General features: G+C 52.6%; 61 protein-coding genes and 8 tRNA genes (2 of these 69 running past the window's edge). 28 read left to right on the plus strand and 41 right to left on the minus strand.

Annotated features, from left to right (window positions below):
- On the minus strand, positions 1 to 28 hold the start of the coding sequence (phrB, locus tag VSX58_RS05800) for a deoxyribodipyrimidine photo-lyase (protein ID WP_327617272.1). It extends 1,430 nt beyond the left edge of the window; only the first 28 of its 1,458 coding nucleotides appear in the window; it begins with the start codon at positions 26 to 28; the stop codon falls past the left edge of the window.
- 21 nt (positions 29 to 49) lie between these two features.
- Complete coding sequence (locus VSX58_RS05805) at positions 50 to 1,009, minus strand: YbgA family protein (protein ID WP_327617273.1); 960 nt, start codon at positions 1,007 to 1,009, stop codon at positions 50 to 52.
- A 282-nt stretch (positions 1,010 to 1,291) separates the two neighbouring features.
- On the opposite strand from VSX58_RS05805, the gene kdpE reads away from it, so the two are divergent.
- Together kdpE and VSX58_RS05815 are read left to right on the plus strand one after the other, a co-directional pair.
- A complete protein-coding gene (kdpE, locus tag VSX58_RS05810) occupies positions 1,292 to 1,972 on the plus strand; it encodes a two-component system response regulator KdpE (protein WP_327617274.1) in 681 nt (226 codons plus the stop codon).
- A 206-nt stretch (positions 1,973 to 2,178) separates the two neighbouring features.
- Complete coding sequence (locus VSX58_RS05815; protein ID WP_327617275.1) at positions 2,179 to 2,607, plus strand: EamA family transporter; 429 nt, start codon at positions 2,179 to 2,181, stop codon at positions 2,605 to 2,607.
- A gap of 140 nt (positions 2,608 to 2,747) precedes the next feature.
- Here VSX58_RS05815 and pgm read toward each other — a convergent pair whose 3' ends face one another.
- Together pgm and seqA are read right to left on the minus strand one after the other, a co-directional pair.
- Positions 2,748 to 4,391 (minus strand): phosphoglucomutase (alpha-D-glucose-1,6-bisphosphate-dependent), encoded by a 1,644-nt coding sequence (gene pgm, locus VSX58_RS05820; protein WP_327617276.1) that lies wholly within the window; start codon positions 4,389 to 4,391, stop codon positions 2,748 to 2,750.
- Between the two features lie 28 nt (positions 4,392 to 4,419).
- Positions 4,420 to 4,947 (minus strand): replication initiation negative regulator SeqA, encoded by a 528-nt coding sequence (gene seqA, locus VSX58_RS05825; RefSeq protein WP_327617277.1) that lies wholly within the window; start codon positions 4,945 to 4,947, stop codon positions 4,420 to 4,422.
- A gap of 358 nt (positions 4,948 to 5,305) precedes the next feature.
- Here seqA and ybfF point away from each other — a divergent pair, with 358 nt between their 5' ends.
- Positions 5,306 to 6,073 (plus strand): esterase, encoded by a 768-nt coding sequence (gene ybfF, locus VSX58_RS05830; protein WP_327617278.1) that lies wholly within the window; start codon positions 5,306 to 5,308, stop codon positions 6,071 to 6,073.
- Between the two features lie 182 nt (positions 6,074 to 6,255).
- Positions 6,256 to 6,537 carry a LexA regulated protein gene (gene ybfE, locus VSX58_RS05835; protein ID WP_327617279.1) on the plus strand — a complete coding sequence of 94 codons (282 nt, stop codon included), beginning with the start codon at positions 6,256 to 6,258 and terminating at the stop codon, positions 6,535 to 6,537.
- 51 nt (positions 6,538 to 6,588) lie between these two features.
- Here ybfE and VSX58_RS05840 read toward each other — a convergent pair whose 3' ends face one another.
- Positions 6,589 to 8,259 carry a methyl-accepting chemotaxis protein gene (locus VSX58_RS05840; RefSeq protein WP_327617280.1) on the minus strand — a complete coding sequence of 557 codons (1,671 nt, stop codon included), beginning with the start codon at positions 8,257 to 8,259 and terminating at the stop codon, positions 6,589 to 6,591.
- 463 nt (positions 8,260 to 8,722) lie between these two features.
- Between VSX58_RS05840 and fldA the strand changes: the two genes are divergently transcribed.
- Both fldA and fur read left to right on the plus strand, forming a co-directional pair.
- Positions 8,723 to 9,250 (plus strand): flavodoxin FldA, encoded by a 528-nt coding sequence (gene fldA / locus VSX58_RS05845; RefSeq protein WP_327617281.1) that lies wholly within the window; start codon positions 8,723 to 8,725, stop codon positions 9,248 to 9,250.
- Between the two features lie 334 nt (positions 9,251 to 9,584).
- Entirely contained in the window at positions 9,585 to 10,034 is a 450-nt protein-coding gene (fur, locus tag VSX58_RS05850; RefSeq protein WP_327614732.1) for a ferric iron uptake transcriptional regulator, read from the plus strand.
- A gap of 200 nt (positions 10,035 to 10,234) precedes the next feature.
- On the opposite strand, the gene glnS is transcribed toward fur, so the two are convergent.
- Positions 10,235 to 11,893: a glutamine--tRNA ligase gene (glnS, locus tag VSX58_RS05855; RefSeq protein WP_327617282.1), complete on the minus strand. Its 1,659-nt coding sequence runs from the start codon at positions 11,891 to 11,893 to the stop codon at positions 10,235 to 10,237.
- Between the two features lie 172 nt (positions 11,894 to 12,065).
- Positions 12,066 to 13,556 carry an N-acetylglucosamine-specific PTS transporter subunit IIBC gene (gene nagE / locus VSX58_RS05860; RefSeq protein WP_327617283.1) on the minus strand — a complete coding sequence of 497 codons (1,491 nt, stop codon included), beginning with the start codon at positions 13,554 to 13,556 and terminating at the stop codon, positions 12,066 to 12,068.
- Between the two features lie 306 nt (positions 13,557 to 13,862).
- Between nagE and nagB the strand changes: the two genes are divergently transcribed.
- The 12 genes from nagB (at position 13,863) to VSX58_RS05920 (ending at position 20,398) form a co-directional block, all read left to right on the plus strand.
- Positions 13,863 to 14,663: a glucosamine-6-phosphate deaminase gene (gene nagB / locus VSX58_RS05865; RefSeq protein WP_327617284.1), complete on the plus strand. Its 801-nt coding sequence runs from the start codon at positions 13,863 to 13,865 to the stop codon at positions 14,661 to 14,663.
- A 55-nt stretch (positions 14,664 to 14,718) separates the two neighbouring features.
- A complete protein-coding gene (gene nagA / locus VSX58_RS05870) occupies positions 14,719 to 15,876 on the plus strand; it encodes an N-acetylglucosamine-6-phosphate deacetylase (RefSeq protein WP_327617533.1) in 1,158 nt (385 codons plus the stop codon).
- Between the two features lie 20 nt (positions 15,877 to 15,896).
- Positions 15,897 to 17,129, plus strand: a complete 1,233-nt coding sequence (gene nagC, locus VSX58_RS05875) for a DNA-binding transcriptional regulator NagC (RefSeq protein WP_327617285.1) — start codon at positions 15,897 to 15,899, stop codon at positions 17,127 to 17,129.
- A 312-nt stretch (positions 17,130 to 17,441) separates the two neighbouring features.
- Positions 17,442 to 19,103: an asparagine synthase B gene (gene asnB / locus VSX58_RS05880; RefSeq protein WP_327617286.1), complete on the plus strand. Its 1,662-nt coding sequence runs from the start codon at positions 17,442 to 17,444 to the stop codon at positions 19,101 to 19,103.
- A gap of 431 nt (positions 19,104 to 19,534) precedes the next feature.
- Positions 19,535 to 19,611: transfer RNA gene (locus VSX58_RS05885), tRNA-Met, on the plus strand.
- Positions 19,612 to 19,618: 7 nt separating this feature from the next.
- Positions 19,619 to 19,703: transfer RNA gene (locus VSX58_RS05890), tRNA-Leu, on the plus strand.
- 53 nt (positions 19,704 to 19,756) lie between these two features.
- Positions 19,757 to 19,831: transfer RNA gene (locus VSX58_RS05895), tRNA-Gln, on the plus strand.
- A 56-nt stretch (positions 19,832 to 19,887) separates the two neighbouring features.
- Positions 19,888 to 19,964, plus strand: a tRNA-Met gene (locus VSX58_RS05900).
- Between the two features lie 7 nt (positions 19,965 to 19,971).
- Positions 19,972 to 20,056 (plus strand) — tRNA-Leu (locus VSX58_RS05905).
- Between the two features lie 53 nt (positions 20,057 to 20,109).
- Positions 20,110 to 20,184: transfer RNA gene (locus tag VSX58_RS05910), tRNA-Gln, on the plus strand.
- A 56-nt stretch (positions 20,185 to 20,240) separates the two neighbouring features.
- Positions 20,241 to 20,317, plus strand: a tRNA-Met gene (locus tag VSX58_RS05915).
- Positions 20,318 to 20,323: 6 nt separating this feature from the next.
- A tRNA-Gln gene (locus VSX58_RS05920) sits at positions 20,324 to 20,398 on the plus strand.
- Between the two features lie 161 nt (positions 20,399 to 20,559).
- Here the strand turns inward: VSX58_RS05920 and VSX58_RS05925 are convergent.
- The 24 genes from VSX58_RS05925 to VSX58_RS06035 all read right to left on the minus strand — a co-directional run bounded on the left by VSX58_RS05925 (position 20,560) and on the right by VSX58_RS06035 (position 39,519).
- Entirely contained in the window at positions 20,560 to 20,901 is a 342-nt protein-coding gene (locus VSX58_RS05925) for a hypothetical protein (RefSeq protein ID WP_327617287.1), read from the minus strand.
- A gap of 667 nt (positions 20,902 to 21,568) precedes the next feature.
- A complete protein-coding gene (locus VSX58_RS05930; protein WP_327617288.1) occupies positions 21,569 to 23,224 on the minus strand; it encodes a hypothetical protein in 1,656 nt (551 codons plus the stop codon).
- 3 nt (positions 23,225 to 23,227) lie between these two features.
- Entirely contained in the window at positions 23,228 to 23,761 is a 534-nt protein-coding gene (locus VSX58_RS05935; RefSeq protein WP_327617289.1) for a baseplate complex protein, read from the minus strand.
- Positions 23,733 to 24,455, minus strand: coding sequence for a hypothetical protein (locus tag VSX58_RS05940; protein ID WP_327617290.1), 723 nt, complete (start codon positions 24,453 to 24,455; stop codon positions 23,733 to 23,735). Before VSX58_RS05940 ends, VSX58_RS05935 begins: the two co-directional genes overlap by 29 nt.
- Positions 24,455 to 25,072 (minus strand): tail fiber assembly protein, encoded by a 618-nt coding sequence (locus VSX58_RS05945; protein WP_327617291.1) that lies wholly within the window; start codon positions 25,070 to 25,072, stop codon positions 24,455 to 24,457. The genes VSX58_RS05940 and VSX58_RS05945 overlap by 1 nt, the downstream gene beginning before the upstream one ends.
- The gene (locus VSX58_RS05950; protein WP_327617292.1) at positions 25,072 to 27,561 is read right to left on the minus strand and encodes a phage tail-collar fiber domain-containing protein; all 2,490 of its coding nucleotides are present in this window, start codon (positions 27,559 to 27,561) and stop codon (positions 25,072 to 25,074) included. The genes VSX58_RS05945 and VSX58_RS05950 overlap by 1 nt, the downstream gene beginning before the upstream one ends.
- Before the next feature lie 7 nt (positions 27,562 to 27,568).
- Positions 27,569 to 28,201, minus strand: coding sequence for a phage tail protein (locus tag VSX58_RS05955; RefSeq protein WP_327617293.1), 633 nt, complete (start codon positions 28,199 to 28,201; stop codon positions 27,569 to 27,571).
- Positions 28,194 to 29,378 (minus strand): baseplate J/gp47 family protein, encoded by a 1,185-nt coding sequence (locus tag VSX58_RS05960; protein ID WP_327617294.1) that lies wholly within the window; start codon positions 29,376 to 29,378, stop codon positions 28,194 to 28,196. The genes VSX58_RS05955 and VSX58_RS05960 overlap by 8 nt, the downstream gene beginning before the upstream one ends.
- Positions 29,368 to 29,703, minus strand: coding sequence for a DUF2590 family protein (locus VSX58_RS05965; RefSeq protein WP_327617295.1), 336 nt, complete (start codon positions 29,701 to 29,703; stop codon positions 29,368 to 29,370). The genes VSX58_RS05960 and VSX58_RS05965 overlap by 11 nt, the downstream gene beginning before the upstream one ends.
- Entirely contained in the window at positions 29,703 to 31,961 is a 2,259-nt protein-coding gene (locus VSX58_RS05970) for a phage tail tape measure protein (RefSeq protein WP_327617296.1), read from the minus strand. Before VSX58_RS05970 ends, VSX58_RS05965 begins: the two co-directional genes overlap by 1 nt.
- Entirely contained in the window at positions 31,958 to 32,140 is a 183-nt protein-coding gene (locus VSX58_RS22490) for a DUF6890 family protein (RefSeq protein WP_390290705.1), read from the minus strand. The genes VSX58_RS05970 and VSX58_RS22490 overlap by 4 nt, the downstream gene beginning before the upstream one ends.
- An 8-nt stretch (positions 32,141 to 32,148) precedes the next feature.
- Positions 32,149 to 32,406, minus strand: a complete 258-nt coding sequence (locus tag VSX58_RS05975) for a putative phage tail assembly chaperone (RefSeq protein WP_327617297.1) — start codon at positions 32,404 to 32,406, stop codon at positions 32,149 to 32,151.
- Entirely contained in the window at positions 32,403 to 32,582 is a 180-nt protein-coding gene (locus tag VSX58_RS05980) for a hypothetical protein (protein ID WP_327617298.1), read from the minus strand. Before VSX58_RS05980 ends, VSX58_RS05975 begins: the two co-directional genes overlap by 4 nt.
- Positions 32,539 to 32,895: a hypothetical protein gene (locus VSX58_RS05985; RefSeq protein WP_327617299.1), complete on the minus strand. Its 357-nt coding sequence runs from the start codon at positions 32,893 to 32,895 to the stop codon at positions 32,539 to 32,541. The genes VSX58_RS05980 and VSX58_RS05985 overlap by 44 nt, the downstream gene beginning before the upstream one ends.
- Positions 32,895 to 33,236, minus strand: a complete 342-nt coding sequence (locus VSX58_RS05990; RefSeq protein ID WP_327617300.1) for a M15 family metallopeptidase — start codon at positions 33,234 to 33,236, stop codon at positions 32,895 to 32,897. The genes VSX58_RS05985 and VSX58_RS05990 overlap by 1 nt, the downstream gene beginning before the upstream one ends.
- A complete protein-coding gene (locus VSX58_RS05995; protein WP_208228516.1) occupies positions 33,223 to 33,528 on the minus strand; it encodes a phage holin family protein in 306 nt (101 codons plus the stop codon). Before VSX58_RS05995 ends, VSX58_RS05990 begins: the two co-directional genes overlap by 14 nt.
- A 9-nt stretch (positions 33,529 to 33,537) precedes the next feature.
- Positions 33,538 to 33,993: a DUF2597 family protein gene (locus VSX58_RS06000; protein ID WP_208228517.1), complete on the minus strand. Its 456-nt coding sequence runs from the start codon at positions 33,991 to 33,993 to the stop codon at positions 33,538 to 33,540.
- Positions 33,993 to 35,132: a DUF2586 domain-containing protein gene (locus tag VSX58_RS06005; protein WP_327617301.1), complete on the minus strand. Its 1,140-nt coding sequence runs from the start codon at positions 35,130 to 35,132 to the stop codon at positions 33,993 to 33,995. The genes VSX58_RS06000 and VSX58_RS06005 overlap by 1 nt, the downstream gene beginning before the upstream one ends.
- Positions 35,133 to 35,134: 2 nt before the next feature.
- Complete coding sequence (locus VSX58_RS06010) at positions 35,135 to 35,839, minus strand: phage virion morphogenesis protein (protein ID WP_327617302.1); 705 nt, start codon at positions 35,837 to 35,839, stop codon at positions 35,135 to 35,137.
- Complete coding sequence (locus VSX58_RS06015; RefSeq protein WP_407654853.1) at positions 35,836 to 36,294, minus strand: phage tail protein; 459 nt, start codon at positions 36,292 to 36,294, stop codon at positions 35,836 to 35,838. Before VSX58_RS06015 ends, VSX58_RS06010 begins: the two co-directional genes overlap by 4 nt.
- A gap of 37 nt (positions 36,295 to 36,331) precedes the next feature.
- Positions 36,332 to 36,784, minus strand: coding sequence for a head completion/stabilization protein (locus VSX58_RS06020; RefSeq protein WP_327617303.1), 453 nt, complete (start codon positions 36,782 to 36,784; stop codon positions 36,332 to 36,334).
- Between the two features lie 96 nt (positions 36,785 to 36,880).
- On the minus strand, positions 36,881 to 37,582 hold the full coding sequence (gene gpM, locus VSX58_RS06025) for a phage terminase small subunit (protein ID WP_327617304.1): 702 nt from the start codon (positions 37,580 to 37,582) through the stop codon (positions 36,881 to 36,883).
- A gap of 2 nt (positions 37,583 to 37,584) precedes the next feature.
- Positions 37,585 to 38,622 (minus strand): phage major capsid protein, P2 family, encoded by a 1,038-nt coding sequence (locus VSX58_RS06030; protein WP_327617305.1) that lies wholly within the window; start codon positions 38,620 to 38,622, stop codon positions 37,585 to 37,587.
- A gap of 69 nt (positions 38,623 to 38,691) precedes the next feature.
- Entirely contained in the window at positions 38,692 to 39,519 is an 828-nt protein-coding gene (locus VSX58_RS06035) for a GPO family capsid scaffolding protein (RefSeq protein ID WP_327617306.1), read from the minus strand.
- 156 nt (positions 39,520 to 39,675) lie between these two features.
- Between VSX58_RS06035 and VSX58_RS06040 the strand changes: the two genes are divergently transcribed.
- From VSX58_RS06040 to VSX58_RS06050, 3 genes are read left to right on the plus strand one after another with little or no spacing between them, the layout of a single operon-like run.
- The gene (locus VSX58_RS06040) at positions 39,676 to 41,448 is read left to right on the plus strand and encodes a terminase large subunit domain-containing protein (protein ID WP_327617307.1); all 1,773 of its coding nucleotides are present in this window, start codon (positions 39,676 to 39,678) and stop codon (positions 41,446 to 41,448) included.
- A complete protein-coding gene (locus VSX58_RS06045; protein ID WP_327617308.1) occupies positions 41,445 to 42,473 on the plus strand; it encodes a phage portal protein in 1,029 nt (342 codons plus the stop codon). Before VSX58_RS06040 ends, VSX58_RS06045 begins: the two co-directional genes overlap by 4 nt.
- Positions 42,470 to 42,790: an ogr/Delta-like zinc finger family protein gene (locus VSX58_RS06050; RefSeq protein WP_327617309.1), complete on the plus strand. Its 321-nt coding sequence runs from the start codon at positions 42,470 to 42,472 to the stop codon at positions 42,788 to 42,790. The genes VSX58_RS06045 and VSX58_RS06050 overlap by 4 nt, the downstream gene beginning before the upstream one ends.
- Here VSX58_RS06050 and VSX58_RS06055 read toward each other — a convergent pair.
- From VSX58_RS06055 to VSX58_RS06095, 9 genes are all read right to left on the minus strand, one after another.
- Positions 42,767 to 42,976 (minus strand): hypothetical protein, encoded by a 210-nt coding sequence (locus tag VSX58_RS06055; RefSeq protein WP_327617310.1) that lies wholly within the window; start codon positions 42,974 to 42,976, stop codon positions 42,767 to 42,769. The genes VSX58_RS06050 and VSX58_RS06055 overlap by 24 nt on opposite strands.
- Before the next feature lie 89 nt (positions 42,977 to 43,065).
- Positions 43,066 to 45,129: a replication endonuclease gene (locus VSX58_RS06060; protein WP_327617311.1), complete on the minus strand. Its 2,064-nt coding sequence runs from the start codon at positions 45,127 to 45,129 to the stop codon at positions 43,066 to 43,068.
- A gap of 1 nt (position 45,130) precedes the next feature.
- Positions 45,131 to 45,937: a Dam family site-specific DNA-(adenine-N6)-methyltransferase gene (locus VSX58_RS06065; protein ID WP_327617312.1), complete on the minus strand. Its 807-nt coding sequence runs from the start codon at positions 45,935 to 45,937 to the stop codon at positions 45,131 to 45,133.
- The gene (locus tag VSX58_RS06070; protein ID WP_327617313.1) at positions 45,934 to 46,167 is read right to left on the minus strand and encodes a DUF2732 family protein; all 234 of its coding nucleotides are present in this window, start codon (positions 46,165 to 46,167) and stop codon (positions 45,934 to 45,936) included. The genes VSX58_RS06065 and VSX58_RS06070 overlap by 4 nt, the downstream gene beginning before the upstream one ends.
- A 72-nt stretch (positions 46,168 to 46,239) precedes the next feature.
- On the minus strand, positions 46,240 to 46,590 hold the full coding sequence (locus tag VSX58_RS06075) for a hypothetical protein (protein ID WP_327617314.1): 351 nt from the start codon (positions 46,588 to 46,590) through the stop codon (positions 46,240 to 46,242).
- A 2-nt stretch (positions 46,591 to 46,592) separates the two neighbouring features.
- The gene (locus VSX58_RS06080; protein ID WP_327617315.1) at positions 46,593 to 46,793 is read right to left on the minus strand and encodes a phage filamentation protein Fil family protein; all 201 of its coding nucleotides are present in this window, start codon (positions 46,791 to 46,793) and stop codon (positions 46,593 to 46,595) included.
- A gap of 16 nt (positions 46,794 to 46,809) precedes the next feature.
- On the minus strand, positions 46,810 to 47,076 hold the full coding sequence (locus tag VSX58_RS06085) for a hypothetical protein (protein ID WP_136165379.1): 267 nt from the start codon (positions 47,074 to 47,076) through the stop codon (positions 46,810 to 46,812).
- Between the two features lie 13 nt (positions 47,077 to 47,089).
- On the minus strand, positions 47,090 to 47,596 hold the full coding sequence (locus tag VSX58_RS06090) for a phage regulatory CII family protein (protein WP_327617316.1): 507 nt from the start codon (positions 47,594 to 47,596) through the stop codon (positions 47,090 to 47,092).
- Positions 47,597 to 47,629: 33 nt separating this feature from the next.
- A complete protein-coding gene (locus VSX58_RS06095) occupies positions 47,630 to 47,875 on the minus strand; it encodes a regulator (RefSeq protein ID WP_136165377.1) in 246 nt (81 codons plus the stop codon).
- Positions 47,876 to 47,990: 115 nt separating this feature from the next.
- Between VSX58_RS06095 and VSX58_RS06100 the strand changes: the two genes are divergently transcribed.
- The 5 genes from VSX58_RS06100 (at position 47,991) to VSX58_RS06120 (ending at position 52,273) form a co-directional block, all read left to right on the plus strand.
- Entirely contained in the window at positions 47,991 to 48,554 is a 564-nt protein-coding gene (locus VSX58_RS06100) for a phage repressor protein CI (RefSeq protein WP_327617317.1), read from the plus strand.
- A gap of 79 nt (positions 48,555 to 48,633) precedes the next feature.
- Positions 48,634 to 49,698, plus strand: coding sequence for a hypothetical protein (locus VSX58_RS06105; protein ID WP_327617318.1), 1,065 nt, complete (start codon positions 48,634 to 48,636; stop codon positions 49,696 to 49,698).
- Positions 49,699 to 49,734: 36 nt separating this feature from the next.
- Positions 49,735 to 50,808, plus strand: coding sequence for an N-acetyltransferase (locus tag VSX58_RS06110; protein WP_327617319.1), 1,074 nt, complete (start codon positions 49,735 to 49,737; stop codon positions 50,806 to 50,808).
- Entirely contained in the window at positions 50,786 to 51,157 is a 372-nt protein-coding gene (locus VSX58_RS06115; RefSeq protein WP_327617320.1) for an ASCH domain-containing protein, read from the plus strand. The genes VSX58_RS06110 and VSX58_RS06115 overlap by 23 nt, the downstream gene beginning before the upstream one ends.
- 111 nt (positions 51,158 to 51,268) lie before the next feature.
- Complete coding sequence (locus VSX58_RS06120) at positions 51,269 to 52,273, plus strand: phage integrase (protein WP_327617321.1); 1,005 nt, start codon at positions 51,269 to 51,271, stop codon at positions 52,271 to 52,273.
- A 298-nt stretch (positions 52,274 to 52,571) separates the two neighbouring features.
- Here VSX58_RS06120 and ubiF read toward each other — a convergent pair whose 3' ends face one another.
- Positions 52,572 to 53,738 (minus strand): 3-demethoxyubiquinol 3-hydroxylase, encoded by a 1,167-nt coding sequence (ubiF, locus tag VSX58_RS06125; protein WP_327617322.1) that lies wholly within the window; start codon positions 53,736 to 53,738, stop codon positions 52,572 to 52,574.
- A gap of 373 nt (positions 53,739 to 54,111) precedes the next feature.
- Here ubiF and miaB point away from each other — a divergent pair, with 373 nt between their 5' ends.
- Both miaB and VSX58_RS06135 read left to right on the plus strand, forming a co-directional pair.
- The gene (miaB, locus tag VSX58_RS06130) at positions 54,112 to 55,536 is read left to right on the plus strand and encodes a tRNA (N6-isopentenyl adenosine(37)-C2)-methylthiotransferase MiaB (RefSeq protein WP_327614739.1); all 1,425 of its coding nucleotides are present in this window, start codon (positions 54,112 to 54,114) and stop codon (positions 55,534 to 55,536) included.
- Positions 55,537 to 55,737: 201 nt separating this feature from the next.
- Positions 55,738 to 56,338 carry the 5' portion of a PhoH family protein gene (locus VSX58_RS06135; RefSeq protein ID WP_327617324.1) on the plus strand. It continues 455 nt past the right edge of the window, so the window shows 601 of its 1,056 coding nt (coding positions 1–601); it begins with the start codon at positions 55,738 to 55,740; the stop codon falls past the right edge of the window.

Here is a 56,338-nt window from a genome sequence, read left to right on the forward strand (position 1 = left end):
TACGCAGCCAGACCAGGTTCGTGGTCATAAATCATCCTCGGGCTATCCGTTAGTGACCGTAGCGCAGCCTTAACGCTTCGGGATAAGGCGCAAAATAACGCTGCCCGGCAAGGTAATCGTCCGGGTATTCCGCCAGGTAATGGTTCAGCAAGGCGATGGGCGCCAGAAGCGGCTGCAGCCCCTGTCGATAGCGATCGATCAGTTGGGCAAGCTCCCGGCGCTGCGGCGCGTTAAGATAAGCGCGGAAATACCCCTGCGCATGCATCAGCACGTTGGTATGGTTGCGCCGCGTCGCCGGGTGAGAGAGGAGTTTCATCAGCCGCAGACGATACTCCCGCGCAAAGTCGTCCAGCGACGTCCATTTATCGATGCCCGCCATAAAGCGCCCCAGCTCGCGGTATTCAGGCTGGGAATGCGCCAGCAGCAGTAATTTATAGCGGCTGTGAAACGCCATCAGCGCCCCGCGATTAAGCCCCTGCCGCCAAAGCTGATGCAATTCATGCAGGGCGTAAACCCGCTCGATGAAGTTTTCCCGCAGCCCCGGATCGTGCAAACGGCCATCCTCTTCTACCGGCAACCAGGGGAGCTGGCGCAGCAACTCCTGCGTAAATAATCCCGTGCCGCTCTTGCGCGCGTTCTTTTGCGACGCGTCATACACCTTGACCCGCTCCATGCCGCAGCTGGGCGATTTAGCGCAGACGATATAGCCGCACAGATGCTGGAGCTGGCCGACCTTCTGGGCGGAAAAGCGCTGCATCTGCGCGGTCACGTCCAGCGGCGAGCCGTTGCTGGCGCGCAGAACTATTTCTTCCGCGGCGTTTTTTACCAGCCGTAACGCCGGACGTGGCACCGGCAGGCCGACGGCCATCTCCGGGCAGACCGCCTCAAACTGGAAATATGGCGACAGCTGCTCGACGGCAAATGCCAGACGCTTGTGTCCGCCGTCAAAGCGAACAGGGTTTCCCAGCAGGCAGGCGCTGATGCCGACCGGAATCTGATCGAATGTCATGATTTGCCCCTTCTAAAAAAATCCGCTCTAACCAGCATAGCGGATCTCGCTTCCACTCAGGGCGATAAATGAAAAAATAAGGTAATAAATCATGTGATTAGTCAGCGAAAAGGTCGAAAACGCGACACGTCTCCCCGCTCATGATCTTCGGTGGCGCATCGGTTAAAATAAAATTCGACAGCGGATTTCGCATAGCGCACAGTTAGCGAATCCCTTGCCGGAGAGGGCCGATATCCGCCCTGAAGGAATCAGACCTGAAGATCCTGAGGAGAACAGAATCCATTGCAGGCCGCCATTTTAATCGTCGAAGATGAAAAAGAGATCCGCCGCTTCGTGCGTCAGGCGCTGGAGAGCGAAGGCTACCGCGTGTATGACGCGGAAACCTTACGGCGCGGCTTGATTGAAGCCGCAACGCGCAAGCCCGAACTGGTTATTCTCGATCTGGGGCTGCCGGACGGCAGCGGCATCGACTATATCCGCGATCTGCGCCAGTGGAGCAGTACGCCGATTATCGTGCTTTCCGCGCGCGCGGACGAGCAAGACAAAATCGATGCGCTGGATGCCGGCGCGGATGACTATCTGACCAAGCCTTTCGGCGTCGGCGAGCTGCTGGCCAGGGCGCGCGTCGCATTACGCCGCCACGGCGCTTCACCGCAGGATACGCCGCAGGTCTGTTTCAGCGGCGTGACCGTTGACCTGGCCAACCGCATCGTCAAACGCGCAGAGCGGGAATTACACCTGACGCCAACCGAATTCCGCCTGCTGGCTACGCTGGTGGCGAACCCGGGCAAGGTGCTGACGCAGCGTCAGCTGCTCACCCAGGTTTGGGGGCCCAACTCGGCGGAACACAGCCATTATCTACGCATCTATATGGGACATCTGCGCCAGAAATTGGAGGACGACCCGGCCCGACCGCGCCATTTCTTGACCGAAACGGCCATAGGTTACCGGTTTATGCCGTGAATCTGGTTATCCGCCCCCACCCGGAGTAACATTTCAGCCTTAAGCTTGCCGGCCAAACCGTAACGGGCGCGGCCGCCATATCCGCGCCGGAATCGGCTTACGCGGTATGTGAAAATGTTTAGACCGGGATGGCGGCCGCAGGTCCATGCCGTCAGCAATCTATTTTATTTCACCGTCCTGTCTATTTTATTCTGGGATCTCACATCATGAGTAGCTGGTTAATCTACGCTCTGCTTTCTGCGCTATGCGCCGCGCTGGTCGCGCTATTTGGCAAAATCGGCCTGCAAAATCTGGACGCCAATACCGCAACGGCGATCCGCGCCGTGGTCATGGCGCTTTTTTTGATCGGCGTCGTCGTCGCGCAAGGGAAAATAGCGTTGGTCGGTGACATTATGGCCAATAAGAAGGCCCTGCTGTTTATTCTTCTCAGCGGCGTGGCCGGCGCCATGTCGTGGCTGTTTTATTTCGTCGCGCTGAAAAACGGCAATGTCGCCCAGGTGGCGCCGATCGATAAGCTCAGCGTGGTATTCGCCGTGGTGCTGGCGGTGTTGCTGCTGGGGGAGAAAATTTCGCTGACGGCCGGCATCGGCGTGGCGCTGATTTCCGCCGGAGCGCTGATGGTGGCGCTGGGGTAAATAAGGCGCCGCAAGCGGCGTTCAAAAACGCAGGCGTTTTTGTAGGAGAAACACGGGGGGGAGGTTTCCGTAAGGACGCCTCCCCCCCGTGGTTGCCCCGAGTATCTCGATCCGACAGACGGGCTCGCCCGATTACATACTTATTTGGCGTTGGCCAGCACGGCGCTGACGATCTCCACCGCTTCTTTCTCTATACGTTCCCGGTGCTCGGCCCCCTGGAAACTTTCGCAGTAGATTTTATAAGCCTCTTCCGTACCGGAAGGACGCGCGGCAAACCAACCGTTATCGGTCATCACCTTCAGTCCGCCGATAGCGGCGCCGTTACCTGGCGCCGCCGTCAGACGCGCGACGATCGGATCGCCGGCCAGCGTACTGGCGGAGACCTGCTCGGGCGACAGCTTGGCCAGCGCCGCTTTTTGCGCATGGGTCGCCGACGCCTGAATACGATTATAGCTGGGCGCCCCGAAGCGTTTCGCCAGTTCGTCGTAATGCTGCTGCGGGTTTTTACCCGTTACCGCGGTGATTTCCGCCGCCAGCAGACACATAATGATGCCGTCTTTATCCGTCGACCACGGCGTGCCGTCGAAGCGCAGGAACGACGCCCCGGCGCTCTCTTCGCCGCCGAAGCCGAAGCTGCCGTCGAACAGTCCGTCGACGAACCACTTGAAGCCGACCGGCACTTCCACCAGCTTACGCCCCAGATCCGCCACGACGCGATCGATCATCGCGCTGGAAACCAGCGTCTTGCCTACCGCCACGGACTCGCCCCACTGAGGACGGTGCCGGAACAGATAGCCGATCGCCACGGCCAGATAATGGTTTGGATTCATCAGGCCGGCAGGCGTGACGATACCATGACGGTCATAGTCGGGATCGTTGGCGAACGCCAGATCGAACTTATCGCGCAGCGCCAGTAACCCGGCCATGGCGGAAACGGACGAACAGTCCATGCGGATCACGCCGTCGTGATCCAGGGTCATAAAGCGGAAAGTCTGATCGATCGCATCATTCACCAGCGTCAGATTCAGCTTGTAATGCTCGGCGATGCGCTGCCAGTAAGCAATGCCGGAGCCGCCCAGCGGGTCGACGCCCAACGTCAGCCCCGCGCGCTGAATCGCCCCCATATCGACCACGTTGGATAACCCTTCGACGTAAGGCTGAACCAAATCCCGTTGGTGGATATAGCCGCTCTTCCAGGCCTGGTCCAGCGTAATGCGTTTAACCCCGCGCAGGTCGTCCGCCAGCAGCGCATTGGCGCGCTGTTCAATCACGCTGGTTACATTGGTATCGGCAGGGCCGCCGTTCGGCGGATTGTACTTGATGCCGCCGTCTTCGGGCGGATTGTGAGACGGCGTAATCACAATGCCGTCGGCCAGCGCGCCGCCTTCACGGTTATGCGTCAGAATGGCGTTGGAGACCGCCGGCGTCGGCGTAAAGCCGTTATCCTGCTGGACGATAATATCCACGCCGTTTGCCGCCAGCACTTCCAGAACCGAAATAAAAGCCGGTTCGGATAGCGCATGCGTATCTTTCCCGACGTAGCACGGTCCGGTTACGCCCTGCTTGCTGCGCTCTTCCGCGATGGCCTGCGCTATCGCCAGAATATGCGCCTCATTGAAGCTATGGCGTCCCGCGCTGCCGCGATGGCCGGAAGTGCCGAACTTAACCGCATGCGCCGCATTTCCAATCTCCGGACGCAGAACATAGTATTGTGACGTCAACTGAGCCACATTGATTAAATCGCTTTGCCGGGTAGGCTGTCCGGCTCTTGGATGATTAGCCATTGGCGTTTCTCTCTGACGCTGTCATGAATTAGATGGTTCCGCAAACTTTCTCTGTCAACTCCGCCGGGAACTGCATCGCCAGCATGATGTGTTCAATCATGCTGCGTTTGCGGCCGGTGTTGGTGTTGGTTATAACCCAGTATGGCGTGCCCGGAATATGCTTGGGCTTGGTATGCGTGCCATTCTGCAGTAGCGTTTGCTGGTCGCCCGCGAAATAGACCCGCGTACGGCCGTGAAGCGATTCCGTCGCCAGCGCGAATTCCTGCGGCGACAGAAGATACAGTGAGGACAATACCAGCATGAAGCGATTAATCGCCTTATGCTGCTCGGCGTATTCATCCGATAACAGGAGCTCGCGCATTGCCCGCACCCGGTCGCCAGGACGCGAGGATAAGGCGGGCTGCGCCTCTGCCGCGACGTCCGCCGGCTTCGCGGCGGACTGACCGGCGGTAAACTTCAGCATACGCCGTAAAATATCCGATGCGCTTTCACCGATGTGCTGCGTGTGGCTGGCGATATAACGATAAAGCTCTTCGTCGACCTCAATAGTTTTCATCTTTATCCAATACTGTTTAATACCCAATCGGTTTCAAGAGGCAGGACAAAACGTTGTCGTTTTGAAGAGCGCATTCGGCCGCCTCAGCGAAGCGAGACCCGCAAAGGGGCGAGCCATTCAGCAAGACAAGCGCCTGCAACTTAAAAATATGAAGGGTATATTACTTATATCAATCGTCAAGAAGTATACAGGCGAATAACGGCGCTCGAACAGCGACAGAACGCAAACAAGGCAAAACTCGGATTATGCCTTGCTATTTCTGTGCCCGACGATGCGATTATGCCCGCGTCTTCCGCGGTAACCCAATGTTGTAGACTCATGATACCCTAAGCGCCTGTATCCCTGAATGAACTTCACCATGAAATTAAATTATCGCTGGCGTGATGCGCTCCGGCCTGAAGGCAAGTCACCCGTGGTGCTTATTCACGGCCTGTTCGGCAATCTGGATAATCTTGGCGTCCTGGGCAGGGATCTGCAGAGCCGGCGCGATGTGTTGCAGCTTGATCTGCGTAATCACGGCCTATCGCCGCGTTCGCCGCAGATGACCTATCCGGCAATGGCGCAGGACGTTGTGGAATTGCTGGATGAGTTAAACATTGAGCGGGCGGTGGTTATCGGTCATTCCATGGGCGGCAAGGTGGCGATGGCGCTCAGCGCGCTGGCGCCGCAACGGCTGGAAAGGCTGGTGGCGATCGATATCGCGCCGGTCGATTATCAAAGGCGCGGACATGATGACGTGTTTCGCGCGCTACGCGCCGTCTCCGATGCCGGCATCGCCTCTCGCCCGGAGGCCGCCGCCCTGATGCGTCAATATCTGCAGGAAGAAGACGTTATCCAGTTTTTGCTGAAATCGTTCCAGCAGGGGGAATGGCGGTTCAATGTCGCGGCGCTGTGGGATCAATACCCAAACATCGTCGGCTGGCGGGAGCTTGCCGCCTGGCGGGGGCCGATTTTATTTATTCGCGGCGAAAACTCGCCCTATCTGGATGACAAATACCGCGACGCCCTGCTGCGCCAGTTCCCGATGGCCCGGGCATATAGGGTGAGCGGCGCGGGACACTGGGTTCACGCGGAGAAACCAGAGACGGTCTTGCGCGCCATTCATCGTTTCCTCGACGCGGGCTAATCGGCAAGCGCCGATGATTAACCGTTGTCGCCGCCAGCACCGCTGGGGTATGATGGCGCCCGCAGTAGAGAGACGGCTGATTCAGCTACAGGCATTGTAACCACATCATCAAAATGTACGCGACCTATGCCACATCGGCAGCGTGCGCATTTTGGTCCGAATACCTTGCAGCATCATTACCTATGGCAAAAGAACAAACGGATCGTACTACGCTGGATCTGTTCGCAGACGAGCGTCGGCCGGGCCGCCCGAAGACCAATCCGCTTTCACGAGACGAACAGTTAAGAATCAATAAGCGCAATCAGCTACGGCGCGACAAAGTTCGCGGACTGCGGCGGGTAGAATTAAAAATGAACAGCGAGGCGGTCGAAATACTTAACGGCCTGGCTGCGCGGCGCAATATCAGCCGTAGCGAACTTATTGAAGAGATATTGCTGGCGCAGCTGTCCGGCGCAAAAAGCTGAACAGCCGCGCTTCCCGGCGGCGCGGCATCGTCCCCGACGCCGCAACGTTAATCAGAATTTTTCCCAGTTATCATTTCCGGACGGCAACGCCTTTTGGACCGTCGCCGCTGCCGCGGCCTTAGGAGCGGCCTTTGCCGGGGCGATGACTCCCCGCGGGGAATGCTGTTCGGAGAGTTGGAACAGTGAAACGGTTTGATTCAGCAGCGCGGCCTGTTCTTCCAGCGACAGCGCCGCGGCCGAAGCCTGTTCGACCAGCGCCGCATTCTGCTGCGTCACGCTATCCATTTCGGCCACCGCCTGCCCGACCTGCGCGATCCCCTTGCTCTGCTCTTCCGATGCCGAGGCGATCTCCCCCATGATGTCGGTTACGTTGGTCACCGCGCGTACGATTTCGTGCATGGTATCGCCGGCGTCGGCAACCAGATGAGAGCCGGTATCCACGCATCTGACGGACTCCGCGATCAGCCCTTCGATCTCTTTGGCCGCCTGTGCGCTGCGTTGCGCCAGGCTGCGCACCTCGCCCGCCACCACGGCGAAACCGCGGCCTTGCTCGCCCGCGCGGGCGGCCTCCACGGCGGCGTTCAGCGCCAGGATGTTGGTTTGAAAAGCGATGCCGTTAATCACGGTGGTGATCTCGGCGATTTTCCGCGAGCTGTTGGAAATTTCCGACATGGTTTGCACCACGTTATCAACGATGCCGCCCCCCTTCTTCGCCGTTGTCGAAGCCTGCAGGGCCAACTGACTGGCATGATTGGCATTTTCGGCGTTCTGTTTCACCGTCGCGGTCAACTGCTCCATGCTGGCGGCGGTCTCTTCCAGCGCGGAAGCCTGCTGTTCGGTACGTGACGACAGATCGTTATTTCCGGCGGCGATCTCCGAAGCGCCCTGATAAATGGAGTCGGTGCTATTTCTGATGGTGCTGACCGTGTTCGCCAGGCTGGTTTGCATTTCACGCAACAGAGGGAATAGTTTGCCGACGCAGTTGCGGCCGAAATCCGCAATCGGTTTGCCCAACTGGCCGGAGGCGATGACGCCGAAGTGATCGCGCAAATCGTTCAACGGCCGCACCAAAAACTTCACCAGATAGCGATCGGTTAAGAACAGCATCGCCAGACCAATAACCAAACCCGTCAGCAAAATGCTTTGGCCAATTTTCGTGATCTGCTCAAAACGAATACCGGCGGCGACGAACTTCTCCGAACCGGCGGTACTGAACGCGGTCAGCGACGCCCCAAACTGGCGGCTCAACGGAGGAACGACGGTTTTCGCCTGAACATAATAGTCGTCCAGCGCGCGCGCCGCCGCTTTCTGATATAGAGGCTCGACCCCCTGAGTAATCAAATTGCTCCAATCCCGACTCACCGCCTGAACCAGCGCGTCGCTCAATCCGGCATGATCGACGGCGTTAAATGCGGCCAGCCCGGATTTCAGGGCATTAAGCGCATTCAGCGCCGACGCCTGTTCCTTATCCGCCGTTTCGTCATCACCATTCTGGCGGGCATCGACGGCGCGGGCCAGGCGCGTAACCATGCGAAAATATTGATCGTTGCCTTGATTAATAAAGTTTAAGTTTTCCACTAACAGACCGCTGAGTTTGGATGTCGCCGTCATCTCCTTGAAAGAAAATAGGGTATATAGCGATACGCCGCCCCACAGTACGCAGAAAGTGCCAAGCACCCACAGCATGGCCGTCCTGATGGCAATATTTTTTAAAAATTTCATAGCTTACTCCAGACTTAAGGCACGAATGAAAAGGAAGTTTTTTGCTATTAATCGACAGTAAAACAGTGGAAATTCATATTAATAGGCTATCGCCACCTCAACCCGACGCAAAAACGCGCTCATGTTGAAACAGATTTAATCCCGCTTGTTAATCGACAAAACACCGGGAATATTTAGAGACGGGACGGTACTTACGCGGCTTATTTTCTATTCTTTGAACAACCTCATAACTTTCAATAAACATAAGTTTTTTTTCTCCATACGCCGTGCCGCCGAAAAAATTCAAACAGGAACGGGTTTTTGACGCCGCCAGCGGCGCAAATTCGCCCCGACAAAATACATGCCGCTATTTGCCTATCCTTACCGATACGAGTTTCTCATGCGCAAAGTGTCTGTTATTATTAGCCGATAAGCGGGTAATACACGGCACCTTATCATTAAGAATCAAGAGGTTATTCAATTCATGGCACTCATAGGAATTTTCTTTGGCAGTGACACCGGCAATACCGAGAACATTGCCAAGACCATCCAGCAGCAACTGGGGACCGACGTTGCCGAAGTTCATGACATCGCCAAAAGCAGTAAAGAAGATCTTGAAGCTTTCGATATTTTACTGCTGGGTATCCCTACCTGGTACTACGGGGAAGCCCAGTGCGACTGGGATGACTTTTTCCCCACGCTGGAAGAAATTGATTTTACCGGTAAGCTGGTCGCCCTGTTCGGCTGCGGCGATCAGGAAGACTATGCGGAGTACTTCTGCGACGCGATGGGCACCATCCGCGATATTATTGAACCGCGCGGCGCGACCATCGTTGGACACTGGCCGACGGAAGGCTATTACTTTGAAGCCTCCAAAGGCCTGGCGGACGATAACCACTTCATCGGTTTAGCCATCGACGAAGATCGTCAGCCCGAACTGACCAGCGAGCGCGTCACCGCCTGGGTAAAGCAGATCGGCGAAGAGTTGAACCTGAAGGAACTGGTCGGCTAAAACGGACGCCTGGCTCTGACCGCCTCCATCGTCGGAGCCAGATCAATCAATAGGAGAAGCCTTTCATAAAGATTGATACATTTTTTTAACTTCCTTCCATAACCATGTACAATACCCACATCGGTCTTGTGCATTCAACTGGCGCCGCCCATTTACCAACAATGTATTGCATGATACATCCGTATAGTGTGTGGGAATAATTTTGTTAACATTCCATTGTTTTCATTTTGAATGCACGGTTCTATAATTGGAGCGCTTTTACATTTTTTAAGCCGACCGATGTCATAGGCTAAATCGCCTCCATTGATCAAGTAAGCAACAGGACTAAATCCGCATGACTGACAATAACACCGCATTAAAGAAGGCCGGCCTGAAAGTCACTCTTCCAAGACTGAAAATCCTGGAAGTGCTGCAGGACCCAGAGTGCCATCACGTCAGTGCGGAAGATTTATATAAAAAACTGATTGATATGGGTGAAGAGATCGGTTTGGCGACCGTCTACCGCGTATTGAATCAGTTTGATGATGCTGGAATCGTAACCCGTCATAATTTTGAAGGCGGTAAATCGGTTTTCGAACTGACGCAGCAACATCATCATGACCATCTGATTTGCCTGGATTGCGGCAAAGTCATTGAGTTCCGTGATGAATATATCGAAACACGCCAACGCGAAATCGCGGAAAGACATGGCATCAAACTGACCAACCACAGTTTGTATCTGTATGGTCATTGCAGCGCCGGGGATTGTCGTGAAGACGAAACCCTGCACGATGCAAAAAGATAAATCAACCGCATAAAAAATCGCCGGGAGCGGTTTTTAACGTCGCGCGCGACGGCTCTCATGGATGAGACGCATAAGAACCGCCGGAAGCCATGCTCCATGTCGCCGGCGCCGGTCCGAAAGGCGATGGACAGATCGTCGTCATAAAATAAAACCGCCAAGGCGGTTTTATTTTTATTTCCTGCCGTGAACCGAATTCCCGGTTATCCCACCCAGGTATCCCGCAAGCCTACCGTCCGGTTAAACACCAAATGCTGTGAGCTGGAATAAACCCGATCGGCGCAGAAGTAGCCTTCGCGCTCAAACTGATACGCTTTTTCCGCTTCGGCCTGCGCCATACCGGCCTCGACAAAGCCATGAGCCACCGTCAGCGATTGCGGGTTGATGGTCGCCAGAAAATCTTCCGCCGCGCCGGGATTCTCCACGCTGAACAAGCGATCATACAGCCGGAACTCCGCCGGCAGGCCATGCGCTACCGACACCCAGTGAATCACCCCTTTTACCTTGCGTCCGTCAGCCGGATCTTTGCTTAAGGTATCCGGATCGTAGCTGCAGTAGATAGTGACGATGTTACCCTGCTCGTCTTTATCGATATGCTCCGCCTTAATCACGTAAGCGTTGCGCAGGCGAACTTCTTTGCCCAACACCAGGCGTTTATATTGTTTATTGGCCGACTCGCGGAAATCCGCGCGGTCGATATAGACTTCGCGGCTAAACCCCACCTGACGGGTGCCCATTTCCGGTTTATTCGGATGGTTCGGCATCGTCACCCACTCTTCATGCCCCTCAGGCAGGTTTTCAATCACCACCTTCACCGGATCGAGCACCGCCATGGCGCGCGGCGCATTTTCATTCAGATCGTCGCGCACGCAGGATTCCAGAGCCGCCATTTCAACATTGTTATCCTGCTTGGTTACCCCGATGCGATAGCAGAATTCACGAATAGAGGCGGCGCTGTAGCCGCGGCGGCGCAAACCGGAAATCGTCGGCATGCGCGGGTCGTCCCAGCCTTCGACGATCTTTTCCGTCACCAGCAGGTTCAGCTTACGCTTGGACATAATGGCGTATTCAAGATTCAGGCGGGAGAACTCATACTGGCGCGGATGGCAGGGTATGGTGATGTTATCCAGCACCCAGTCGTACAAACGGCGGTTATCCTGAAACTCCAGCGTGCACAGCGAGTGGGTGACGCCTTCCAGCGCATCGGAAATGCAGTGGGTGAAATCATACATCGGGTAGATGCACCACTTGTCGCCGGTCTGATGGTGTTCGGCAAACTTGATGCGATACAAAACCGGATCGCGCATCACGATAAACGACGATGCCATATCGATTTTGGCGCGCAGGCAGGCGGTTCCTTCCGCAAAGCCGCCGTTGCGCATTTTTTCGAACAGCGCCAGGTTTTCCTCCACGCTGCGATCGCGGTACGGGCTATTTTTACCCGGCGACGTCAGCGTACCGCGATATTCGCGGATCTGCTCCGGCGTCAGTTCATCGACGTACGCCAGCCCCTTGCCGATCAGCTCAACCGCATAGTGGTGCAGCTGGTCGAAATAATCGGAGGAGTAGCGAACGTCGCCGCTCCATGAGAAGCCCAGCCAGTTAACATCTCGCTTGATTGACTCAACGTATTCAATATCTTCTTTGACCGGATTGGTATCATCGAAACGCAGATTGCATTTCCCCTGATAATCCTGGGCAATGCCGAAATTCAGGCAAATGGACTTGGCATGCCCGATATGCAGGTAACCGTTAGGCTCCGGCGGAAAACGCGTCTGAATATGGTCATGCTTACCGGATGCCAGATCTTCATCAATAATCTGACGGATAAAGTTGGTTGGGCGGGCTTCAGCCTCACTCATTCTTGATTCCTCAATGCTAAAACGACATATAACCGCTAATGATCCAACAAGCCACGTCGGGAAACAACCGTTAGTTTCATTAAAAAAAAGAAACGGGATGAGCGCGCACGCTCATCCCGCCAATTTATCTTACGCCGCGTTATTCGGATAGGGGGCAAAACGCGCGCCGGCGCTACTCCTCGCAGGCTTTCTTCAGCGCGGAAGCTATCGACTCAGCCTGCGTGCCGACGACAATCTGCACGCTCTGTTTATTCAGGCGAATCACGCCGGCCGCGCCGAGCTTCCCGGCCAGGGCGTCATCCACCCGGGCGGCATCAACCACGCTCAAGCGCAGTCGGGTGATGCAGGAGTCAATCCCGACCAGATTCTCTTTACCGCCGATAGCCCGTAGATAGCCGCGTCCCAGCGCCTGCGTTTCGCCGGATGCCGAAGAGGCCGCGGTATTGGTATCATAGCCGTCGGCTTCGCCGCCGCTCACCGCCGGTTCACGCCCCGGCGTCAGCAAATTGAAGCGCGTAATGGTGAAGCGGAACGTCAGGTAATAAATGACGAAAAAGACCAGCCCCATCGGTATCAGCATATACCACTGCGTTGCCAGCGGATTGCGGGATGAGAGCACCATATCCACCAGCCCGGCGCTGAAGCCGAAGCCCGCAATCCAATGCATACTGGCGGCAATAAACGCCGCAATGCCGGTCATCACCGCATGCAGGAAATAGAGCGCCGGCGCCACGAACATAAAGGAGAACTCCAGCGGTTCGGTAATACCGGTGAAAAATGCGGCAAATGACGCGGCAAGCATAATCCCGCCGATCTTGCCTCTGTTTTCGGGGCGGGAGCAGTGGTAAATCGCTAACGCCGCGCCGGGCAGGCCAAACATCATGATGGGGAAGAATCCGGCCTGATAGCGGCCGGTCACGCCGGCCACGGCTTTACCGGCGTCGATCGACTGCTGTCCGGCCAGGAAATTGGGGATATCGTTAATACCCGCCACATCAAACCAGAACACCGAGTTCAAAGCGTGATGCAGCCCCACCGGCAGCAGCAGCCGGTTAAAGAACGCGTAAATGCCGGCGCCAACCGAGCCTAGCTGCTGAATGTATTCGCCGAAAGAGACCAGGGCGCTATAAATAACCGGCCAGACATACATCAGGATGAATGCAACCAGAATCATCAGAAACGAGGTGACGATAGGAACCAGACGGCGTCCGCTAAAGAAAGAGAGCGCTTTCGGCAATTCGACCTGGCTAAAACGGTTATACAATTCGGCGGAGATGATCCCCACCAGAATCCCCACGAATTGATTCTTGATATGGCCGAATGCCGCGGGCACCTGCTCCACCGGAATGCGATTAATCATGGCGACCGCATCCGGCGAACAGAGCGTCGTCAGGACCAGATACCCGACGAACCCCGCCAGAGCGGCGGCGCCGTCTTTATCTTTCGACAAACCGTAAGCGATGCCTACCGCAAACAAAACGTCCATATTCCCGATAATGGCCGAGCCGGATTTAATAAACAGCGCGGCCAAAGCATTTTCGCCGCCCCAGGCAACCGGATCGATCCAGTAGCCGACCCCCATCAGGATCGCGGCAGCGGGCAGCGTCGCGACAGGCACCATCAGCGCCCGACCAACCTTTTGTAAATAGCCAAGAATACTCACGTTTCCTCTCTTTACCCTAATTGGGGCGACAACCGCCCGTTAAACCAGCTCGCTGTCTGCTAAGCGACAGCATGCAATCCCGGCGCGGAGTGTATGCAAAATATTTCGCTACGCAAATTATCACCGAATATTATGTGATTAAAATCACCAAAAAATCACATACAAAAAGTTTATACCTAAATAAAAGGCCATCTTATTTCAAGATAAAAAAAAACAGGCTAAACTACCGCCAGTTTTATCTCAACGCTGAAAAATCGTCGATGACGCCATTCAGTCGAATCCTACTGAAAAACCAGGAGAGCACCGATGAGACTCATTCCCCTGACCACCCCGGTTGAAGTCGGTAAATGGGCGGCCCGCTATATCGCCCAGAGAATCAACGCGTTCAACCCCAGCGCCGCGCGCCCTTTCGTGTTGGGCCTTCCCACCGGCAGCTCGCCGCTGGAGGCGTATAAGGCGCTGGTGGCAATGCATCAAGCCGGACAGGTGAGCTTTAAGCACGTCGTCACGTTCAATATGGACGAATATGTCGGCCTGCCCGAAGATCATCCGGAAAGCTACCGCAGCTTCATGCATCGCAACTTTTTCGATCACGTTGATATTCCAAAAGAAAACATTAACCTATTGAACGGTAACGCCGAGGATATCGACGCAGAGTGCCGCCGCTACGAAGAGAAAATGAAGTCTTACGGCAAAATCCATCTGTTTATGGGGGGAGTCGGCAACGACGGGCATATCGCCTTCAATGAACCGGCCTCTTCCCTGGCCTCCCGCACCCGAATCAAAACCCTAACGGAAGAGACGCGTATCGCCAACTCCCGCTTCTTTAACGACGACGTGAATCTGGTGCCGAAATATGCCCTGACGGTGGGCGTCGGGACGCTGCTGGATGCCGAAGAAGTGATGATCCTGGTCAGCGGACGCAACAAAGCGCTGGCGCTGCAGGCGGCGGTAGAGGGAAACGTGAATCATATGTGGACCATCAGCTGTCTGCAGCTGCACGCTAAGGCCATCATGGTGTGCGACGAGCCGTCCACCATGGAACTGAAAGTCAAAACCGTTAAATACTTTCGAGAATTAGAAACGGAAAATATGAAAAACCTTTAATCTATGCCGCGTAAATGTACAGGTGAAAGAGAAAGGACATAGCAAGGAGTTGATGATGTACGCCTTAACAAATGGCCGAATTTATACCGGCCACCAGGTACTGGATAATCATGCCGTTATCATCGCCGATGGCGTGATCGATCGCGTTTGTCCGATCGGCGAACTGGCCGACGGGCTGGAAAGGGTCGACCTCGGCGGCGCGCTGCTCGCGCCCGGATTTATCGATCTACAGCTAAACGGCTGCGGCGGCGTGCAGTTTAACGATTCTCTGGAGTCCATTTCCGTTCAGACGCTGGAGATAATGCAGCAGGCCAATCAGAAATCCGGCTGCACCAGCTTTCTGCCGACGCTTATCACCTGTAGCGATGAATTGATGAAACATGGCGTAGAGGTGATGCGCGCCTATCTGGCGCAACACAAAAACCAGGCGCTGGGTCTGCACCTTGAGGGGCCGTGGTTAAACGAGCGCAAAAAAGGTACGCACAACGCGGCGTTTATTCGCCTGCCGACGCCGGAACTGGTGGATTTTCTGTGTAAGAATGCGGACGTCGTCAGCCAGATCACCCTGGCGCCGGAAAAGGCCCCCGCAGCGGTCATCCGTCAGTTGACCGAAGCCGGCATCATGGTTTCCGCCGGCCACTCCAATGCGACCTGGGCCGAAGCCAAACAAGGCTTCGCCTCCGGTATCCGCTTTGCGACCCACCTGTTCAACGCCATGCCGTATATCACCGGCCGTGAGCCAGGTCTGGTCGGCGCGGTCTATGACGCGCCCGAGATTTATTGCGGCATCATTGCCGACGGCTTCCACGTGGACTGGGCCAACATTCGCAACAGTAAACGCATCAAGGGGGAAAAACTGGTGCTGGTCACCGATGCCACCGCTCCCGCAGGTTCGGATATAGACCAGTTCATTTTTGCCGGCAAACCCATATACTGTCGCGACGGCCGGTGCGTGGATGAAAACGGAACCCTCAGCGGCTCTGCGCTCACCATGATAGACGCGGTGCGCAACAGCGTCGAACAGGCGGGGATCCCGTTGGATGAGGCGCTCAGAATGGCGACGCTATACCCCGCCCGCGCTATCGGTCTGGACAGCCGTCTGGGAAGCATTGAAAGCGGTAAAGTCGCTAACCTGACCGTTTTTGATCGCGATTATCGCATTCTCAAAACCTTGGTTAACGGCAACGATACGTTGGCGGCGACAACGAATTGACCTTACGAGAGTAATTTTTCATGACCATTGGCGGACAGGCGCAGATAGGGAATATCGATCTGGTTAAACAATTAAACAGCGCGATCGTATACCGCCTGATTGACCAGCAGGGCCCCATTTCGCGCATACAGATAGCGGAACAGAGCCAGCTTGCTCCCGCCAGCGTCACAAAAATCACCCGTCAGCTGCTGGAGCGCGGGTTAATCAAAGAAGTGGATCAGCAAGCCTCGACCGGCGGCAGGCGCGCCATCTCCATCGTGAGCGAAACGCGCCCGTTTCATACCATCGCCGTGCGTCTCGGCCGCCACGACGCCACCATCGCGCTGTATGATTTACAGGGAAAGTCGCTTGGGGAAGAGCACTACGCGCTGCCGGAAAAAACGCAGGAGAGCGTGGAAACCGCCCTGTTTGCCGCCATCGAACATTTTCTGCATCATTACCGGCCGCGTATCCGCGAGCTGATCGCCATTTCCGTGGCGGTGCCCGGCCTGGTCGACCCGACGGCGGGCGTTATCCGCTATATGCCGCATATCAGCGTCGATAACTGGCCGCTGGTGGAGAATATCCGGCGCCGTTTCCGCGTCGCCAGCTTTGTGGGTCACGATATTCGCAGCCTGGCGCTGGCGGAGCATTACTTCGGCGTAACGATGGACTCGCCGGATTCGATCCTGGTGCGGGTTCATCGCGGCGTCGGCGCCGGTATTCTGGTTAACGGACAGATATTTCTCGGCAGCAAAGGCAACGTCGGCGAAATCGGCCATATCCAGATCGATCCGCTGGGGGAGCGCTGTCACTGCGGTAATTTCGGCTGTCTGGAAACGGCCGTCTCCAACGTCGCCATCGAACAGCGGGTGCGGCGCTTATTGCAACAAGGCTACCCGGGGAAATTATCTCCGGATAACTGCGCGATTGACGCGATTTGCCAAGCCGCCAACCGCGGCGACGCGCTGGCGCGCGAAGTTATTGAACACGCGGGGCGATATCTGGGCCAAGCGGTGTCGATCGCCATCAACCTATTCAATCCGCAAAAGGTAGTGATCGCCGGAGAAATTACCGCCGCCGCAAAAATTTTGCTGCCCGCCATTCAACGCAGTATTAATGCTCAGGCGCTGAAGGGCTTTAGGGACGATCTCCCCGTTGAAGTATCCGGCCTGAATCATCTTTCCGCCATTGGCGCCTTTGCGCTGGTGAAACGCGCGATGCTAAACGGCGCGCTGCTGCAATATTTGCTGGAAGCGTCCCATACCCCATAGATTCCGCGAGGGCGGATAATGCCCCAAACATAAGGTCATGTTATGGAATCACTAAAAATACGGCGATTCCGCGGATGATATTTATCGATTATTCATTAAAACACCGCATATATTATTCAAACGTCATTCACATGGCTTTTTTCATTAGATGATATTGAATTCTTATAGCGTTTTGATGCTAAATCAGTGTCACTGATACAGCATTTGCCATCATGATGCGGAAAAAGCGGCGTGCAATATTGGCGTCCGTGAATCGCATCCGATCTGAAACATTCTTCGTCTGGCTAAGCCGGCGAGCTAAGGGAGTTATCTATGTGTTCTATTTTCGGTGTGCTTGATCTGAAAACCGACCCGGTTGAAATGCGCAAAAAAGCGCTGGAATTATCGCGATTAATGCGCCATCGCGGACCCGACTGGTCCGGCATCTATGACAGCGAGCATGCCATTCTGGCCCATGAGCGTCTGTCTATCGTCGACGTAAACACCGGCGCTCAACCGCTTTACAACGCAAAACGCACCCATGTTCTGGCGGTCAACGGCGAAATTTACAACCATCAGGAACTGCGTCAGCAATATGCCGACCGCTATGAGTTCCAGACCGGTTCCGACTGCGAAGTCATCCTGGCCCTGTATCAGGAAAAAGGCGCGGATTTTCTCGACGACCTGCGCGGCATGTTCGCCTTCGCGCTCTACGACAACGAAAAAGACGCTTACCTGATCGGCCGCGATCACCTGGGCATCATCCCGCTGTATATGGGCTACGATGAACACGGAAACTTTTACGTCGCATCTGAAATGAAGGCGCTGGTTCCCGTATGCCGCACCATCAAAGAGTTCCCGGCCGGCAGCTACCTGTGGAGCAAGGATGGAGAGATCCGCGAATACTATCACCGCGACTGGTTCGATTATGAAAATGTAAAAGATAACGTAACCGACGCCGACGCCCTGCGCGATGCGCTGGAAGAGTCGGTAAAAAGCCATCTGATGTCCGATGTGCCTTACGGCGTGCTGCTCTCCGGCGGTCTGGATTCTTCCGTTATCTCCGCCATCACGAAAAAATACGCCGCTCGTCGCGTTGAAGACGGCGAGCGCAGCGAAGCCTGGTGGCCGCAGCTGCACTCCTTCGCCGTCGGCCTGAAAGGCGCGCCGGACTTAAAAGCCGCGCAGGAAGTCGCCGACCACCTGGGGACGGTTCACCATGAAATTCACTTTACCGAGCAGGAAGGGCTGGATGCGATCCGCGACGTGATTTATCACATTGAAACCTATGATGTGACGACGATTCGCGCCTCTACGCCGATGTACCTGATGTCCCGTAAAATTAAAGCGATGGGCATTAAAATGGTTCTGTCCGGCGAAGGCTCCGATGAAGTGTTCGGCGGTTACCTCTATTTCCACAAAGCGCCGAACGCCAAAGAGCTGCACGAAGAAACCGTGCGTAAGCTGCTGGCGCTGCACCAATATGACTGCGCCCGCGCCAACAAGGCGATGTCGGCGTGGGGCGTGGAAGCGCGCGTGCCGTTCCTGGATAAAAAATTCCTTGATGTGGCGATGCGCATCAACCCGCGCGATAAAATGTGCGGCAACGGCAAAATGGAAAAACATATCCTGCGCGAATGCTTCGCCCCGTACTTGCCGCACAGCGTGGCATGGCGCCAGAAAGAGCAGTTCTCCGACGGCGTAGGCTACAGCTGGATTGATACGTTGAAAGCGGTCGCCGCCCAGCAAATCAGCGACCAGCAGATGGAAACCGCCCACTTCCGTTTCCCGTACAACACGCCGACTTCCAAAGAAGGCTATCTGTACCGTGAAATCTTTGAAGAGCTGTTCCCGGTGCCGAGCGCCGCGGAATGCGTGCCGGGAGGCCCTTCCGTCGCCTGTTCTTCGGCGAAAGCCATTGAGTGGGATGAATCGTTCAAGAAAATGGACGATCCTTCAGGCCGTGCGGTGGGCGTGCACCAGTCCGCGTACTAATCACCCATTCGGTTTTTACCTCGATAACGGGCCGCACAGGCCCGTTACGTTTAATGGCAACCGGTCCGTCAGCTCGGAATCCCCGAGGCAACTACGGATGAGGCATCCCCCACGGGAACCTCCCCCCGTGTTTTCCGTGACAAAAACGCGTGCGTTTTTGAACGCCGCTGGCGGCGGCCAGCAGGGCGCGCCCGGTCAACGGGGCGAGTTATATTTAACGCTGTCAGCCATCTGCACGGAGCGTACCTGCCTGTTTTTCTTACTTTGAACTATCGGAAAAACGCGGTTTTTGACGTTTTTCTCGCCAGACTGTTCATAAGCCAAACAAACGGCACCGGGCAGGCGCTTTTCGGGAAAAAATTTGTTGACGCAATTAGGTCAACTACGCATAATGCGCCCCGCAACGCCGATGAAGGTGACGCGGAAAAGATGGCTACGTAGCTCAGCTGGTTAGAGCACAGCACTCATAATGCTGGGGTCACAGGTTCGATTCCCGTCGTAGCCACCATCTTTTTGCGGGAGTGGCGAAATTGGTAGACGCACCAGATTTAGGTTCTGGCGCCGCAAGGTGTGCGAGTTCAAGTCTCGCCTCCCGCACCATACCGTCTTCGGCTTGAAGTAGTTTTTCGAAGTTTGATAATAGTTTTAGTTATTGGGGTATCGCCAAGCGGTAAGGCACCGGTTTTTGATACCGGCATTCCCTGGTTCGAATCCAGGTACCCCAGCCAACTATTTGATGATTAAAGATATTTGTTGCAAGGCAGCAAAAAAAGCAGTAAGATTTGGCTACGTAGCTCAGCTGGTTAGAGCACAGCACTCATAATGCTGGGGTCACAGGTTCGATTCCCGTCGTAGCCACCACCTTTTTGCGGGAGTGGCGAAATTGGTAGACGCACCAGATTTAGGTTCTGGCGCCGCAAGGTGTGCGAGTTCAAGTCTCGCCTCCCGCACCATACCGTCTTCGGCTTGAAGTAGTTTTTCGAAGTTTGATAATAGTTTTAGTTATTGGGGTATCGCCAAGCGGTAAGGCACCGGTTTTTGATACCGGCATTCCCTGGTTCGAATCCAGGTACCCCAGCCAACTATTTGATGATTAAAGATATTTGTTGCAAGGCAGCAAAAAAAGCAGTAAGATTTGGCTACGTAGCTCAGCTGGTTAGAGCACAGCACTCATAATGCTGGGGTCACAGGTTCGATTCCCGTCGTAGCCACCACATTTTTGGGGTATCGCCAAGCGGTAAGGCACCGGATTCTGATTCCGGCATTCCCAGGTTCGAATCCTGGTACCCCAGCCAAATAAAGCTGGTAAAACAGCAAGATACGGGGCGACAGTCGCAAGACGCCGCCCCGTTTTCTTATGCGTGGCGACAAAGTGGCGACAGAGAAGAGGATATTAAGAGAGAAAGCCACGCGAGATAGTGACTTTCTTTCTCATGTTAAACGCTAACATGAGGTATTAAAGTTTTTTAAATCCTTTTGTCAGTTGTTTGTGAACGTGCCTTGAAACAACCCCTTCAATTGCCGCTACCTGCAAATCATGCCAGTTCTCATAAGTTGTGTTAGCTGCGATAAAATTATCCCATTCATCATCAGGGATAGCGGCGAAGTCCTCTTGTGTCTCGATCTTAAAACCGGACTTAGAAAACATATCTTCTAGAGAAGTAAAATTCGAGCACCCAGCCAAGAACTCTGAATTGATACTCTCACTTAACGTCACCTGTAAGGGATTATTTTCGAGTTCCTCTAGATTTTTCGTCATTTGAGGGATGTTACTTTTAACTGTAACTTTGCTTTTCATTGTGCCTCCGATATTTAGTGTGTAGATCATAAAAAGCATAGTAAGGCTTTTCATTTTTAGAAATAAGCTAACAACTATAATTCATTGTTTTACAGGCTTAATAAACCTTAGTTATCTTCTCCATCAAGAATCAATTCACCCAATTAACCCACGAAAAAAAATTAAAACCAAAAAAATCAATTAGATAAAAACAAACAGATCCATAAGAGATCCTAAAAACTGAAAAACACTGAAATTCCTTTCAATCTTTTCAGTTTGGTGTTTCCACCAAAACCCCAGCAGCGGCGCGGGCTGGCGTACCCGTTTGTAGAAAAATAAAACTGAAAAATTTCTCTGATCCGAAAACCGCAGGCGGGTGCGGTGTAGCGCCGATTTTGTCATGCGACCATTTATTTTGCGTGTGCGTTGGCAGCGCCTGCGGGGCGTGACGCGGTGATTGAGGTTATAGGTTCGTGATGGTGTGATATGTAGGCAGCGCGCTTTATGGGGCGTCTGAGCGCGTTTTATGACAGGCGTAAAAAAGCCCGCGCTCGGCGGGCTTGGTTTTCCCTAGTGTCATCATTATCGTTTGCAATCCAATCAAATAATGACACCGGGTTAGTTTATTTTATAAACGTTTATACAGATCGATTATGGATTATTGATCGGTTGCGTCGATCAATTGTTATCACTCCCCAATCACCGGACTGTATTTCGTTTGCAGCGCCCCTGATTTGGTGCCGGTTGCCGCAATAGCCGGAGCATTCAACGGCGTGCCGGTGTTGCTGTGGGTATGGTTGGCCGTCTCCTTAGCCAGTTCTTTTACCACGTCCAGCGTGTCTAACATCAACTGCATGACGTTGATTTGCTGGCTACCGACCCATACCACCGGGGCAATGATATCCTGACGCGCCCCGGCTATGCTGCTGCGGATCTGGCCGATTTTCTCCATCAGGCTTTGACCGACGTCTACCGTAGCCGATTTACCGATGCTGGCCACATAGCCCGCTTGCGTAGCCAGGCTATAATCCCCTTCAGCTATCTGCACAATCGCCCCGGCCAGCAATGTGGCCGTACCCAGCACCGTGGTTTTATCCGTGGCCTGGATGGTTGTTTCTCTGGCTACGATCGTGCGGCTTTCTTCGTCTGCGGTTACAACCCGTCGCATAGATGATTCACTGATTGTCTGGTCTGTCTGCCGTTCCCAGTCGCCCGCCACCGTGACACGCTGCGACACTTCCGCCCGCTGCTGCTGTAGCTGTTCCCCCGGCTTGATATCCGGCAGGCTATGCCCCTGCGCCAGCGTCTGCCGGACAAAGGGCTTATCCGGGCGACCTTCGGTAAAACTGACCTCTACCAGCGTTCCCGCAGGCGGAAACTGAAACATGCCCGATTCACCGCCCGCCATTGGCACCGGCAGCGGTACAGCGGGATAAATGGGGGTGTCTTTAGCCGGGTTGCCGTCTGCATCCAGCAGTTGCAGATCGACGGCATAACGGGGCCGGAACGGATCGGCAACGTTGCCACTAGTCACGCCTTCCGTTGGCGCTTCGACGCGGGCGAACCGTGGCAGATGAAGCCCCGCCGATAATTCCGGGTAGGCTGCATCAATCTGCCGTTGCGCCGGTGTTCGCTGTACCCGCGTTCCTGTTGCCGCACTAACGGGCGTCCAGATGATCGCAATATCATCATCCGTCAGCCTGACCGATGTAATGCGCTGATTATTGACAACTACACCGGGCCGTACAGATTGGATCAGCGGCAACGTCATACTGTTGCCCGCCGCCTGCGCCTGGCTGAATTCTGCGGGGATCTCGATGGGTTTATCTGCAAATATCGAATGTGACCAACTGCCAATATACAGACCGCCATCCGGCAGCGGTTGCCAAATATAATCATCAATGCCAAATGCCGCGCCGATGTTGGCCAGTAGTTGATAGCCGGTACCGCTATGGGTGAAATGTGGGATCGGCGTGGTGACATACTCGGCTTCCGGTAGATACACCGTTAAACCGCTGTTTTCCTCCAGCCAGGCGGCAAGTTGCTTAAGCGTGGGATGCTGAAACGAACATGGCCACATCCGTTCAAAGATCCCCGCCAGTTCACGCACAAACAGTTTTTGATAGCCATTGTCGGCGGGTTGTGAACGTTCAACATAGCCGGTAAACCAGCGCAACACACTGTCGGTATAACCCACATCCAGCCGCACCAGTTTTCCAGTGTAATCCTGATCGGTTTCGACCGTGATAAAACCACGGCCACAGGCGTTCAGTTCCAGCACCATATTGACGTTAACCAGGTGAACGGCGTCACCGGATAACATCAACCGCTTAATTGGTTTCATCCCTTACCCCAACGCGTCATTGACCGGTTTCAGCACCTTGCTTTCAAACCAGCTTAATTGTTCTTCACTCTCTGCTGAACTGCTGCCCCCTTTAACGCCCGGCGTCTGCTTTTTCGACTCCGTTTTGCTCCCGGCGCGGGTATCGCGTTTCTCTGCCACACTGATATGTTCACGTAACGTGAAGGTAACCAGCCATGCCTGTTTCCCATCCTGTTTCGGCGCGTCAATCGAGCCGGTAAAGGTAGCCAGCCGAAAATTAATGGCCTGCGCCGTATGGTTGGCCACACGGTAACGCTTAAGCTGGCCCCCTTCTTTCGCCTCAGCCATCGCCCACAGACGGGTTAATACTTTTGCATCGGTAAAGGGAATAATGCCGGATACGCGTAATTCTTTAGGCTTGATGCCCTGCTCCGCGTTCGCCGTGCTCGACGTCTGGCCAGACTGGTCTTTATCCTGGAATTGCATAGACGGGGTGACAGTAAGGCTTTTCAGCGGGATAGCTTCACCGTCAAGGGCGAGGGTAATTATCTGGCTCATGGATCATGCCTTCCAATGCATCAAGTGATTCACCCACAAACATCATGGCCGCCGTATACACGGCGGACGGCTGCGGGACGTTCTTCACCAGTTCAGCAGCGATCACGCTGCTTTGTCCTTTTCCTGTAAATACCCAGACGCGGGCGTTACCCTGCTGTAACGCGCTCAGCCCCTGGCTGATTTTCCCCAGCAGACTATTGCGAGCGGCTGTAAAGCTAGATAACTGACCTTTGATGCCATCAATACCGCTGCTGGCTGCGGCCTGCTGCTGTGCGGCAGCAATGCGCTGCGCGTTCAACGCCTGGCGATTGGTTGATACGGACAAGGGTACGACTGCGGGCAATGCCTGGCTTTTAGCGGGCAACTGCATTTTTACCCTGTCTAGCTCTGCCGCCGCCTGCGCCATTCGGGCCACCAACGTAAACGCCGGGGCTGGAAATACTGCCGTCATGGCATTTAACCGCCGCATAAAATCATCGTGGGCGGTACTACAGACCATAATCACCATGACGGTGATTTCACCCGCGGCGGCCTGTAACCGGCTGGTCAGATAGGCCACGGCATTGGCCGGGCTTAGATAATTGCCGGTAGCCGTTTTCTGGCCTACGCCATAGATCCACGGATGCACCGGCACAATAGCGCAGTTGACCGCGCCCATATTGGCCGGGAAACGGATATCGGCTTCACGCCACATTATTGCGGAGCCTCCGGCCAAACAATCTCAGGAGCCGTAGCCAAATCCACACGATTAAGCAGTACACGATAGGTTTTCCATTCGTTCAGCGTTGCGGTTTCTTCTTCCGTGGCAATACCTAACTCCACGGCGTCATTCAGTGCCTGAATACGATCATTTGCGACTGTATGCCGTGTCGATAATTCCTGCTGAGCCACCTGAATCAATGCCTGTTGCTGGGCGTCGGTATCCGTTATCCACTGAGAACCATCCCATTTATCAAACTCGGTGGCCGGAGTCAGCAAGGTTGTACCCTCTGACAGTTTACCGATATGTGTTACTGTCAGCGCTTGTCGGGTTTCAGTGTCGTAAACTATCTGGCCGCGATAATCCGGCACATGCTCCCATGATTTACCATCAGCGCTACGGCATAAAGCTTGTCCCGCGGCTGGCAGTTCTGGCGCGTCAATATAACTATCGGCAGGCAATCCCACGCCAGCCATCAGATACTCATAGCTGGCGCTCAGATACTCGCGCGTTGCAGGATGAACGTGATACACCGTTACCCAACCTGCATTCTTACTCAGGCCGTTTTCATTTAATTCGGCGGTTTTAATTTCAGTTGAATAGTTATTCATTATGCTGCTCTCACGATGTAGTTAAATGCCATGTTGCGGGGGCGGGTTTCACTTGCTGTACGGGTAACACGCGACGAATCAAAATGCGCTTTGGCACCTTTACCGCTTCTATCTGACACTGAATCATAATTAACCGTACCCAGGCCATCGAAATACAGAGCGCCAGAAGGCGGATAGTTTGCATCCGTCGCCTGATCGTCAATTACCCAGCCTGCCGTTATAGGCTGCATCGCATCACTTTGTGCTGACAATAATGCTCGCCCTGCATCGACCCCTCGCCCATCATCCCAACCACGAATAAACTCGCCGCGCAGGTCGGGAAGTTTGCCTGTCGGATAGGCCGCCGCTAATTTTGGATAGGTGGTCTTATCGAATGCCTGGCCATTGCACTTAAGCCAGCCGTTCGGCGCCGTAGCTAACGGCCACGGTAATGGGATACCTGCTAATTCACTAACGGAAATAGCGCCGACATCTGCCGCTGTGGGTTTATTGCCTGCATGATAGGCAAGGTTGCCTTTTATCCTTAGCCCATCGGCTTTTAACGACATCCATTCAGCGGCAGATGATGTAGATGCTGAATGCTCCCAGCGAAAATACTCATTGCCGTTATCGCCGGTGCGAAAATACAGATACGAATTGGTGTCTCCATCCGCATCATTCTTAAATCCAATCCTTGCGTAATCGCTATTTCTCTCCCATTGGATCGCCGAGTCGTTAGCGATCGTGACATTCCCCGTCAGCGTGCCGCCATTAGCAGGCAGCGCACCGGTATCCGCCGCGGTGGGTTTATTGTTTGGGCTGTAAACGCGCTTCCCCCCTTCTGAAATAGCGCCAACCACAAGGAGCGCGCCATCGCCATTCAGTGACGCCAGCTCTTTTAATGACTCATTATTACCATTCCAAAAAGTAAAACCGCCAACGCCACTGCCCCGGTGATTAACAAAATCCGTTCTCCCCGCGCCGTTAACCCGGTTCCAGCAAATATGCGCCCCTTGTGAGTCAGGCAATGCTGGCCCTGAAGCCGTCACTTTCAGGATGTTATTAATCGTCAACTGGCCAGATAGCGCACCACCGGATAGGGGGAGTTTTTTAGCTATCTCGTTTAATATCGTTGTGGAAAAATTCGGATCATTGCCAAGCGCTTTCGCCAGTTCCTGCAAAGTATCCAACGCGCCGGGCGATCCGTTTACTAACGCCGTAATCGCCGCTTTTACAAATGCCGTATTAGCCAGTTGTGTATCATTGGAGGCTTGATCAGCGGTTGGCGCGGTTGGCTTTCCTGTCAGTGCCGGGCTGACCAGGGAAGCGAATTTTTTCGTCGCGTCCACATCAGTCAGCGCCCCAACATCGGCGGCCGTTGGCTTATTGTTCGGGCTGTAGACGCGTTTTCCCTTTTCCAATAACGTATCAGCATCAACGTTATGCCCCATGGTCACTTCACCGGTAGCGAGGTTAATTTTAAACGGGCGTAAGGCGTTCCAACTTCCTGTTTTATCTCCTTTGTTGGTTAACAGCAGATAAAAATCCCTGCCATCGCTACGCAGAATAACGCCATAATCGCCGTTAATCAGACGCATGGCATCAGCGGACGAGAAAAGCAGTTCTCCGGTCATGGTATCGCCTGCTTTCTTTAAAAAAACTTCGTCTAACGCGGCAATGGGCGATACCTTGCGATTATCCGCAAGCTGTCCGTTAACAAGGGTGGCAATTTTCGCCACATAATGATCGTAACCTGCCGCATCCGTATAATTTTTCAGGTCAGCAGCCGCTTTAAACGTAATGCGATTCTGCCAGGCTCCCGTAGCCGTTCCCTGGCGGCTAACGTCCAACCACACCGCCGTATTGGCCGTAACCGCCAACTTTGCAGCGACATCCTGCTGTACCCGCAGCCCGCCGACATAACCAACACCCGGCGCAATGGTGGCCTGCGTTCCGGCCAGCGATACCTTAAAACCGTCATTCAAAAATGCCGCTACGCCGTAATAGTCCTGCATGGCCAGCCGGTGCGCTTCATCCATGCTGAACAGACGCGCGGAAAAATCGACCTGCCACGTCTGCGCCGATACGTTGATTTGCGTCGCTTCCGCTGCGCCATCAAACTGCATCGACAGGTTGCGCGTTAAGCTATTACCCTGCTGGCCGTTCTGCGTTTTCAGCTTCTGCTGGGTACGCACATGGACAATCATCAATACCGTGTTGGTTTTGCTATCTACCAGACCGATCCAGTTGTACTCCCAATCGCCAACCGTGGTATCCAACACCACCGAATACACCACCGCATTATCATTGAGTACGCCCGACTGCGTGATATTTGCCGTATGTTTAATGGTTGCTGCCGCTGGCATTCTCTCGTCACGGTTTACCGGTTTGTTTTCATCCTGATTGGGGATCAGAGCAAAAACCACCTTATCCGGCACGGCGGGCAAGCCGTCTAAAATCTTGCTGACATTCCACGCTTCAAAGGCGCGGGTTACTGCACTCTGTGCCATACGTCCCTCACAAACTGGCTGTATAAAATTCCGTTGATGCCGTAAATCCCGGCGCGCCGACTAACTGACTACCTGTAATCAAGCCGTGTGATACCACTGCACTAGCCGTGTGATAGGCCGAATCATGACCAAATTCACCGGCATGGCTCCTGACCGATACCGCGTTCAACACATCAAAACCGTAACGGCGGCAGGTACGGCCATATTGACGGATAAGACTCATCATCAATGCGTTGTAGGTACTCAATTGCTCATCGTTGATGCGCACCAATATCACATCCCAGTCGTACCCCGCCTGGCGCTCTTTTAACCGCACGTCGCCAATATCCAGCCGCTGGAAAATGGCGATAAAACCCGCCACGCTGCCCGCATCTTTCGCGTTGATAAACGCATACTTCACCCGCTTGCGGTACAGGCTAAGCGGCTCCCCGTTAAACCGTTCGATATCCCGCTGATAGGCCAGCACGTTAAGCAACGGCACCGGACAGGTTTCCGCGTCCAATTGCTGCAACGGCCAGCGCATCCAGTCATTCACCTGTTGCCAATACCCTTTACCGGCGCGGAGTAATTTGGCCGGTTCGCCTTTATCCATCCATGACGGCAGGCGTAAGCTATCCAATTGCTGTTTAAATTCAGGCATCCCGGATCACCACTGTTAACGTTTTCAGACGCGGAATGTTTAACGCGCTGACGATATCGCCCAGGGAAAATGTCACAGAATCGATCAGGGCGAATTCCCGATGTAGCTCACGCCCCAGATTGGAGAAAGAGAAACGGGCATACGGCCATGTTTTTTTCACGTCATACTCGCTGTTTTCGCGGAATGCACAGCGCACCAGATTTTCACACCCCGTACGCAGCGCGGTTAATTCGTCCGCCGTCACGTTGGCCGGATTGTTTACATACAGCGTGACGGTTAAATCATGCTGCGTTTCCGGCATGGCCATACACTGCATATCATCACCGTGGCCGTGATGCCCCTGCGCGGTGATGTAGTCATTAACCGCCGTAATAAACGGGGTTGAAATCACGCCGGAATCCAATAAAAGATAGGCGTTAGCCGTTCCCGGCCCGCGTGGCGCATCGTGCAAAAAGAAAATACGGTCGATGCTCAGCCCCGCGACGGCCGCAATCATGCTGCGGTATACCGCATCGGTGTGATAGTTGCCGACCAGGTTGTACTGGTTGCGGCAACGATCGCGCAGGTCGTCATCGGCTTCCTGATCCGCGCCTGGCGTCAGCAGCCAGTTTTCTTCGTTTTCCGCCCGATCAATGCCAGTCACGGCCACAGGCAAAATACGGTAGTAACCTGGTGCCAGATTGAACGCGCCGCCGTCACCGGTTGCCGACACCGGCACTAACCCGCTGGCGCTGCCTGCGGGGATCGCGGTATCAGCCGTGACGCGCAAGCTATAGACCTGACCATTAATGCGCTCGGTCTGGATCACCGTTCCAGCAGGCACCAATACCGCCGCACCGGCATTCGACTTGATAAACCGGATCGCTCCGCTCGCTGCCGTGGCTGGTTTACGAACAACATTTACGCCCCAGGCGAACAGCTCCAGAAACGCGCCTGTTGCTGTGGCCAGAAACATATTGGCCAGCACGACATTAATCAGGACGCCTTTCAGCCACAGCACCGGCGTGGTGACAATCACGTTAATCAACCGCCAGAACGGCGACATACGCGACGTGTTGGTGATCAACCCTTCCGCCTTGACCTGCGTCTGAAACTGTTCCGTTATGGCGTCGGTCGTGACCGGCATTCCAGCATCAATCAATACCTGCTCATAATCAATCTGCGGTTTAGTCGTCATAATCAGCACTCACCTGAATACGGCCAAAATCATAGGTCTCTGCGGTGATCCATAACCGTGTTTGCGTTTCTTCGCTCAGTACAACCGTGCCGGGAATAATGCGTTCATCATCTTCAATGAGAATAATAATTTGCGTCATAATATCGGCGCGTAATGTTGGGCTACGTTCAGCGATTAGCTTTGTCGTTAGCCCGCTTTCAATAATGGCGTGTACACAATCCTGCCCGATGCTAACGCGGTTATTGCACACAATGGGTTCATGACCGGTATTTAAATTAAAATCACGATTTGTAATTAATAAGTCGATATATTTCGCTTCATCCATTAGCGCAACTCTTCCCACTCGCTTAATTGTTCCGGCGTCATGCCTTTATCCGTATGAATAACCACGCTGCCAAAATGTTTACTGTTATCGGTATAGGACTTACTACTGTTATTGATTTCTTTATTTATTCCCCCGCGCTCTATACCTTTTAATTTTCCACCGGTTAATAACTCATTATTACCTGGCTTAATGCTCGCGGGCATGACCGGTTCTTTTAAGGGGGCCGGCATCACAGTGACATGGGATACCGGAGCCGGTAGCGCTGGCATATTGACTATCGGGGCGGACGCAGCCGGTAATGCCGTAACCAGCGCACCAGTTATCGCCGTGGGTGTTGGTGCAACTGGCTGCGGTACGGCAGGGACTAATTCAGCCGGACGTGCAATATGATTAGAATAGGATGAACCTACAGTAACTGCTGGCGCACTCCCCGTCTGCCCCGGTGTTGTGGTCACAGACTCAGCAGGCCGTGAAACACTGACGGGCGCGGAACTGGCGGGCATATCAATATTCACGCCTGGAATGTGATTAAGCTTTTCAATAATCCAGCCGTAAGTGCTGGAAAACGAACTCAGCAGGCCATCCCATAGACCGTTAAATAGCTCACCGATGCCGGAAACCATATTCCCCATTGCGTCCATCAGCGAAAAATTACTGATAAATTCAACGACGCTATTCCAGCCTTCAACAACAGATGCCCATACGGATGAGAATATTTCCCCCACCCATTGCACGATTGCTGCCAGCGTTTTAAACGCCTCGATCTGCATCACCGCCGCGACGATCTGATCCCAATGCTGGTACAGCAGATAACAACCTGCGGCCAGCGCGGCCACCGCAGCAATAACCAGTAAAACCGGCCACAGCGCAAAGTTAAACGCTACTCCAGTTAAAACGGTGGCCATACGCACCGCCAGCAGCACACCGCGTAATAGGCGCATCGTCGCTGACCAGGCTATTACCGCCTTGTTATACAGCCAGATAACCGCGATATGAATTTTCATCACCGCCGTTAATCCAGCCCATAATCCTTTCAGGCCGATCATGATGAACGATGATACCCCCATCACGATGTTAACCACGGCCCCAGCCGCAGCCAAACTGAGCACGGCCAGCACGGCATAACCGATCACCTTAGCAATGTTGGGGAACAACGTTTGCCACCTGAGCAATGTCTGACCGGCATCCGCCATCTTATTGATCAGCGGATACAGCACCGGCAACAGTGTGGCCCCCATTGCCGCGCGTATGGCGTACCAGACCGCAACCAGACGATCCCAGGGGTTCGCCATTTTTTCCGCCATTTCCGTGGCGCGTTTCATGCCGTCGCTGCTGCCCAGTTCAGTAATATGCCGCTGCAATACGCCTACGTTGCCGTAAAGTTGTTTTATCACCGCAGAGCCGCCGCCAAAGGCCTCATCCAGTTCCCTCTGTGCTTTCAGGTTCCCTTCAATGCTGGCCCCGTACTTACCGTGCAATTTTTCCAGCATTTGCGGCATAGACAGCATCTTGCCGGTAGCATCGGTGAAGTTTAGCCCCAGTTTTTCAGCGCCCTCTGCGGCTCCGGTCAGAAAGGATTCATACGAGCCGCTGGCCTCACTGCCTAATGTGCGCTGTAACTCGCCCAGCACGGCCATTTGTTCATCCATGCCTATGCCGAAATTGGTACCCGCGCCTTTTGAGCCTTCCATCAAATCCTTGATAGCGGCCATTTCGGTGCCAAATGCCTGGCGCATATAGGCGGCTTTCCCGGCAACCCGTTCCGCAAAATCCACATTCCCCAGCGCCTGGGCATCGGTGCGGAAATTGGCAAACATCTGGCCCATGAATTCCGTGGTTTCCGCTGACGTGGTTTTCAGCGCTGCCGCCACCGTGTTGGTGATAGTCGTCATGCGCGGCAGTTCGCCGTCAGATAACCCACCGACTGACGATTTAATCATCTCTGTGGACTGCACAAACTCCAGCGCTGATTTACCGTATTGGACACTGTATTTCAGGCCATTTTCTGCAACCTGCTTTAGCGTGGCGTCACTCACGCCCTGGGCCGATGCAGACAACAGCGCATCATTCATTTCAATAGCTGGGGCTAGCGCATCACGGATCGCCAGACCGGTGGCAAACAGCCCCGCGCCACCGATCGCAATCCGTTTGAATGCCGCCTGTGATTTTTCCGCAAAGCCGGTCACTGACGATTGCGCCTGTTTAATCGGGCGCGTCAGTTTATCGATCAGGCTTAAGGTAAAATCCAGTTGCTTCATGAGTCGCCTTTAAATGCCAGCGTAATACCGTTTCCCACAGCAATACGCATTTTTTCCCAGTAAGAATTATCCAGCCAGACGGCGCGGGCTAAATTATCGGTATCGTCCGGCTCATGCGGTAAATAATGCCGCCGCAGGGTTAAAGCCTGTTCGATAAAATTATTGTCAATGGCCCGCAACCGTTCGGTTAGTTTTTTACTTCAATATCCAGTTTGGGCGCATAGTGAGTATTTACCGCCTCGGTAATTTGCAAAGCGGCACCCGGCAATTTTAATAACTCGTCCAAATCGGCTTTACTTTCCGCGCTGGCAATACGGCGTAAATAAGTCACTGCCGGGGCAATTTTATTATCCATTGCCATTTCATTAATCAGGCCGTTATACGCAACCGTATTCGGCTCAAACGTTAATTCCTTTCCTGCGATAGTTAATATAATCTTGCTCATGGCAACTGTTCCCTTTGATTTATTTCATCCACTAACTGATTATGCCGGGCGGCACAATCGGCATATATTTCCGGCCAGCCCGTTAATGGCATGGCGGCATCGGTGCCGGTATTCCCCGTTAAGCGCGGTAAATTAATGACCGGGCATTTCTTTTTCAGGTTTTCCTGATAATGCACGTTCGGTTCTTTCAACACTGGCGTTGTACAGGCTGACAAATTCATCAGACAGACACACGTTAGTAAAAACCGGCTTAACGATCTCCCGGTAAATTTCCTTGTTTGGCGCATTACGTATCGCCTCCAATTGGCTTTCCAGCTTCTGCCCTGATTGGCTGGCGACGGTCTGCATCGCCTGGCGGGATTGCTCACCGGCTGCGTTGGCGGCATTGGTGACGACAAGCTCTACGCTATCGCGCTGCCAGTTGGCCACCTGCCAACCTGCGGCAAAAACGCCGACCAGCACGACGACAACCAACCAGTGCTTATTCATCAGCGCACCCCGTTATGTTCCAGGCTAAAGTGATTGCCGTCCGGGCGCGATTTAAAGCGCCCGCCCCAACTGCCGCCCAGCGATTCCCAGTATTCCCCCAGCGGCAAATAAGCCTCGGTCTGCGTCTGGTACTCCCCGTTGATAAACAGGTTTAAATCAACCGCCAGCCGCTGCGTATGCAGACTGTTGGCAATCCCTGCGCCGCTTTTTGCGTTCAGCTTCGCCTGTTCCGGCGTGCGGTAGGCTTCGCCAAAAGTCAGCCGATAGCCACGCTCCCCCGCCCAGGCGATTAGCTGGGCAATCAACTGGGCAAAAAGCTGCTGTTTCTCACTTAACGTCATGTTTTCCCTTGCTCCCTGTTAACAAACTGCTTCCCCGACGCCGTAGCCAGATTTCAACCGCCTGGTGACCGGCAACCCCAAACGCCGCCCCCAACCCGGTGATCGCCAGCGGCGATAATCCTGGTATCCAAATCAGCACAGCCCCCGCAGCCATTGACGTAGCGGCCCCCAAAATAACCCGGCCAATAAACAGGCGGGGCGTGATCTTTTCATCACTGGCCAATACCTGCCCAGCGGCGATAACGCCCCCAAGCGTCAGCAGCCACAACACATACTTTTCATATTCCTGCATGGGGTTTCCTTACCCGATAAGTTTTTCCGTCAGTTCCGATTCCAGATACGGAATGCCGTTGATACGCACAAAATCCGGGCTGGTCACCACGTACTTGATTTTGTGCGTCACTACGCTGCCGCCCTTCGGATCGTTGTCCAGAATGTCGCTCACAATCAGCTTGCAGCCGAACGCCTCCACCTTGATTTCTTCATTACCGGCTTTGGCATACCACATCAAATCAACTGGCTCGATACCGCGCCACGACCCCGCGCTACGCGCTTTGGCGGTCACGATAGCCAGGCTTTTGGTACTGAGTTCCATTTCCCCTTCTGCCGCCACATCACCCGACACATAACCATCGGGAACACCCTGCGTCTGGGCGGCGGCGGTATTATCCGTAATGCTCAGGCCAACTTTTTCAACATGAACCAGATCGCCATCCATATTGAAATCAAACGACTGGCCGGAAATCCGTTTCGTCATTATTCACTCTCCAGCGATTGATCCAGAATCAGGCTTACCGTGATGCCTTTCGGGCATTCATAGGTACGCACCGTAATATAAATTTCCACTTTGGTTTTGGTTCGCCAGGTGATCGCTACGTCGCCATCCTGCGGCGGCTTGACCTCGCCGGGGAACGTTATGCCGTTAATCTGGCTGCTGCGGGACATTTCGCGCAGTGTCTTGGCAAAATACGCCTGGTGCGCGGCAATGCTGCCCGGTGTGCTGTTCAAACTACGATCGGCAATCTTGGCAATGGCCTGAAGTCGCACCCGCCGCGCCGCCTTATCGACAATGCGCAGGTTTTCAATAGCCTGGTAATCGCCGCCTTCCACGTCCAACGTGCGACCATCCGACCAGTAATAACCGTCATAGTCCGGGTACCACATCGGGACGCTGTAACGCTGGGCTTCCAGTGCCTGCAAGGTGGCCAGTTCTAACAGCGAACCGGTTGCATCAACCGGCAGATCGGTTGCGCCCATTTCCAGCAATGCGCCGGTCTGCACCCGCGCCGGGCTATCGGCAATGGTCACCGCCCGGTTGCACAGACGGCCAGCCAATACGCCCGGCTCATTGCCCCACAGTCGAGGCACCAATTGAACGGATGGAACCGCCGCACCCTCCTGCAAGGCGCTAAGGCGCAACAGATAACCCGCCCAATCTTCCCCAGCCTGTACGCCATCTACTGCCAGAATAAACCACGTCCAGCGGCCAAATTTGGCGATCAACTCCGCCCGCAGACTGGCCGCAGCCTGGATCGTGTCTTTGGTCGCGCCCAATGTCAGGACAACCCCTTCCACGCTGGCAACACGCTGCGCGGCTTTTACGGCTTCCGTCCAAACCTGATCGATACCTTCGACGGGCAGATCTTTAGGCAGGACACAGATAAAGCCGCTCCAATTCTGACCGGCGTTTAACATCGCCGCATTTACCGTGCGTTTCAGCACCGAATCCGCCGCGCCCAGCAACACATCCAGATCGCTTTGGGTGTTTACCGGCACGGTTTTGGCCACCTTGTCCTTGCCCGTTCCCGCGCCGACGAACAGCACCACCCGTTCGATCTCGTTGGTTTCGCCCTGTAGCTGGTTAACCTGGTTAACCTGTACCGTTGGCCAACTCATACCTACCCCTTGATATCCTGCGCTTTCACGTTCCAGCCAAAGCCGATCGCCTGTAGCTGACGTGCCAGCGCCTTGTTAAATTCATCATCGTTCATGCCCAAAAACGGACGGGCGGGAACATCCACTGTCCAGGCGGCTTTTGCTGCCTTACCGCTTAATTTCTTAATCAGTAAGCCGGCCTGATCGAAACGCAGAGTTTCTTCAATTTCCTTATACGGCGGCTTACGCCATCGGGTACCGCGTTTCACTTTGTACCCTAACGCCCGTAGCTTCCTTGCCTGACGCCGTGTGGCCATCCGTTTGGGATCGGACTTGCCACGCTGAACCTGTGAACGCTTGACGGAAACACGCATACCGTTTTGCTGACTAAATCCCACCACACCCGCAGGTACTGGCGTACTGCCGTTTCGGTACCCACCGCCTTGCATGTAAACCTGCACAGCATCAATTTCAGGCATTTCACGGATATGCAGCAACTTAGGCAGATTGCGCAGCATCTTGCCGCGCCGCTTTCCCTTACGTTTTTCCCAGGCTTCCCCGTCCGGAGCTTGTTGCTGGCGAACATGCCGACCAGCAGCATTAATCACCCCGTACTTAGCCAATCGCCACAGCAGGCGCTGGCGTTTTTTGGGCGGAAAATTCAGCTTTTGCAGCGCCTGACGTAATTCCTTAAGCTGTGATTTACTCAGTTCACCGTTGATAATCATGCGGGCTGACCGATTACCGCGCCGGTTTCATCCGCGCCAAAGATTTGCCCTTCCGTGGCAAACCAGATTTCAGGATCGGCCAGCCGATAACGCTTGCCATCAAAGGGGATGATCCCTTTTGCATCCTCAATAATGGCCAGCGATTCAGCCAGCTTGAGCGTCACCATCACCACCGCCGTTTTCTGGTCGATAACATCGATATCCAGCGTCGGTAATTCCATATCCAGCCCGGCATCCATAAAGGGCTGTTCATCCTGATTGGTCTGCCAGACCAGCAGCAGCGCACATAAATTACGCGGATCACATTCCCGGTAAGGAAAACGCTCCCAGCTCAGCACCGCATCAAACTGCATGACCGCCAGTTGATACTGTCCCTCGCCCAAATCCCGCTGGGCGGGGATAAAACTCACCTCATCCATGAGGCTGTCAAATCCCTGCATCACACGTTCAGGCAAACTTTTCCTGATAAACCTGGTAATGCATCCAACTGGCTCATACCTGCCTCACCGTGGCGCGTTTTAGCCCTTTCATACGGCGGATAACGATCGCCGCCTCCGCCAGCAGTCCCTTGCATGTTTCATCTCCATCCTGTCCCGGATGAGACTCGCGGCGGCCAATGGTGACGAACTCACCGATCAGATCGGCTTTCGCTCTGGCAAACACCGCTTTTTGATACTGCGCACACAACAGATTTTTTCCGTCCAGGCTCACGCCTGGCACGGCGCTGGCCATTCCATAGCCGCTATCCCTGTGTTGCTGTTCAACGCGGAGTAAATCGGCGTTGACCTCACCGGCTGCGGTCAACAACGCCTGTGCCACCGTTCCGGCGTCAATATCTGCCGGGATGGTGCGCTGCGCTTGAAAATCGCGCAGGTTCAGATCCGGCCAAAATCCATTGTTGGCTAGTACCGCATCCTGATAATCAACCGGTGTTCCACTAAACATAAATCCCCCGTAAAAGGCGGGCTGACCGGCTTCCACGGCACATCACACAAAATGTGTATTGCCTCAGCCGCGCCCGCCTGGCTTGCGGTAGTCGTTTTAATGCTTCTGCAATGACCGGATACGGGCGGCGATGGTTTTACGCATCGTGCCAACACCGACCTTGCGGTGATATTTCTCAGCCTGGGCCAGCAGTAAATCCGCTTTCTCAAGCAGCGCTACATCATCCGATGCCGTCGCCCTCGGCTGCCCATGATCGTCACGCAACAGCAACAACCCGGCGAACTTGAACCACTTAGCGGTAATCTCCTCATGCAGCCGCCAATTTTCCACCACGTTGTTAAACGTGCGGGAGAAATACGGCTCCACGCTCTGCCCGCTATCTGCGGTCTGCTCCGCCCATTCCAGCACCGTATCCGCCACGAACGCGGCAAAACTGCGCTTGATGTTGTCCGGGGTGCGCTGTCCCTGCGCAATGGCGATATCCGCCCAGTCCAACGCCTGATCAAACTCGTCAACGTCAAACAGCCAGACGATGCAGTATGCAAAGATGGGATGTTGGTACACCTCGCCGCTGTCCAGATAGGCCCGAACCGTAGGCAACCAGCGCGGCAGCAGTTCCCGCCGCTTCATCTCCACCCGGTCACGGATCATGGGTTGGCTTTTCAACCGTTCAATGTCATTTTCCAACGCCCGGATCTGTAGATGCAGGCTATGCCCGCCTGTAATGGGCTGGCAGCGTGATAGCTGCTGTTCAGCCTGTAACCGGGCGTTATGACGTTGAGCGGGTGAAAGCGCCATGATTACGCCCCGTCACCGGCAGGCGGGTTTTCTGGCTCTGGTACCGTGCCGATAGTGACCGCTGATTCATCGATCGCCGCGTACAGTTCCGGGTATTCCACAGCGTAGCCTTCGTTACGCAGGTATTTGTTTTCGTACTGTTTGCGGTCTTCCACGAACTCGGCTTTACGCTGGCGCGTATTGCGCTGGGTATAGATATGCAGGTTGCTAAGCGTGGTCACCACCATGCGCTTGCCGGGCATAAAGGGCGGGACAATGGCATGACGTCCGGCGATCGTACTGTCCAGCATCTGCGCGGCGATCTTCTCAGTGGGCCGATCGGCTTTCTGGAACAGGCGGTATTGCTCCGCCGCCACCAGGTCAGCGCCGACCAACACCACCAAACGCGGATCGCTGCGGTATTGCTGCGGGATCTTGGTATTGATAAGGTCGGATGCCATCGCATCCAGCGACTTGTAATCACCGTTTTCATCCAGCGTCACCGCATCAGTGATGATCTGCTGGCCTTTTTTGAAGGTCTTGACCAACGCATGCCAGCCAATATTGACGTCTTCGCCGTTCGGGTTTTTATCCGGATCGGTCGATTTGGCCACAGACGTGCCGTTAAAGCCGATGCGCAGCATATCCAGCGCAAACGCCTGATTAGAGAACGCCTGTACCTTCTGGAAAAACTCGTTTTCTCCACCGGCATTCGCCCAAACAGACAGCAGATCCCACGGCAGCGCCGCGCAAGAATCCGTCTCGACCAGTTTGTACTCGTTCCCCTCCACGCCGACGCCGCGAATAAAACGCCCACCCTGTTTACGCCCGGTATGCAGCGCAGAGCTACCAACAGACACCACCTGACCGGAAAGCTGATCCACGTCTGCCACGGTAATCATGGAAAGAAAATCCACCGATTCCAGCAGCGCATCACGCAGTTGCGTTTCTTTCGGATCGGAGAGCGCAAAATAACGGGATACATCCGGCACCCCATGCGCCTCTGACAGAGCGGCGGCAAACGACGTTAAATAGTCACGCGCCCGCTGATTTAAAAACATAGAAATCCCTCTCGCTTATTGGCGAAATAAAAGTAAATGAAATAATCGACTGCCTATTACCGCGACGAATTAAACCAAATGGCTAAAGCGTTTTTCTTTCTCGCCAATTTTACGTTGCGGTAACTTGGTGATTTTTTCATCCAGCTTGCCAAAGTTTTTAATAATCTGCGGCAGGTTATTGCGCAGGGTGGCAAATTCCTGCGTATCGACGACTTCTTTCACCACGTCCAGATCTTCCTGTACTTCTTCCTGTCCGGTTTCCAGCGCATCCACACGTTCTTCCAGTGCGGTTAAGGCTTCCGCCAGCGCCTGCAATTTATCGCCGCCCCCTTCATTGCCTGCGCTTTCTTCCTCAGCAAAATTTTTCGGTTTAATACCGAACAGGCTATGCCACGTCTTTTTTTCTTCCTTTGCCATCGTCTTTCCTTTAATTTCCTTAACTTCATCAATCACCAGCGGCTTTAACGCGCCAAACAGGCGATTCCCTTTTCTGCCTTTGCTAAAGTGAAGGCGTGTTGTGCCAACACTGGCAGGGGTATTGGTGACACCTAATCCTTGCAGATAGTGTTTTCCCGTTCCACGCCAGTTACCGTCCGGCGTCAGTTCCACCGAGCAAAATATCATTTGGCCGTCCCGATTGGCCTGCAACAAGTAGTTATTTGGTCGCAGTTGCGCATACAACCGCATTAACCCGTCATCGCCATCTTCCGCCTTAACGGCCAATACCTCCCCCATATTGCCGAACCATTTTTCATGTTCCGGCCAAATTAGGGCGGTATAAAGCGCAGGATCGTAAAGCTCGGCGGCATCAATTAACCACTGGCGTTCCATTTGCCGTTTATCAACGGTTTCACCTTCCGTGGCAATACAGATCCAGTTAGTCATTAACTGCGACATTATTATTTTCCGTTTCGTTGCGACAAATGGATTATTGACGAATAAAAATAACGCGGCGAGGAATTTAATTCTTATACATTCGGCTATTCATCCTTTCCCGAATATCTCCGACTTAACACAAAATAAATAATAAAAATAACACCGCATAATAGCGGCATGGCCAAATATTCCGATGAATTAATAGGTGTGGCGCGGGCGCTCTATTTAAAAAGAGCGACACCTAAAGAAATTGCCGCTGATTTAAATCTGCCGAATGCGCGGATGGTTTACTACTGGGCGCAAAAATTTAGCTGGTCTGATTTGCTCAGCCATGAAAGTACAGAAGAAGCGATCGAGCGCCGTTATCAATTACTGGTCGGGCGCGATAATAAAACCGAACTGGAGTTAAAAGAACTCGATACGCTGATCGCTCACGCCGTGAAGCTGCGGGCGCAGAGTAATAAACATAAGGAAAAGCTGGCAGAAGCCAAAAACAGCCGTCAGTGCGGCAGATATGAGGAAGACGACGAGCGCCCCGCGAAAAAACGCCAGTACCGCAAGAATGATATTTCCAGCCTAAGCAAAGAGGATTTTGACGCCTGGGTGGAAGAACACCTTTTCGGCTATCAGAAACACCTACGCGCCAATATTGGCGAGGCAGTGCGCAATATCCTGAAAAGCCGCCAAATCGGGGCGACCTGGTATTTCGCCTTTGAAGCCTTTGAAAACGCGGTTCTGACCGGCGATCCGCAAATCTTCCTGTCAGCCAGCCGCGCCCAGGCGGAAGTGTTTCGCTCCTACATCGTCAATATTGCGCAGCAATATTTTGATATCACCCTGACCGGCAACCCGATCCGCCTCAGTAACGGGGCAGAACTGCGTTTCCTGTCCACCAATAAAAACACCGCGCAATCGTATAGCGGGCATCTGTACTGCGACGAATATTTTTGGGTGCCAAACTTTGCCCGCCTCAATGAAGTGGCCAGCGCAATGGCCACCCATGACAAATGGCGCACCACCTATTTTTCCACGCCCAGCGACAAAACCCATCAGGCTTATCCGTTCTGGACAGGCGAGGAATGGAAGCGCGGCAACAAGAAACGCGCCGGGGTTATATTCCCCGACTTTGACGAACTGCGCGACGGCGGGCGGCTCTGTCCTGACGGCCAGTGGCGCTACGTTATCACGATGGAAGATGCGATCCGCGGCGGGTTCAATCTGGCCAGCCTCGATAAGCTGCGCAACCGCTACAACGTGGACACGTTCAACATGCTGTATATGTGCGTGTTTGTGGACAGCAAAGACGCGGTATTTAGCTTTGACGACCTGGAGCGCTGCGGCGTAGATCCGGAAATCTGGCAAGACCATGACCCCAAAGCCCCGCGGCCCTTTGGCAACCGGGAAGTTTGGGGCGGCTATGACCCCGCCCGTTCCGGTGACCTGTCCACCTTTGTGATCGTCGCCCCGCCCGTTTTTGAAGGCGAAAAATTCCGGGTACTGCGGGTAATCAACTGGCAGGGAATGAACTTTCGCTATCAGGCCAACCAGATTAAAAAACTATTCCAGCAATACAACTTTACCTATATCGGCGTGGACATTACCGGCATCGGTACCGGCGTATTTGAAAATATCCAGTATTTTGCCATGCGCCAGGCAACGGCCATTCGCTATGGCGTGGAAACCAAGAACCGCCTGGTGATGAAAGCCGCTGACGTAGTGGAAAGTAAGCGTATCGAGTGGGATCAGGATGAAAAGGCGATCCCCGCCTCGTTTATGGCCATCAGAAAAACCACCACGGCCAGCGGCAACGGCATGACCTTTGTTGCTGACCGCAGCGCCGAAACCGGCCACGCGGAGGCGTTCTTTGCTATCGCTCACGCGCTGGACAATGAGCCGCTGAACTATGAGAACAAGCCCCAATCACGATGGAGATTAAAAAAGGCAGCATGAAAAGGAAAGCACAACGACGCGGACAGGAAGCCCAAAACGCCCCGCGCAAAAAAATGAGCATCATCACGTTTGGCAAACCTGAGCCGGTATTAACCACCGGCACGGATTACCGCGATATCTGGTATGACAATAATTTCGACCACTACACGTTACCCATTGACCGCCTAGCCCTGGCGCAGCTTATCAACCTGAACGGCCAACATGGCGGGATTGTCTACGCCCGCCGCAATATGGTGATATCGGATTATCAGGGCGGCGGCTTGACGCATGATGAGATCGGATCGGCGGTGTTCGACTACCTCACCTTTGGCGATATCGCCATTCTGAAAGTGCGTAACGGCTGGGGTGTCGTGGTTGACCTAGTGCCTCTGCCCGCGCTCTATACCCGACACCGTAAAACTGGGGAATTTGTGGTATTGCAGGACGGCGAACCGCTGGTTTACCCGCCAGAGGATGTAATTTTTATCAAGATGTACGACCCGCAACAGCAGATCTACGGCCTGCCGGACTATATCGGCGGTATCCATTCCGCGCTGCTGAACAGTGAAGCGGTGATTTTCCGCCGCCGCTACTATCACAACGGGGCGCATACGGGCGGCATTCTCTATACCAGCGATCCGAATATGACGGATGAGATTGAAGAGGAAATCGAAAGGCAGTTAACCAGCAGCAAGGGGATCGGCAACTTCTCCACCATCCTGGTAAACATCCCTAACGGCGATAAAGAAGGCGTCCAGTTTATCCAGATGGGCGATATCAGCGCCAAAGATGAGTTTGCCAACGTGAAAAACATCAGCGCCCAGGATGTACTGAACGCTCACCGCTTCCCGGCTGGATTGTGCGGCATTATCCCGCAGAATGCCGCAGGGCTAGGCGATCCTGAGAAAGCCCGCGATACGTACCGAAAAGATGAAATTATCCCGATACAGCGCCGCTTTCGTGACGCTATCAGCGCCGATCGTGAAATTCCGGCACATTTACACCTAATTTTTAGTGATGACACAACAAAGTCAGGTGCGGCATGAGGCGAAAACCGTTAAAATTCCAACAGTTTGATTTGCTTGGAGCCAGAAACATGCGCGTAATGAAAGTATTCTGCCCTGAATGTAACGGCAAGGCGGTGATCCGCAAAACTGTGCGTAAACACCGCCATATCTCCGATTTGTATTGTGCCTGTTCGGATGTGGAATGCGGTCACACCTTTGTATTGAATGTGACCTTTTCACATACGCTTAGCCCCAGTGCCAAATCTCAAGACAGCTTATTAAAGGGGATTGTTGATAACTTAAACCCTGAACGGCGTCAGATGTTGTTAACCCTATTGCAAAGCCCTGCGGCCTGAATTGCCCCCGTTCTGGGGGTTTTTATTTCCGTACTCATCCAGCCGACTAACTAATTCCCTTGTCAATTCTGCAATCCAATTAATCGCCAATTCGCGATCGGCATCATCACACTGGCGTTCCGTCACCAACCGCGCCACTAAATCAATACGCTGCAACACCAGCGTTTCAAAAAGCAAATCCGGCACAAATCCCCCTCAACATCACTGTATATATAAACAGTATATCAAAATGTTTCTGAATTAATACTATATAAGCTAACGGTTTCTTTACGTATCTATCCTGTCGTCCAATTCCACCCTGGCCACAAATCGCAATCCGTTGATTTTTCAACCTCATTTAACTGACCGTTAGCCATCTTCAGCATACGATCCCCTTCTATCGCCAGATTACCGCCCCGTAAAAGGATGTTAATCTGCTCATTATTTCCGCTAAAACCCCGCCCTTTTAACAACTCCGATAATCGTCGCCAGCTCCCCGGCGTACAGTTATTGACAGAACTCCAAGGGGCGGCGTCGCCGCCAGAAAAACCCGCCTCCGCTGACGCTTCGGCCAACTTCGGGACAATATTCCACTTAACCAGACGAGTAACGACCTCCGATGCCTCCCCCAGCAGCGGCGAATAAATACCCTGTACGCGCTGCACGTCCTCCGCGTATTGGTTGCCCTGCTCGGTGATTTCGTAGGCCAGACGCACGACAAGATTGTCGCGTGATACCAATGCCCCACCCTGCGCCTGGGTGTAGGCCGCCCAATCGCCTACATCAGCCGCCGCCAGCACAGCATCCATTCGAGCATCATCAAGCTGGATATCACGCAGGCGGCGCAGTTCACGATAAACCGTTACCGGCGCACCGCCGATTTGCTGAAACTGTCGGATACGCCAGCGTGACGCCCAGGCGGAAACCGCTTTTGACATATCTTTCAGGCTTTCCCCGGTTTCATCGTCGTTTTCGTCGTCCAGGGCAAAGCCATCAATATTTTTTGAAATGTATTTGGCGATATAACCGGTTGCCGAACCTTTGGAGGGATCGATAGGTTCGACGTGAAAACGCGCCTTTAATGCCCTTTCACTTTGTAGTTCTTCGGAATCTTCAAGACGGGCGTAATAGCACATAATGTCGCGCACCTGATCGACATGTTCAGGTTGCATAAACAGCAACATATGCCAGTGCGGTGTACCATCGTGATGCGGCTCGACGACGCGAAAACCGAATACGCTGATTTCCTCACGCGATAATGCGGCGCGGATTTTCGCCCACACGCGACAAAGGTACTTTTGCGTGTCTCGCGGGTTAGCGCCATTCCACTGGCTAACGAAACCACCGCCGCTATGTACGGCATGATATTTTGACGGCGCGGTGACGGTGTAAAACTCCCCCGCACAACCCATTTCATTGGCCAGATCTTCAAAGCCGCGCATTCTGACCATTAATTCACAGCGGCGTATGGCCGGATTGGCATTACTGCCGTTCACCATATCGTTTAAAGAAACACGCTCGCCGGTTTCAGGATTTTCGAGATCGAACGTTTTAAAAAACTCACGGTTACGCTTTTTTTGTGCAATCCATTCGCCCAGCGTAGTGCGGGAAACATACGCGGATGCCGCCTTTTGCACCTGCCCAACTGCAATAGCCATATGCTCACGTTGCAGATCGCGGCGGTGCTTTATACGCACACGCCACCATTCCGGCGACATCATGCGTAATAGGCCGGATTCAGCGCTATGCGTTGGCAGCGGCCTACGACCTTTGACGAACTGCGCCCAATATGGCGGCTGAGTACCCGCCTGTAGCGTCAGCCGTCCCAAGTGACGAAATGCCAACAGGGTGATATCTCGCATATCCAGATCGGCAGCATTCTTAATGCCGCGCTCGGTATAATCTCTAAAGCTGGCTGCCATAAAATCAGCCAACAGGACAGACAGGCGGCGGATATCATCGCGGTCATAGGTCGGCAGTCTTTCCAGATCACCAGAGAATGGAAATGGAATATCGCCAGCGGACAGGAATGTTGTTTGATAGCGCGGCAACACTTTGCGCAGGCGTGGCAATACGCTTTCACCCAACGTACGGCGTAAAAACGTATTGGCTCGGCGGCGGCCTTTGTGTTCATCGGATTTAAACAGGGTTTCATAGCGCTGACCAAAATACTTGGCCAGGTAATCCGGCAGGTCGGCAAAATACGGATGCCGCCAGTCATGATCGGTCTTATCTACATGCCAAAGAATGCGCTCAACGTAGCTCACCCCGCCCGGTACACCAGGAGAAAATTGCTCACGCTGCCAGTTAAGGGCAGCGTGATAGGCTCCGTTGTGTTCTTCGGTTTGTAAAAGGGGCATATTACTGCCCCATCGTCGCAATCACTTCATCAGCACGGCTGCGATTACCGTTGGCGCTGATCGTGCGCGGGGCGGTGATATGATGGATTTCAAAACCAGCATATAAACCGGCATCAGCGGCAATACGACTATTTGAAGCAATTACAGGTCTTCCACTTCTGGCGACAGAAGCCAACTTTGTGGCCAAACGGTACTGATCGTGTTTGGTGAATCCATCAGTATGGTATTGGGTGAAATTGGCCGTATCTGAGGTTGGCATATAGGGCGAATCGCAGTACACAACATCACCCGGACGAACCAAATCCAGAGTTTCGCCAAAGTCGCAGCACAGGAACGTAGCCCGCTGGGCTTTTTCAGCGAAAAGGCGGATCTCTTTTTCGGGGAAATACGGCGTTTTGTATTTGCCGTAAGGAACGTTAAATTCACCTCTTTTGTTGTACCGGCACACACCATTAAAGCAATGGCGATTTAAATAAAAGAACAATAGCGATTTACGATAAATATCTATGACAAAATTAAACTCAAGACGACTCTGATAATAGCTATATTCATCATTGAGTATGTCAAACATCCCCCGCGCATCGGCAAGAAAAGATTCCGGCAGACTTTTAATGCACAGATAAAGGTTGATCAGATCGGGATTGATATCCGCGATCAGGTATTCGTCATAGTCCGTGTTCAACATGACAGCACAGGAACCGGCAAACGGTTCAACCAGCCGTTTCCCGGCTGGCAAATGTTCACGCAGCGTTTCCATAATGCGGGCTTTGCTGCCCGCCCATTTCAGTGGAGTGCCGTTAATACTCATATGCAAAGCTCCTGCGCTGAATGTTCAAAACGCACAGCCTCTTTATGTAAAAGCTCAATAATTTCCGTTGCGGTAAACTCTTTTTGCTTAGCATGAATAGATAGCGCTTCAAGACGCAGAGAAAAGGCTAAATGCTGGTCTTTCTTTTCATCCAGACGCGCTTTATTCAGCAGGGAAATCAACACATCGTTATTGGCTACTTTCATGTTTCTTGTTTCAATGTTTCTCATGGCTTTTTCCTGTTTTCAGGTAATACGAATCCCCGGCCAATTAAGGCTGTAAAAAGAAATACGTATTACGGGTTAATTAATAGACTGGTTTTCTTTCAGTTCCGTTTCAGGTTCGGAGCAACCGACAACAAACACACTTCGCCCGAAATGCCCTGGCTGAAATGCGGCGGTTTTCTCATACATGCGGCGCAAACTTAAGATTCCGCCCCACAACACACGCCGCTGATTAACGTCAAAATCAGCCCAGTTATAGCCAACATGGCGTTTTCCCAGCTTCGGGCGGCAATGGAAGATCAGATCTTCGCGTTCGCGCTGCGTGGCTGACTCCCAAAACAATTGCGCCGGGTTATCCGTTCCTGAAATCATACGGCGCAGCGATTTAAGCTGTGCGGGCAATTCCAACACTCCATTTGCAGAAATCATGATTACCCCCTTAACCCCATCAGACGACGCCACCATGAACGGCGCTTAATACGTACATGCGGCAAACGTCCCTTGCCAAACTGAACACGACAGGCAGACGGTTGCCAGCGTTGACCATTAGGTAACTCAATCCAGCCGTGGCCATGATTCGCCAGTTGCGGCGTGGGTGACTGGCTTTTAAGTAAACGAGCAATAGAAATCATATGGTTCCCCTTTACGTTAACGTCTTTTCGCCCAGGTAGCCGCAAACTCTGGCGGATGCGACATCCCATGCGAATACCATTGGTTCGCGTGGATTTTTATAAATTGGTACAGCGGGTAATTGAGGTAATAAACCGCATCGGCCAGCACCTCCAATGACGATAAAACGCTAATCTTGCAATATCCGTTATCATTACCGGCCTCGCGTTGCGCGGGAGGCTGAGATAAAAAGCTGTTCGCCGCATCATCAGCAGCTTGCAGCCATATTTCTGGGTTATGTTGCATCACTATTCCCCCCTCACGCTAAACCCGGCACAGCACCAGAACTCAGTACATCCACGGCTGCGGCCATCATCGGGGTTGATTGGAATCGGGCTTCAACAGAAAGCACGATCAGCGATAGATTGCGGATCGCGCTGTTTGCCCGGTTGAGAATGGCGTTTTTACGCGCCTGTGACATAGGTACGGTTGATACTGCTTCCCCAGCGATCGCGCCCACGTCCGCCGTGGCGCTTAACGCGAACACCGGCACATTGTGTGAACTTGCCTCGTTACGAGGTACAGACGGCAAGCAGTTAATTTGCAGCAGCAGCCCATCCAGCAAGGTGGCATCTTCCGTATGATCGGTAATAGCCAGCAGTTCACTACACGTTAACCGGTGCGGTTGCTCCGGGTTCAGTTTGTTACGCAATACCTGTGAACGGACACCAACGGCAGATGCGATCTCTTCAAGGTTGTGCGCCAACGCAAACGCTCGGCAAGCGGCATCAAAATGCGGGTGTTTAGAGATTTGATAATCAAACATGGCAACCCCCTGTTCTCTCTCTCAGAATCGCAATCAGGGATTCAAGGTCACTGAGGCATAGTGGCTTTCGCTGACTGCCCGCAGGAGCAGATCCACCATGTTGATTTCAAGCAGGCCGTTAGCTTTGGATTTACCCGGCTTTAAGACCTTTTTCTTAATGGGCAAGCGGCCATCATTGGCCATTGCTCTGGCCGTAGTCATCTTGGTGCCAGTACGGCGGCAATACTCTTCGAGAGTGATGTACGGTTCAGGAATTGAAATTGTAATGTTCGTGCTCATGATGCAAAATCCTATATTTAGTGTTATTCAGCGTTATATGTTTGCTTTTGGAATCTAAGCAAATACTACGATCGCTTTTGGAATCCGTCAACCACAAGATTGCTTTTGGAATCATATGAATTTAACTAACGGTGGTCGTGCTGCCATTGAACGCCTCGTAGAAGCCTATGGATTTGGTACAAGGCAAGCGCTAAGTGATCATTTGGGTGTATCAAAAAGCACTCTAGCAACCCGCTACATGCGGGATATCTTCCCTTCTGATTGGGTCATCCAATGTGCCTTAGAAACTGGGGTATCCCTCCAGTGGCTCACTACAGGTAACGGCCCGATGTATGAAGATGGGAAGAACGATATCGTCAGTATTCCGCGCTTCAAGTTACAGAGCGGTGCGCTTTTGCAATCAAATTATTATCTGTTTGATAAAGCGTTCCTGCCCGATGGATTGCAAGATCCGATCGTTATCGTAGATAGTGATGTGACCTACATTGCCGATCGTAAGTTTGATGAAGTGACAGACGGCAAGTGGTTGGTTGAGATTGAAGGAAAAACCAGCGTTCGCGATCTGACCCGTATCCCTGTAGGCAAAGTGCGCGTTAGCGGGGTTGGTATGGCGTTTGATTGTGGATTGGATGATATTAAATTTTTATCGAAAATAACCATAGATTGCAAAAAGTCATAAAAAACAATAGATTAAAAAACACAAAGAAAAATAAATGGCGGAGATTATCCTATTCACCTAATATTATATGGAGATAGTTATGTCATGTAGTTTTGCTGTCTGGGGATGCAAAGATTACAGCACATTCCCTGATTATGGTGGTAAGCACGATCCATTTATCAAAGAATTGCATATTAATTTCTGGAACATAAACTCAAAAAAAATATATTGCCTCGATTTTGGCTTGGCATTTACAATGCCTAATTCTAGTGACATCGCAGATAAAGGCTCCATATGTGTTTTCTTTCCCTTTAAAAAGAGAAAGGAAGATCTGAATGATTTAAGTAGTAATCTGGATAAGAATAGAGATCTAGTTACCTCTGTATTTAATGAATACTTAATTAAAAGTGAAAATATTGCAAGTAAGTTTTTAAAACTAGAACTTACTAATAAGGGCAGTATAGTCATGAATACAAAATTAGATTTTATTAATGGTAACCTTGATCAAAGAGTAAAAGTTGAGAATAGAAGTGATGGAACGCTTGTTATATTTAAATTAAAAGGGTGTTTATCACGAGAGAAAGATTGTGTACATTACATTAGGTTTAGAATTTTCTTAAATGAACAAGAAACAAAAAAAATAGTGAAAACTTTTTACCCATCCGATAGTTTTCTTAAAAGCAACCTTGAGCGTTCAGACATCATTGATTTCAGGGTAAATGAACAGAGGAATTTACCATCAGAAATATCCTCAACGCTTGCATGTTCATCTTGTACTCCTCAAAAATATCATTTTTTTGTTATAAGAGATATGAATGATGAATGTTCTTTATCAGGAAATAATTATCAAGGATGCAGAATTCTAGAGTCAGAAACATGGGGTAAATATTTCACTAATAAAATTTCTTTTGGAAAAAATGATCCTATGATTTATCATTGGAAAATTACTCATAATGACGATAAAAGACTCAGTGATTTTTCGGCTGTTGCAAAATTTAAAAACACGAAAGCCAAGATTACAAAAATATTAGCATATATCTTTTATGGTCTTGCTATTTCTTTTATGATGAAATATGTACCTACGCATAGTAACGAACTAGGTTATGCAATATTAATACTGCTAATTTCGTATATTTCAATCCACTTTTTTAAATATCGAAAATAAATCATTTAAGATAAATTTTATAGAAGGGCTAGAACAGTGGAAAACTTAAAGTATATCTCTTTCAATCAAGTAGATTTTTCTGATCCTTTTTTTGACTCATTAAAAAATGACTATGCTCATGGGTTTGTCGAATGGTTTGAAAAAAAATCCACATCCCCAGACGAGTTAGCATATGTTTTATATGATGATTATGGCAAGATTGATGGTTTCATGTATTTGAAAATTGAAATGGGAATCGTTAATGATGTCGCACCTAATCTCACCTCAAATAAGCATCTTAAAGTCGGTACATTTAAATTCAATCCTAAGGGTACTCTACGTGGTCAACGATTTTTAAAAAAAATCTTTGACCATGCTCTAAAAGACAGCGTTGATGATATTTATGTTACGATTTTTGACAAACATGATTATCTGATTAGACTTTTCCAAATTTATGGTTTTGTTAATGTGGGAAAAAAAACCTCTGCTAACGGAATAGAAAATGTACTCGTTAGAGAAATGAATGCTAACCATCTTACCGGTGATTTATTATCTGACTATCCTTATATCAATAACAGGAATAAAGAAAGGAAATTTATTTTATCTATTTACCCTACCTTTCATACACGATTATTCCCAGATTCAAAACTCATCACCGAATCACCTGATATTGTGGCCGACGTATCTCATACTAATAGTATCAGGAAGATATATATATGCGCAATGGCTGATGTAGCCAATATGAATCCCAATGACATTATAATAATATATAGAACAAATGATAATAAAGGCCCTGCTTATCATCGCTCAGTTGTTACTTCACTTTGTGTCGTGGAAAAAGTAAGAAATATAAATTCATTTATCACTGAAAAAGAATTTTTAGAATATTGTTCAAAGTATAGCGTATTTACAAAATCTGAATTATGCGGTTTTTATAAAACGAAAAAATACCCATATATAATTAGTTTTACTTACAACTTAGCTTTACCAAAAAGACTCAATCGTGCTAAACTCATCAATGATGTTGGGCTAAATCCAAATGCATATTGGGGTGTAATGGAATTAACTGATAGTCAATTTGATAACATAATAAATTTAGGTGAAGTCAATGAAAGTATTATTGTCAATTAAGCCAGAGTTTGTTGAAAAAATACTTGATGGCTCAAAAAGGTTTGAGTTCCGTAAGGGTATTTTTAAGAACCCCGATGTTAAATCAGTGGTTATTTATTCTACAATGCCTGTAGGTAGGGTTGTTGCGGAATTCGACATTGACGATGTTATTGAAGACAAACCATCTAAGGTATGGAATAAGACGAAAAAACATGCAGGGATAAGCAAAAATTTCTTTGATGAATATTTTGGCAGCAAAGAGAAGGCTTTTGCTATAAAGATTGGTGACTTACGTGTTTATGATACCCCCCTACAACTCAGCGCATTAGGTGAAAACATCACCGCCCCTCAATCATACCGTTACCTCTAAATAGTAGGTGGCCTCTCGCCACCTACTACATGTTTTACCCTAGCAATATCAAACATTGACCACTGTTTTTATATACAGTAAAAATACAGCCCTCAGTTAGCAGGGGGCTGTATGGCAGTTCGTAAACAAGCATCAGGAAAATGGATGTGTGAGTGCTACCCACACGGACGCGAAGGCAAGCGGGTGCGCAAGCAATTTGCCACCAAAGGGGAAGCTGTCGCCTTTGAACGCTTTACCATGGAACAGGAAGAAAAAAAGCCGTGGACGGCAGAGAAGCGCGACACACGCAAGCTATCTGACTTGATTGATGTGTGGTATCGCGCCCACGGCATCACGCTGAATGATGGCGAAGGTAGAAAGAGTATTCTTGATTGTGCCGCCGCCTCATTGGGCGATCCGTTGGGAACCGATTTTACCGCCCGCGATTTTTCCGTTTACCGAGAAAAACGGCTTAACGGTGAAATATCTCATAATGGCCGTGACGCCAAAATCAGCCCAACCACCGTTAACCGTGAATTGTCGTATTTTCGGGCGCTGTTCAACGAACTGGCTCGACTGGGCGAATGGAACGCAGCGAACCCGTTAGAAAGCGTGCGGCCTTACAAAACCTCTGAAAGTGAAATGGCCTTTTTGCAGAAAGACCAGATCGCCAGGCTGCTGCACGAATGCGAAGCCAGCAAAGCCAAAGACCTGTTATTGATTGTTAAGCTGTGTTTGTCTACCGGTGCGCGTTGGTCAGAAGCGGAAGAGTTAACCCGCTTCCAGCTATCGCCTTATCGAATCACCTTTACCAAAACCAAAGGCAAGCGCAACCGAACGGTACCAATCAGCGAAACGCTGTATAACGCCCTCCCTAAGAATAACGGGCGATTGTTTAGCGGCTGCTATAACGCGTTCAGGAAGGCAATGGAACGGGCTGATATTGTGCTACCTGCTGGCCAGTGTTCCCACGTTCTGCGCCACACCTTTGCCAGCTACTTTATGATGAACGGCGGTAATATTCTGGTACTGCAACGCATCCTCGGCCACACCGATATTAAGATGACGATGCGTTACGCCCACTTTAGCCCCAACCACCTGGAGGACGCACTACGCCTCAACCCGCTGGCTTCCTGAATGGCGGCAAAAGTGGCGGCAGCGCAAATATTTAACACTGGATAAATAACCATATAAAAATCATAACCCAATGTATTTAATGTAATTAGTTGATTTTATTAGGTCACTCTACGGATTCTGATTCCGGCATTCCCAGGTTCGAATCCTGGTACCCCAGCCAAATAAAGCTGGTAAAACAGCAAGATACGGGGCGGCAGTCGCAAGACGCCGCCCCGTTTTCTTATGCGCGGCGGCGGTAAACCTAACATGGCCTTAAAGAAGGGACGCCGTTTGCGTCCCTTAAAACTGCTGGCAAGCATCAAACGCCGATGGCGTACTTCAGCGCCCGCTGTTTCAGCGCGCCGGCGCGCTGCGCGGCCATCAGAGCCAAATTGCGGGCCACGTTCAGCGGCGGCGACGCATTGCTGAACGCGTTGTAGAACAAATCCATTCCGCTTTGCATCAACAGATTATCCGGCATACGGCGGCGCTGATAGCGGCGCAATATCGCTTCCGAATACCAACTTTCACCGGCGTCGCGGGCTTTAATCAGCACGTCCAACAGGGCTTCCACATCCCGGTAGCCCAGGTTAACGCCCTGCCCCGCCAGCGGATTAATGGTATGCGCCGCGTCGCCCAGCAACGCCAGCCCCGGCTGTACATAGCGCTGCGCGTGACGGCGCGTCAGCGGGAACGATCCGGCCGCCAGCGAGGTAACGCTCCCCAGGCGTTCGGGGAAGGTTGCCGCAATCTCTTTATCCAACTGCGTTAACGGCAATGCCTGAAGCTGACGGATCCGCTGCGGGCTGTCGTACCACACCAGCGATCCCCAATGGTCGAATAGCGGCAAGAAAGCGCGCGGACCGGCAGGCGTAAACTGCTGCCAGGTGACGTCCTGCTGCGGCGACGGCATCTCAACGCTGATCAACATGCAGGCGTGACGATACTGCCAGCCATTGATGCCGATTCCCGCCCGCTGCCGCACCTGAGAATCGGCGCCGTCAGCGCCAACCAGCAGCGTTGTCGTCAGACTCTGTCCGTCATCCAGCGAGAGACGCCAGCCTTCTGCCGTGCGCTGCATGCTTTTCAACCGATTCGGGCAGTACCATCGGCAGTTTTCAAGCTCGCGCGACGACGCCCATAACGCCAGTTGCAACACCCGATTTTCCACCATGAAACCCAGTTCAGGCACATGAATATCCGCCGCGTCGAAAACCACGCGGGCATTATCCCATTCCCAGGTTTCCAGGCGGCGATACGGCGCGCTGCGCATCCGCTCAACCCGCTCCCAGGCCCCCAGTTGCTTCAACAGCGCGACGGACCCATAGCCGATGGCCGAAATACGCAGATCCGGCGGGCTGCCGGCGGCAAAAGGCGCCGGCTGTTCGTACTCAACCACCGCCACCTGAAAACCATTTCGGGCCAATCCTAATGCGGCGGCGGCTCCCACCATTCCGCCGCCGACGACGATCGCATCATAATGCATACCGGTTTTATCCCTAATCTGTCTATATCCGTCATACTTCGAGCTGCCTATGCGTTGGCTTTGTTACTCGCTCCCACCATGGAGATCGCCCCTTCGGGATCAGCGCAAGCGGCGTTCAAAAACGCTTTGGCATTTTTGTCCTGCAGCTCGAATTATTTAGGGTATATGCTTGGTAACAGCAACGAAAACACTGACAGGCAGTGTACTGGATTTCACCGGACTTTTTCAGTACGGCCTAAAATGTTATAGAAGCGCCGCGCTTTTTTATAAAGACGTACTTTGCGGATGCTGGTCACAACGCCAGCAAAAGATTACAATACGCGCCCCCAATAAAGGGAAAGCTTTCTTACCCGCACTGAGTAATGGCAAGTCGATGACAAAAAAACTGCATATTAAAACCTGGGGCTGTCAAATGAACGAATACGATTCGTCCAAGATAGCCGACTTACTGGGAAGTACGCACGGTTATGAACTGACCGAAGTCGCGGAACAGGCCGATGTTCTGCTGCTGAATACCTGTTCCATCCGCGAAAAAGCGCAGGAAAAGGTTTTCCATCAACTTGGTCGCTGGAAAGCGCTGAAAGAGAATAACCCGGACCTGATTATCGGCGTGGGCGGCTGCGTGGCGTCGCAGGAAGGCGCGCACATTCGCGAACGCGCGCACTATGTCGACGTTATTTTCGGCCCGCAGACGCTGCACCGCCTGCCGGAAATGATTAACCACGTGCAGGGCACCCGCAGCCCCATCGTCGATATCAGTTTCCCTGAAATCGAGAAGTTTGACCGGCTGCCGGAACCGAAGGCGGAAGGCCCGACCGCGTTCGTCTCCATCATGGAAGGCTGCAATAAGTATTGCACCTATTGCGTCGTGCCCTATACCCGCGGCGAAGAGGTCAGCCGCCCGTGCGATGACGTGCTGTTTGAGATCGCGCAGTTGGCGGCACAAGGCGTACGCGAAGTCAATCTGCTGGGGCAGAATGTCAACGCCTACCGCGGAGCGACCTACGACGGCGAGATCTGCTCGTTCGCGGAACTGCTGCGTCTGGTGGCGGCGATTGACGGTATCGACCGTATTCGTTTCACCACCAGCCACCCGATTGAGTTCACCGACGATATCATCAGCGTCTACGAAGATACGCCGGAGCTGGTGAGTTTTCTTCATCTGCCGGTGCAAAGCGGCTCGGATCGCGTGCTGACGATGATGAAACGCAGCCATACCACGCTGGAATATAAATCGATTATCCGCAAGCTGCGCAACGCGCGCCCCGGTATTCAGATAAGCTCCGACTTTATCGTCGGTTTTCCCGGCGAGACCCAGGCCGACTTCGAACAGACCATGAAGCTGATCGCCGACGTCAACTTCGACATGAGCTTCAGCTTTATTTACTCCGCCAGACCGGGAACCCCGGCGGCGGACATGGTGGACGACGTCTCGGAAGAAGAGAAAAAGCAGCGTCTGTATATCCTGCAGGATCGCATCAGCCAGCAGGCCATGCAGTACAGCCGACGTATGCAGGGCACCATCCAGCGTATTCTGGTGGAGGGCACGTCGCGTAAAAGCGTTATGGAGTTGTCGGGACGCACGGAGAACAACCGCGTGGTTAATTTCGAAGGAACGCCTGATATGGTCGGTAAATTCGTCGATGTGGAAATCGTCGACGTTTACCCCAACTCCTTGCGCGGCATTGTGGTGCGCACCGAAGATCAGATGGATCTGCGCGTGCATGAATCGCCCTCTGCGGTGATTGCCCGCACCCGTAAAGAAAACGAAATCGGCGTGGGCATCTATCAGCCCTAATCGTCGCCATCACGGCAAGCGATACCTGTATTGCGGGTGGCATTGCCACCCCTTTTTTTTTGCGAATCGCCACCCCAATATCGATATTGCGACTTGCGCCATCCGTCATTAGCGATAAATAATCCCTGCATATGGCGCATCGAAAACTGCGCGTCCGACAACAGGTCTTCGACTTGTCCGATAAAGCCAAAGAGGAATAATTTGAACGTAACGACAAAAGAGATTGCCCTTGAACCCGCAGACAACCAGCGCCTGCTTAGCCTCTGCGGACCGTTTGACGACAACGTTAAGCAGTTGGAACGCCGCCTGGGTATCGAAATCAATCGGCGGGATAACAAATTCAAGCTGGTAGGCAAAGCGGTCTGCGTTGACGCTGCAGCCGATATCCTGAAGCATCTATATGTCGATACCGCCCCGGTGCGCGGCACCACCAGCGACATTGATCCCGAGCATATTCACCTCGCCATCAAAGAGTCGCGCGCGCTGGAACAATCGGCCGAAAGCGTCCCCGACTACGGCAAAGCGGTGAATATTCAAACCAAACGCGGCGTGATCAAACCGCGTACGCCCAATCAGGCGCAGTACATCGCGCATGTGCTCGATCATGACATCACGTTCGGCATCGGGCCGGCGGGTACCGGGAAGACCTATCTGGCGGTCGCCGCGGCCGTCGATGCCCTGGAGCGCCAGGAGATCCGCCGTATCCTGCTGACGCGCCCGGCGGTTGAAGCCGGCGAAAAACTGGGGTTTCTGCCCGGCGATCTGAGCCAGAAAGTCGATCCCTATCTGCGCCCGCTGTACG

The sequence above is a fragment of the Brenneria populi genome, from assembly GCF_036016195.1.
Classification (GTDB): Bacteria; Pseudomonadota; Gammaproteobacteria; order Enterobacterales; family Enterobacteriaceae; genus Brenneria; species Brenneria populi.

Bases quoted from the DNA above. Each gene is read 5' to 3' on its own strand.
- VSX58_RS06095 (WP_136165377.1), bottom strand. From the start codon at position 47,875: ATGAGCACGAACATTACAATTTCAATTCCTGAACCGTACATCACTCTC.
- VSX58_RS06020 (WP_327617303.1), bottom strand. From the start codon at position 36,784: ATGTTTAGTGGAACACCGGTTGATTATCAGGATGCGGTACTAGCCAAC.
- VSX58_RS06105 (WP_327617318.1), top strand. From the start codon at position 48,634: ATGTCATGTAGTTTTGCTGTCTGGGGATGCAAAGATTACAGCACATTC.
- gpM (WP_327617304.1), bottom strand. From the start codon at position 37,582: ATGGCGCTTTCACCCGCTCAACGTCATAACGCCCGGTTACAGGCTGAA.
- VSX58_RS05985 (WP_327617299.1), bottom strand. From the start codon at position 32,895: ATGAATAAGCACTGGTTGGTTGTCGTCGTGCTGGTCGGCGTTTTTGCC.
- VSX58_RS05805 (WP_327617273.1), bottom strand. From the start codon at position 1,009: ATGACATTCGATCAGATTCCGGTCGGCATCAGCGCCTGCCTGCTGGGA.
- VSX58_RS06040 (WP_327617307.1), top strand. From the start codon at position 39,676: ATGGCCAAATATTCCGATGAATTAATAGGTGTGGCGCGGGCGCTCTAT.
- VSX58_RS05950 (WP_327617292.1), bottom strand. From the start codon at position 27,561: ATGGCACAGAGTGCAGTAACCCGCGCCTTTGAAGCGTGGAATGTCAGC.
- VSX58_RS05930 (WP_327617288.1), bottom strand. From the start codon at position 23,224: ATGAAACCAATTAAGCGGTTGATGTTATCCGGTGACGCCGTTCACCTG.
- VSX58_RS05990 (WP_327617300.1), bottom strand. From the start codon at position 33,236: ATGACGTTAAGTGAGAAACAGCAGCTTTTTGCCCAGTTGATTGCCCAG.
- VSX58_RS06080 (WP_327617315.1), bottom strand. From the start codon at position 46,793: ATGATTTCTATTGCTCGTTTACTTAAAAGCCAGTCACCCACGCCGCAA.
- asnB (WP_327617286.1), top strand. From the start codon at position 17,442: ATGTGTTCTATTTTCGGTGTGCTTGATCTGAAAACCGACCCGGTTGAA.
- VSX58_RS06035 (WP_327617306.1), bottom strand. From the start codon at position 39,519: ATGTCGCAGTTAATGACTAACTGGATCTGTATTGCCACGGAAGGTGAA.
- VSX58_RS06070 (WP_327617313.1), bottom strand. From the start codon at position 46,167: ATGAGAAACATTGAAACAAGAAACATGAAAGTAGCCAATAACGATGTG.
- nagB (WP_327617284.1), top strand. From the start codon at position 13,863: ATGAGACTCATTCCCCTGACCACCCCGGTTGAAGTCGGTAAATGGGCG.
- VSX58_RS06085 (WP_136165379.1), bottom strand. From the start codon at position 47,076: ATGCAACATAACCCAGAAATATGGCTGCAAGCTGCTGATGATGCGGCG.
- VSX58_RS06090 (WP_327617316.1), bottom strand. From the start codon at position 47,596: ATGTTTGATTATCAAATCTCTAAACACCCGCATTTTGATGCCGCTTGC.
- VSX58_RS05840 (WP_327617280.1), bottom strand. From the start codon at position 8,259: ATGAAATTTTTAAAAAATATTGCCATCAGGACGGCCATGCTGTGGGTG.
- VSX58_RS05955 (WP_327617293.1), bottom strand. From the start codon at position 28,201: ATGCCTGAATTTAAACAGCAATTGGATAGCTTACGCCTGCCGTCATGG.
- ubiF (WP_327617322.1), bottom strand. From the start codon at position 53,738: ATGCATTATGATGCGATCGTCGTCGGCGGCGGAATGGTGGGAGCCGCC.
- VSX58_RS06030 (WP_327617305.1), bottom strand. From the start codon at position 38,622: ATGTTTTTAAATCAGCGGGCGCGTGACTATTTAACGTCGTTTGCCGCC.
- VSX58_RS05965 (WP_327617295.1), bottom strand. From the start codon at position 29,703: ATGGATGAAGCGAAATATATCGACTTATTAATTACAAATCGTGATTTT.
- ybfF (WP_327617278.1), top strand. From the start codon at position 5,306: ATGAAATTAAATTATCGCTGGCGTGATGCGCTCCGGCCTGAAGGCAAG.
- fldA (WP_327617281.1), top strand. From the start codon at position 8,723: ATGGCACTCATAGGAATTTTCTTTGGCAGTGACACCGGCAATACCGAG.
- VSX58_RS06065 (WP_327617312.1), bottom strand. From the start codon at position 45,937: ATGAGTATTAACGGCACTCCACTGAAATGGGCGGGCAGCAAAGCCCGC.
- VSX58_RS06115 (WP_327617320.1), top strand. From the start codon at position 50,786: ATGAAAGTATTATTGTCAATTAAGCCAGAGTTTGTTGAAAAAATACTT.
- VSX58_RS06060 (WP_327617311.1), bottom strand. From the start codon at position 45,129: ATGCCCCTTTTACAAACCGAAGAACACAACGGAGCCTATCACGCTGCC.
- VSX58_RS06120 (WP_327617321.1), top strand. From the start codon at position 51,269: ATGGCAGTTCGTAAACAAGCATCAGGAAAATGGATGTGTGAGTGCTAC.
- VSX58_RS06100 (WP_327617317.1), top strand. From the start codon at position 47,991: ATGAATTTAACTAACGGTGGTCGTGCTGCCATTGAACGCCTCGTAGAA.
- VSX58_RS05935 (WP_327617289.1), bottom strand. From the start codon at position 23,761: ATGAGCCAGATAATTACCCTCGCCCTTGACGGTGAAGCTATCCCGCTG.
- VSX58_RS05945 (WP_327617291.1), bottom strand. From the start codon at position 25,072: ATGAATAACTATTCAACTGAAATTAAAACCGCCGAATTAAATGAAAAC.
- VSX58_RS06000 (WP_208228517.1), bottom strand. From the start codon at position 33,993: ATGACGAAACGGATTTCCGGCCAGTCGTTTGATTTCAATATGGATGGC.
- VSX58_RS05925 (WP_327617287.1), bottom strand. From the start codon at position 20,901: ATGAAAAGCAAAGTTACAGTTAAAAGTAACATCCCTCAAATGACGAAA.
- pgm (WP_327617276.1), bottom strand. From the start codon at position 4,391: ATGGCTAATCATCCAAGAGCCGGACAGCCTACCCGGCAAAGCGATTTA.
- VSX58_RS05940 (WP_327617290.1), bottom strand. From the start codon at position 24,455: ATGTGGCGTGAAGCCGATATCCGTTTCCCGGCCAATATGGGCGCGGTC.
- ybfE (WP_327617279.1), top strand. From the start codon at position 6,256: ATGGCAAAAGAACAAACGGATCGTACTACGCTGGATCTGTTCGCAGAC.
- VSX58_RS06010 (WP_327617302.1), bottom strand. From the start codon at position 35,839: ATGATTATCAACGGTGAACTGAGTAAATCACAGCTTAAGGAATTACGT.
- VSX58_RS05995 (WP_208228516.1), bottom strand. From the start codon at position 33,528: ATGCAGGAATATGAAAAGTATGTGTTGTGGCTGCTGACGCTTGGGGGC.
- VSX58_RS05960 (WP_327617294.1), bottom strand. From the start codon at position 29,378: ATGACGACTAAACCGCAGATTGATTATGAGCAGGTATTGATTGATGCT.
- VSX58_RS06075 (WP_327617314.1), bottom strand. From the start codon at position 46,590: ATGATTTCTGCAAATGGAGTGTTGGAATTGCCCGCACAGCTTAAATCG.
- VSX58_RS06045 (WP_327617308.1), top strand. From the start codon at position 41,445: ATGAAAAGGAAAGCACAACGACGCGGACAGGAAGCCCAAAACGCCCCG.
- VSX58_RS06005 (WP_327617301.1), bottom strand. From the start codon at position 35,132: ATGAGTTGGCCAACGGTACAGGTTAACCAGGTTAACCAGCTACAGGGC.
- VSX58_RS05975 (WP_327617297.1), bottom strand. From the start codon at position 32,406: ATGAGCAAGATTATATTAACTATCGCAGGAAAGGAATTAACGTTTGAG.
- nagA (WP_327617533.1), top strand. From the start codon at position 14,719: ATGTACGCCTTAACAAATGGCCGAATTTATACCGGCCACCAGGTACTG.
- seqA (WP_327617277.1), bottom strand. From the start codon at position 4,947: ATGAAAACTATTGAGGTCGACGAAGAGCTTTATCGTTATATCGCCAGC.
- nagC (WP_327617285.1), top strand. From the start codon at position 15,897: ATGACCATTGGCGGACAGGCGCAGATAGGGAATATCGATCTGGTTAAA.
- VSX58_RS05815 (WP_327617275.1), top strand. From the start codon at position 2,179: ATGAGTAGCTGGTTAATCTACGCTCTGCTTTCTGCGCTATGCGCCGCG.
- VSX58_RS05970 (WP_327617296.1), bottom strand. From the start codon at position 31,961: ATGAAGCAACTGGATTTTACCTTAAGCCTGATCGATAAACTGACGCGC.
- miaB (WP_327614739.1), top strand. From the start codon at position 54,112: ATGACAAAAAAACTGCATATTAAAACCTGGGGCTGTCAAATGAACGAA.
- glnS (WP_327617282.1), bottom strand. From the start codon at position 11,893: ATGAGTGAGGCTGAAGCCCGCCCAACCAACTTTATCCGTCAGATTATT.
- fur (WP_327614732.1), top strand. From the start codon at position 9,585: ATGACTGACAATAACACCGCATTAAAGAAGGCCGGCCTGAAAGTCACT.
- VSX58_RS06050 (WP_327617309.1), top strand. From the start codon at position 42,470: ATGAGGCGAAAACCGTTAAAATTCCAACAGTTTGATTTGCTTGGAGCC.